The sequence below is a fragment of the Flavobacterium aquidurense genome (genome assembly GCF_002217195.1).
Lineage (GTDB): Bacteria > Bacteroidota > Bacteroidia > Flavobacteriales > Flavobacteriaceae > Flavobacterium > Flavobacterium frigidimaris.
This window is the reverse complement of record NZ_MUGR01000034.1, coordinates 173,014-230,684: the sequence shown is the minus strand read 5'-3', so window position 1 is coordinate 230,684 and position 57,671 is coordinate 173,014. Positions and strand designations below refer to the sequence as shown.

Genomic DNA, 57,671 nt, shown 5'->3' with positions numbered 1-57,671 from the left:
CTGAATAAATTTTGCTGCGCCGCCTTGCCCGGCCAAAACCACATTTCGTGGTGCCCAGGTAAATTTGTAATTCCATAAATTGTTATCACATTCCGGAGCGACTAATCCACCGCAAAAAGATTCAAAAAGCAGCATATTGCCGCCTTTTGCCCTAATTTCATCAATAACTTTCATGGCACTCATATGGTCGATTCCGGGATCAAGACCAATTTCGTTCATGAAGATAAGATTGTTTTTTTTGACTTCTTCATCCAGTCCCTGCATCGCATCACTGATATAAGACGCCGTTACAAGATGTTTTTTGAATTCAAGACAATCTTTGGCAATTTCGATATGCAAATGGGCAGGCAGCATCGAGATCACTATATCAGCTTTTTCGATGGCAGCTTTTCTTTCTTCGGTCTCAAAAATATTCAAAGCAATTGGAGTGGCGTTGGGGTGATTCTGTGTCTTTTTTTCGGCTAATGCCAAAGACAGGTCAGCTACAACAAGATGTAGGTTTTCGTTCTCTGATTTAGATAGTAAATAACGTATCAGGGAAGAGGCAGATCTACCGGCTCCAATAATTAAAATGCTTCTCATATTTTAAATTTATCACACAAATATATTAAATTGTTAAATATATAACAATTTTAATTTTGCAAAAATGGTGTATATTTTATTTTAAAGCCAAAATGTAATGAATTTCTTTTTCCTGAAAAGATTTCTGCAAACAAAAATGCTTTTTAAAATGTATTGAAGTATTTTTGTTACAGAATAAAAAGTATAGAAATTATGAAAAGAAAAATTGTTTTAGCAGCAGCTTTCATGGGAATGGTATCAATCATTTTGGGTGCTTTTGGCGCACATTTACTGAAAAAATATTTAGCTGTAGAAGAGTTGAATACTTTTGAAGTTGGTGTTCGTTACCAAATGTATCATGCTCTGTTTTTACTTTTTCTTTCGACCAGAAAAGATATCGCTGAAAAAACCTTAAAAACAATCTATAATTTGGTTGTGGCAGGTGTACTTCTTTTTAGCGGTTCTATCTATTTATTAGCCACGAAAAGTCTTACGGTTTTCGATTTCAAAATTATCGTATTCGCAACACCTTTAGGAGGTTTTTTATTAATTATTGCCTGGGCGCTATTATTTATTGCGATTTTGAAGAGAAAATCATAAAATCCCGAATAAAAAATTCTATCTGAAAATTAATCTTTAATTTTGTCTCATAAATAACATATAATCTTATTTATGTGAATTTCTCTTGTTTTTTACTTTAATTGGTAAATAATATAACAAATTCATTTTGTGGATTATAGGAAAACAAATTAGGGGTGGTTATTTTTTTATTTTATTGATTTTAAAAACGAAATTTTGCTTTATTGATGTAAATAAAAGTGAAATTTAATTTTTTTTAAAGGATTGAGAATAAATCTGTAATTTTGCTTCTTATTAAATTATCACACACAACTAAAATTTATGGACAGTCACACAGTTTTCACGCAATCGATTTCGCTTAAGGACTTAGGAATTGAAAATGCAAAAGTTCGTTACCAATTATCTGCTGATGAATTGCATGCGATCACTTTGCAATCAGGCCAAGGTGTTGAGAACTCTACAGGCGCATTGGCAATTAATACGGGCGAATTTACAGGGCGTTCTCCTCAGGACCGCTATATTGTAAAAGATAGTATTACCGAAGATCAGGTTTGGTGGGGAAATGTAAATATTCCTTTTGAACCAGCTGCTTTTGAAAAATTATATAATAAGGTAACTCAGTTTTTATCGGACAAAGAAGTTTTTGTTCGTGATTCTTATGTTTGTTCTGATCCTAATTATAGATTAAATGTTCGCGTTGTTACAGAAACAGCCTGGTCGAATTTGTTTTGCTACAATATGTTTTTAAGACCGGAAGATTCAGAGTTAACCAACTTTACACCGGAATGGACGGTAATTTGTGCTCCAAGTTTTATGGCAGATCCTGCCGTAGACGGAACGCGTCAGTCTAATTTTGCTATTTTGGATTTTACTAAAAAAATAGCACTTATTGGCGGAACAGGTTATACAGGTGAAATGAAAAAAGGGATTTTTTCTGCTCTAAATTTCATCTTGCCGGTTTTCAAGAATACTTTACCAATGCACTGTAGTGCGAATGTTGGTGAAGCCGGAGACACGGCCATTTTCTTTGGATTATCAGGAACCGGAAAAACAACTTTATCAGCAGATCCTGCACGTAAATTAATTGGAGACGATGAACACGGATGGACTGCAGAAAACACGGTTTTTAACTTTGAAGGGGGTTGCTATGCAAAAGTGATCAATCTGACTGAAGAAAATGAACCGGACATTTTTAGAGCGATCAAAAAAGGCGCGCTATTAGAAAATGTAGTTTTCAAACCGGGAACAAACGAAGTAGATTATGATGATGTTTCTATCACTCAAAATACTCGTGTAAGTTACCCAATAACACATATCGATAATATTCAGCCGGGTTCTATCGGGCACAATCCAAAAAATATATTTTTCCTGACGGCAGATTCTTTCGGAATTTTGCCTCCAATCTCAAAACTAACTCCAGGTCAGGCGGCTTATCATTTTATCTCAGGATATACAGCAAAAGTTGCAGGAACTGAAGCAGGAGTTACAGAACCGCAACCTAATTTTTCGGCTTGTTTTGGAGCGCCTTTTATGCCATTACATCCAACGCGTTACGCTGAAATGCTAACCAAGAAAATGAAAGATGCAGATGTAAAAGTTTGGTTAATCAATACGGGTTGGACAGGTGGTCCTTACGGAACAGGAAGCCGTATGAAACTAAAATATACCCGCGCCATGATTACTGCTGCATTAAACGGAGAATTGGACAATGTAGAATTTGAAAATCATAAAGTATTTGGAATCGCAAAACCACAATCTTGCCCAAATGTTCCAACTGAAATTCTAAATCCAAGAAATACTTGGGAAGATCCTGAGTTATACGATAAAAAAGCACTTGAATTGGCTCAGAAATTCAAAGCGAATTTCGCCAAATTTGAAGAATTTGCCAATGCTGAAATTTTAGCAGGAGCACCGGTTACAGAATAAGGAAGATTACTAATTCAAACTAAAAAAAGCTGTTCAGTGATGAACAGCTTTTTTGTTTTTCTCACTTTTTGCTTTTCAGAAATTTTATTATTTCGTCTTTCTTTTGATTTTCGTCTATTATCTTTTTTAGTTCCTTTATAATTATAGCTAAAGATGTTTGTATCGTATAACTGACGACTTCTTTATTAACACTTTTTTTACCTGTGAAATGATCAAAATCCTTCTTGAAAAAATCACACACTTTAGCCATAAAAAATATATCTATTTTCTTCGCTCTGCCATTTTCAATTTTAGATAATTCGCTCTGAGTAATACCCAACTGAACCGCTAAATTTTCTTGTGACAAATTTACCTCTTCTCTCAATTTTTTAATTTTAAATCCAATCGACATAATAAAAAAGTTTGATGGTTTTTTTTAGTCAAAAAGGGAATACTGATTATTCTATATTGATATGGAAAGAAATAGCTTATGTAAATATATTCGTAAGATATAAAATTTAGTATTAATATTACAAATTTAAAATTATGAAAAAAGTATTATTTACAGTTTTTGCAATTATCGCTTTTAGTAGTGCGTCATTTGCAAAGAAACAGACTAGAGTTAAAGAGTTGGATAATTCAAAAGTAAAAACTGCTATTGTATTATTATTATTTAGTAGTTGTAATGAGAGACAACAGATAGCCATTGATTTATGTAAAGAAAATGGATGTGGAGATGCAGAAGCATTCTTTTATGGCGCTGGAGAATGGGGCAGATGTATGGGAGGAAATTAATTTAAGAAATAGAATCTCCAAAAGTTTTATCTATCCTTATGATAATTAAATATTCGGATAGATCTCCGAATATAAAAGAGGCTGTCTACATTTTTTAGGCAGCCTCATTAAATACAACTTCTTATGAAAATAAATTTTATTTTTTTATTGATTTTTATTAATGGTTATGGGCAAATACAAAACGGCAAAATAGAATATGGTGTATCTATTGAAATGATAGAGGGGTTTAAAGGTAGTATATTAGAAAGACCATATACAGAATCAATTAATAATGCAAAATATTTAAGCTTCACTTTATTATTTAATAAAGAAAATGCTGTTTTTTCTTGTAATGAAAGCCTGGAGGTTGGAAATCAAGATCTTTTTATGTCTAAAGTATCTGCTGGTTACATGAATGAGGTATATCAATATAAAGATTATTCCCTTTGTGCTATTTTCGGTTTTGGCAATTATGTGCTAAAAACGGATGCTGTTAAAGACTGGACGCTAGAAAACGAGACTAAAGAAATAGAAGGCTTTTTGTGTTATAAAGCGACTTCTACAAAAAAAGTGAACAATAGTAAAGGAAATTTTGTTTTTCCTGTTGTTGCCTGGTATTGCCCCAAGATACCTATTTCTTTTGGTCCTAATGGTTATGGTAATCTGCCAGGGTTAATTTTAGAATTACAAGTACGAAATGTTGTGTATGGAGTTAGAAAAATTGATCTGAATTTATCTAAGCCACCTGTTATAGGAAAGCCAAAAGATTATCCAATAATTAATCAGGAAGAATTTGACCAAAAAGTAATGGCAGCATATAAAAATGAAGATTTTAAAAAAGGTTTCAAAAAACCTGAGGATAAGTTTTAGTCATTCATAATTATAATAATCGAAAGTGGTATTAATGTCAATCTAGAAAGTATAATACAAACGAATGCTTAAAAATGTATTTTTCTTATTGTTTTCAGTATTCGCTATTGGGCAATCACATTATACGCTAACAGGTGTAGTTTTGTCAAATTCCGGCTTTAGTTTAGAATCAGCAAATGTTATTGCGAAGCCTTTACAAGAGAAGGGAAATATAAAATTTGCTATTACAGATAATAAAGGACGTTATCGATTAGAATTGGATAAAGGGATAGATTATGAAATCAACGTTTCTTATATCGGTTTTATTGATGAATTGTTTGAAGTTAAATCTATCAATGGCAATTTATCCCATGACTTTATACTTCAACCAAGCGGGGAAAATTTAAGAGAAATTGTTATAAAACATGAATATAAAGCAATTGAAATTAAACAAGATACATTAACCTTTAATGTAAAAAGTTTTGCAAACGGCAACGAACGCAAAATGAAAGAAATTCTCGAAAAACTTCCCGGAGTCGAAGTTGATAAAAACGGAATTGTAACCGTTCAGGGTAAACAAGTAACTCAAATGCTTGTTGAAGGAAAATCATTTTTTGGTGGAGGTTCTAAGTTGGCTGTTGAAAATATTCCGGCAGACGCAATCGATAAAATTGAAGTTATTGACCATTTTAATGAAGTTGGTTTTATGAAAAAAGTTTCCGATAGTGACCAATTGGCGATGAATGTAAAACTCAAAGAAGATAAAAAGAAATTCATTTTTGGGGATGTTGAGGCAGGACTTGGATTAGGAATTGATAAATCTAATCTGCTTCATGCAGGGTTGTTTTATTATGCCCCTAAATTGAATGTAAGTTTTATTGGCGATATCAATAATATTGGTAAAAGTACTTTTACATATGCAGATTTAAGAAGATTTACTGGTGGGTCAAGCAGTTATTTGTTAAAAAGAAAAACATCTAATAATCTGTACTCGCTTACTGAGGATAATACAGATGTAACAGAAAATAAATCGCAATTTGAAGCTATAAATCTAAGTTATAATTTTTCTCCAAAATTTAGTGTTTCAGGATTTTCAATTTTTTCGAAAATTATAAGTGATGCAAAAAATATTGCTCAAAATGAATATTTGGAAAACGCATCTCAGACTTATGAAAACAAGGTAGAAAACAATCAGAACAATAGTATTTTGAATAGTACTAATTTTAAAATAGACTATACTCCGGACAAGAATCAAAAGATATTTTATAATTTACAATTTCAATCCAGTACAAATGATTTAAAAGGTGTTATAAATTCTTTTACGAACGCAGATTCGAATACGTTTAAAACGATTAATGAAGCTGATGATATTTCGTTTAAGCAATATCTGGAATGGCATAAAAATTACAGTCTGGCACATACAACAACATTTGCTGTAAGTCAGTCTTATAAAAACAATACGTTAGGAAATCAATGGACAACAAATGAGCCTTTCTTAGTTGGTTTTATTCCCCTTCAGGAAGATATTGACTATAAAATAGAGCAGTTAAAAAAGTTAAAGACAAATATTGCTGATGCTGTTTTAAAACATTACTGGATCATTAACAATCGCAATCATTTGTATACCAATCTTGGTAATAATTTTGAACATTCTGATTTTGAAACTGCTGAGGTGCAATTGTTAACTGATAATACAATTAATAATTTTAATACGGCCGGATTTGGCAATAGAACAAAATATCAATTCAATGATCTGTATATCGGGTTAGAGTATAAATTTAAAATAGGGAAATGGACAAATAAAGCAGGACTTTATTATCATTGGTATGTCTTAAAAAGTAATCAAATAGATGGCGATTATGAGTTTTCGAAAAAATTATTTCAACCGCAATGGAACAGTGATTTTGAATTTAATCAATCTGAAAAAATAGGTTTTAATTATAAACTTGAAGCAAATTTTCCTGAGGTAAATCAAATTTCAAATAGATATACGTTACAAAAATATAACCTTGTTTATAAAGGAAATGCAATGTTGCAAAATGGCAGATATCATTCTTTCAATCTGTTTTATACAAAAATGAATATGTATAAAGGTGTGTTTTGGAATGGGTATCTAAATTTCACAAAAAGAACAGAAATAATTAGAAACCAGGTGGAAGTAGAAGGTATCAATCAGTTTAATAGACCTGTCTTAACAAATGATCCGGAAACGAATTTAGTTTTTAATGGTTCTTTTATGAAAAAAATATATCGTTTTGAATTGAAGTTAAATGCTAATTTGAATTGGTTAAATTATTATCAAAAATTAAATAATACCGTTACATTAAACGATAGAAACAATCAGAATCTGGCTTTAACAATAAAAACGAATTATAAAGAATGGCCAAATCTTACTATTGGTTATGAAAAAGGCTTTAGTCATTTTAGCGGATTAACTAAGACAAAATATGAATCAGATGCCATTACTGGTAATTTGGAGTTTACGTTTTTTAAATTTTGGATTTATAAATTAGACTATCAAAACCTTAAAAATATAAATTCAAATAACCAAAGTGATTATTATGAAGTAATGAATACGAGTTTACGTTATCAGAGAAAAAATAACCCTTTTGGATTTGAAGTGATTTGTAATAATGTACTAGATGTTCGAAGAAAGAATAGTTTTAATTTTTCGGACTATATTATTAGTCAGCAATCTACCTATATTTTACCCAGAGTACTGATGTTTTCGATTAGTTATAAATTGTAGAAAAAAAGCTGTTCAGTGATGAACAGCTTTTTTGTTGGTTTCAAGTTTCAAGTTTTAGTTTGAACCTGAAACTTGAAACCTGAAACAAAAAAACTATTTCTTAGCCTCATCGATACGTTTCTGCATCAAATCCCAGGCGTAGTAATGAAACGTCATTCCGTTGCTCATGGCTACAAAAAGACCGTTTTTGAAATCTCCTCCTAAATTAAGGCTGGTCACATCGGCTCCATCGCATTCAATAGTAGATGTTGGAATTTCTGCTAACAAAGGATAATCGTTCGGATTGCTTTTTGCGCCTTCTCTTGGATACACCATAAAAGTATTTGCTTGCTGGTTCGAAACCAAAATATATCCGGTAGAATCGGTTTTTTTGTAAATCGCAATTCCTTCATTGTCGGCTTTAAAACCAGTTTTTCCAAAAAGAGCAATTTCTTTGTTATCGTTTAAAGCAGGATCGGCTTTGTATTTTCTGATTCCAAATTGTTCGTCGCAATACAAAATTGTTCCCAATTCATTATCAACCGCAATCGCTTCGATTTCTTTCTTTCCGCTATAAGCGCCAAATTTGCGAACCACTTTTGCCGTAGCGAATTTTCCTGAACCAGAAAGTTCATATTGCCATAAATAACTTCCTGACGGTCCGGATTTTCTGCCTACAATGGCAAATATTTTACCGTCGCTTTTTCGGGTGTACAAAGCAATTCCCATTGGGTCGCGCAATTCTTCGCCGTCGAAAACAGAGATTCCACCATTATCAATTGCTTTTAAATCCGGTAAACTAAAGACTCTGATTTTGTTTGATTCTCGTTCTGTCGTTACGGCAACATCAACTTTTTTTCCGTCGATTATTAAACCGTAAGCGATATCAACATTGTTCGGACGTTTTAGAACCTCTGATTTTGCAATGATTTTTCCTTTTAAATCAAAAGCATACAAAGCACCGTCAGTGTCTTTATCTGTTCCTACAATAATACTTTTTGTGGCATCAGTTGGATGAATCCAGATCGAAGGATCATCAGTATCGTGAGGTAAAGCTTCGGTAACAACTGTTGGTTTTACTGCATTTGCAGCAACGGGCGCTAATTTATCATCTTTACAAGCGGTAAATAAAGTGCTTAAAAGTAAAAAAGCTAATATGGATTTATTTTTCATTATGGATTTTCATTTTAATACAATTAGACAGAACCGCTAAGTTCTGTCTAATTTAAGAATTTATAAATTGATTGTTACAAGTCAAGTTTCAAACCAAAATTATATCTCGCCTGATAATATTCGGCTTGTTTGGTATGTGCCTCAACTCCTTGATAATAACGTAAAGGCTGATTGGTTAAGTTATTGGCTTCAGCAAAAAGACGAAGTTTTGGTGTAATCTTGTATGAAGCATTTGCATCTACAAAAAATTGTTTGTCGTAGTAACTGTCTTTATACGATTCTGAACCCAATTCATCTAAATAATCTGAAGTAAAGTTGGTAGAAACTCTTGCAGAAAAACGTTTGTTTTCCCAGGACAATGATCCGTTGAACATATGTGGAGTTGTTCCCGGAAGGCTGATGTTATTTCTCTCGTTTCCGTCTTCATCGGCAATTCCTTTTGCTTTAGATTTTGTGTACGTATAGTTTAAATAAATACCAAATCCTTTAAGGAATTTCCCAGGAAGAAAATCTAACTGACGTTGAAACGCGACTTCGAAACCGTAAACATCAACTGTATCTCCGTTTCTTGATTGCAAGAATGACCAGTTTTCTCCTGCCGGAATTGGATTATTTTGATTTGGGAAATCAGCGGCAAATTTTGCAGCATTGTATTGATTGTCGCTATAATTGTAAATGAAATTATCTAATTTTTTGTAGAAAACTCCTCCGGAAATCAAACCAACAGATTTGAAATAATTCTCTGCCATAAAATCATAATTGTATGAATAGGTAGCGTCAAGATCCGGATTTCCGGCTGTAATTTCTTTGTCGGCAGCAATATTGTTTACGTAAGGCGCCAGTGCATAATAGTTGGGTCTTGCTAAAGCTGTCGTAACAGCAGCTCTTAATACTAAGTCTTTTGTAGCATTGTATTGCAAAGAGATGCTTGGCAGCAAATTAGTATAGGAGTTTTTGGTATTGATCTGGCTCTCTAATTCTTCTTCGTCTAAAACGCGGTTTCCGGTATAATCAATATGGGTGTTCTCTACACGGAATCCTAAAACCATAGATAATTTATCATTAAAATCCTGATCCCATCTTACATAAGCGGCATAAATGCTCTCTTTTGCATTATAGTTTACGGCTAAGAATTCTGCAGGATCTGATGATTTTTCGAATAAGGCAGAATTGTTCAAATCAAGACTTCCTAAGAAATTTGCTGAGGCAAAAGCTCCCGGAACATATTTGCTTCCCGGATTAAAATTTGTGCCATCATAATAACTCGTTGAAACCTGCGATAATAAAGCCATGTCATCATTGACTGGTTCGTAGGCATAAAAGTTATTGTTTCTTTCTTTTTCTTTCAATCGAAGTCTAAGTCCTGTTCTCAATCTTCCTTTTTCAGATGGAATAATAGTAAAAGGGAAACGGATGTTGATTTTTGCTCCAAATTCGCTTTCGCTTGTTTCATCTGTATTTTCTGTAACCGTTTGAAATTTGAATTTATCCAAAGATTCTCCGGTTGTCGTAATTAATGGAAATCTGATATCTGATAAATCCTGAGTCATTTCTAAACCTTTTTGACGGTATTCGATATAACGCTCTCCCGGACGGTATTCTCTGGCTTTTGCATAGTTTGCAGACCAGTCTAAATCTAGTTTTGAGTTGATTAAGTGCTCACCGCGAATCGAATAATTCTGAACACGCTGATCTTCTAATCGTCTGTTTTTATCACGATCATTATCAATTCCACCTTTTGTCTGGCGTTTTACACGACCTTCAAAACCTGTAATTTGTTGTCCGTTATAAATAGGTTCGATATCATCATAAGTAGTTCTGAAACGATTTTCCCTGTCATCTCTCCAGTTGTAAATAGCGTTGGCAAAAATGGTATTATTTTCGTCAAATTTGTAGTCTAAAGCTACAGATCCGCTGCGGCGAATACGTTGTACATCATATTTTCTGATTTCTGATGCCTGAAGATATTCATTCCCGAATTCGTCTTTTACCCATTCGTTTTCGATGTTATCAGATCCGTAATTTACATTATTATAAGATCCGCTAACAACGGCGCCTAATTTATTGTCTAAAAAACGATTACCGTAAACTAAACCTGCCGTGTATGTGGCGTGTTCACGAATTGGCATATAACCTCCGGCAAGAGTTGCTGAGATTCTTTCGCCATTTGGAGTCGCTCTTGTTACTAAATTTACAGAACCCCCAATTGCATCCGCATCCATGTCTGAAGTCAGTGTTTTATTTACTTCGATAGTCGAAATCATATCAGACGGAATCAAGTCCATCTGTACATTTCTGTTGTCTCCTTCTGCAGACGGAATTCTGTCACCATTTAAAGTTACCGAGTTCAAAGACGGAGCCAAACCTCTAATGATAATATTACGCGCTTCACCCTGATCGTTCTGCATCGTGATACCCGGAACACGCTTTAAAGCGTCTCCAACATTGGCATCCGGAAAACGCCCCATTTGATCAGAGGAAATGATGTTTCCGATATTTTTACTGTTTTTTTGTTGGTTTAATGCCTTAGCCTGACCTTTTAAGATGTCTCCAACCACTACTTCATTCAATTCGGTTCCTGAAGTTTTAAGAGCAAAATCAATAACGTTATTTTTGCCTTGTTCTACAGTGATTTCCTGAGTTATGGCAGTGTATCCAATATATTTTACTTCTACTTTGTACGTTCCAACATTGATGTTTAATAATTCAAAACGGCCGTTGTAATCTGAAACGGTGTACTTGTTTTCACCAACAATTTGAATCATTGCTCCCGGTAAAGGAAGTTTATCGTCAATGTCCAATACTTTTCCTGAGATTATGGCTTTTTGGGCATAACCTGAAAAGGCTAATAACATAAATGTTATTACTAAATAAAATTTTTTCATTGTGTTTTAGTTTGTTTTGTTGCGAAACTAGAACCTTAATGTTATTAAGACCATTAAAAAAAATTAACATAGTGTTATGATTCCTTTCCAACATTAAAAAAAGATTAATGTTAAAGTAACATTTAAGAAAAAAGGAATTTTTAAGGCTGCAAGTCAAAACAAATCAACTATTTACCTGAGAATTAAATTTTTGGCGCTAAATTTGCCGTATCACACGAGCCCGAAGGGCGAACTGAAGAAGTAATCATCAATCAAAAATCATCAATCATGTTAAAACAATTTTTTATCCTTTGTTCTGGGGCTGATCGGGACTTACTCGAAGGCTGCTCAGAAGGCGAACAAACCAAATATGTTGGTATTGGCGCCACCGTTTTCTTTACTGCTGTTATGGCTTTTCTGGCCAGTGCTTATGCGCTTTTCACTGTTTTTGACTCTATTTATCCGGCTGTAGCTTTTGGGTTTGTCTGGAGTTTGTTAATCTTTAATCTGGACCGGTTTATCGTTTCGACAATTAAAAAAAGAGATCGTTTTTTTGATGAATTTCTACAGGCAACTCCGCGAATTATGTTGGCAGTTATTATTGCCATCGTAATTTCTAAACCTTTAGAAATTAAAATTTTCGAAAAAGAAATCAATACCGTTTTGTTGAAGGAAAAAAACGAAATGGAATTGGCCAATAAAAAACAAGTTGGTAATTATTTTAAATCAGATTTAGATAAAAATAAGGCTGAGATTGCAGCTTTAAAAGCAGATATTCTGAATAAAGAAAAAGAAGTAAATGCTCTTTATGCGACTTATATCACAGAAGCTGAAGGAACAACCGGAACTAAAAAATTGGGTAAAGGTCCTGTTTATAAAGAGAAACGAGAGAAACACGATGCAGCTCTAAAGGAATTTGAAACTTTAAAAACGACTAATGAAGCAAAAATAGCTGCAAAAGAAAAAGCAGGTACGCAGCTTCAGGCAGATTTAGATAAAAAAGTATCGCTGACACAGCCTATCATTGAAGGTTTTGATGGTTTAATGGCGCGTATCAATGCATTGGATAAATTGCCCTGGTTGCCGTCATTCTTTATTATGTTATTGTTTCTGGCAATCGAAACGTCTCCAATTATTGCAAAACTTTTGGCTCCAAAAGGGGAATTCGATTTCAAACAGGAAGAAGCTGAAACGGCTATGAAAGCAACTTTGGCACAAAATAAATACCAACGTGATTTATTAGTCAAAACGAGCGCTGAAATGCATGACAAAGTATACGCTGATATTGCAGAAGATAAAAATCTATACGATTTGCAGCGTAAAAATGCAACGGAGTTATTAGAACTGCAATCGAATAGTTTTGTAGAAAAGCAGAAAGCTACTTTGTAAAATGTAGCTTGTAAAATGTAGCTTGTAAAATGTAAAATGTTCATTCTAAAAACAAGTCATAAAAAAAGTCTTAAGTTCAATTAGAGCCTAAGACTTTTTACATTTTACAAATTACATTTTTACATATAACTCAATATTTCTTTTTTGTAAACATCATATTCACCTTGCATGATTAATCCGTTGTCAAGTAATTTTTTGTAATTCTGCAATTTATCGAAAAGTTCTTCTTTAGATAAGTCACTTAATTTACGATCTCCTGATGCAGGCTGTGTTGGTGGCTGAATAGGCTCGTAAGTTTCTGTATAAGATGGAGTAGCAGCCGGCATGATTTCAGCATAATTTGTTACTTCTTCCGTTTCAACTTCTTCTACTTCCTCTTCAAGGTCATCTTCTTCCTCAACAACTTGTGCTGTTTCTACGATTGGAGTTTCTGCGATTGGAGTTTCGGCAACAATTGGATTTTTTATTAAATCTAATTGTTCTTTAGCGTATGTATAAATTTTTCTGGCCTGAATTTTCGGAATGTAATCAATCGAAATTGATAAATCAGTATTGGTATTAAACGAAAATTCTGAACCTAAAATATTTTCTTTTACAAAAGCACCCGCAACATTATCCCAAGTATAATCAGTAAAATCCATTGAAAGACCTAAATTTTTAGGCTGACAAATAATGATTCGTTTGTTTGTTAATACAATACTATCAGGAAAAACAGTGATTGCCGGTTTTTTTTGAACGGCAATATATCCAATTTCTTCACCTTTCATCAATAAATCATGGAGTTTCGAAGTGATTTTCTCAATCGCTTTTGGATCTTGTTCTTCGTTTAGAAATTTTTTAAATTGTTCTTTCATATTTTTATAAGTTGCTAAGTTACATAGTAACTGAGTTGCTAAGTTTTTTTCTTATGGTGCAAATTTAATGCCTAATTTTCTAATTCAATAATTTCATTCTGAATTTTCTTTGTCAAACTTTTGAAAACCAATTCATACGAGTGGTCGATCAATTCCCTGACAAAAGCGGTTGACAAACTCCCGTTTAAAGCAACCGTATTCCAGTGTACCTTGCTCATATGAAATCCCGGTTTTATCTCGTCATATTCTGCTCGTAATTCCTGAGCACGCTCCGGATCGCACTTTAAATTGACTGAAGGTTCATTCTTTTCCCATTGTGACAAAGAAGATAAAGCAAACATTTTTCCGCCAACTTTAAAAACCAAAGTATTTTCATCAAAAGGAAAATGTTCGCTAACGCCTTTTTTTGAAAGACAATATTCGTAATACGTTTCTAGATTCATATCATTTCTTATTTACCAATTTCACCTAAGTGAGTGTATTTAAAACCCTTTTCATATTTTAATCCGTATCCAAAAATCCGATCCATTGCCGAATGTGCAAATAGAATAATTCCGGCTAATTGAATCGTTTCAATACTTAAATAACATCCTAAAGCATAAACTAAAAGTGCAATTCCTTTATGATGAAATACATTATAAAAAAATGCACCGCTTTTGTTTCCAAAAAGATAACCCAACATAGACAAATCCGGGGCTAAAATTAAAACTAAAAACCACCACCATTCAAAATTTAAACGGTTGAATAAAAAGATTCCGAGGATAAATAAAGCCGCTTCTTCGAGTTTGATTATTGTTTTCATAGTTTTTTTTCCATCATTTTTTCAGGATGTTTCAATTCTGTAAAACCAAATTTACGATATAAAAAGTGTGCATCAGTTGTAGCCAATCTCCAAATTTGAATATTTTTAAGAATAGGCTCGTTCATCATATTTGCAATTAAAAGAGATGAATATCCTTTTCCGCGATGTTCCTCGGTAATAAACACATCCATTACGTAACCAAAAACGACATAGTCGGTAATGACTCTCGCAAAGCCAATTTGTTTGTCGTTGAAGTAAATTCCAAAACAAACCGAAGCATCAATTGTTGTCTGCACTTCTTCGATAGTTCTTCCGGCTGCCCAGTAAATATCTTTTAAAAAGTTTTGTATGAACGGAACGTCAAGTTTGGCTTTATCTGTTGAAACGCTAATCATATTGGTTGGTTTTTTTTGCCACGAATTTCGCGAATTTACACGAATTTCGTCTTTTATTCTGCCACAGATTAAAGGATTAAAAGGATAAAATCTGTGTAAATCTTCTAATCTGTGGCAAAAAAGACACAAGCATAATTCGTCAAATTCTTGGCGGCTATTTTAAATCTTATATAAAATTGGTTTTGACGGACTTGCGTCATTTTCGAACGAAGCAATTTGAAGATTTAGGATGTAATTTCCATCTTCGATTTCGTCTGGAACATAAATCATTTCTGTAATTGTTGCATTTAAACGTGCATCAGCATTTAAGTGTAAAGTATCTTTTACATTCCAAAATGCTTTGTGCGCTAATAATTTTCCTTCGTCATGTTCTTTGTCAACACTTGGCAAGTCAATTAATAAATGCTGAACTTCGCTTTCGCGGATGAAAATCGCTGCTTCTTCAGATAAATAAGGTGGATTTGTATTGGAGTATTTTCGTGACTTTTTATCTTTTTGATTTGGAAGTGTTCTGATCACTAAAGCTTCTGTCTTGCTGAGCGGGGTCGAAGCATTTGTGCCATTGAGCGAACTTGAAATGTGCTCTTTTGTAATCACCAAATCCTCCCCAATTTTTTCAGGCTCGATTGTAATCAGTTTCGCAAAGAAGAAAAACTGTTTCAACGATTGATTGATGCTGTAAAATTCATTCGTAATATGTCCTAAACATTCCGTATGCGTTCCGTGCCCGTGGGGATTAAAGAAAATATTATTGAAATTGGTTGATGATTTTCCTTCAGAAACTTTCCCAATCCAATCTCCAAAAACTACAGGTTCGATAACCGGTTTTTCGATGTACCACGCAATCGGATTTTCGTCTGTATTCGTTAACGGAATTGAGATATCAATGGGTTTTGATAGGTTGATTTCGAACTTGTTGATTTTTGCTATCATAAGTTTTAACCGCAAGGGGCGCAAAGGTTCTACGCAAAGTTCGCAAGGTTTTATAAATTATCTTTTTAAATTAAGAAGCTACAGTTTGTTTACAACCCTGCGCATTCCATTTTTTATTAAAACGACATTAAAATTTATAAGTAAACCTAATTTGCAATTTGTTAATTTTAAATAAGTTAATAGTTGCGCGAAATGGATTTCATTTAAAGCGTCAACCGATTTTATTTCCAAAATTAATTTATTTTCAATTATAATATCTAATCTATAACCAATATCTAATTTTATTTCTTCGTAAATTAAAGGGAGTGGTTTTTGCTTTTCAATTGCTAAACCTGATTTTTTTAATTCATAAAAAAGGCATTCTTCATAAGCACTTTCTAAAAGCCCGGGGCCTAAAGTTTGATGGACTTTTAAGGCGCAATCAAAAACAATTCGTGATAATTCATTTTCTGACATGAGTATTAATTTTAATAATTAAAAACTCAAATGTAGTATTTAAAATTTTACATAAATTTATTCCTACAAAAAAACAAATAGCGTTCTTTGCGTAAACTTTAGCGAACCTTGCGGTTAAGCTCTCATTTCAAATTTAAATAAAATAAATCTGAAGCAATTCCATCCGTTAAAAATTTTCCTTTTGCGGTTGGTTTTAGAATATTGTTTTCTATCGAAAGTAAATCGTCGTTTAAGAATTTCTGACTTTGCTTTTTGAGATAATTCAAATATTCTAAGCCAAATTCAGTTTCAATTCGTTCTAAAGAAACGCCCCAAATAGTTCTTAAACCTGTCATAATATATTCATTGTAACGATCAGAAATGGTCAGGATTTCAGTTTCTATTGGAAGTTCATCGTTCTGAATCGATTTTAAATAAAGAGAATTATTGGCAATATTCCAGCCTCTTTTTTCGCCATCATAGCTATGTGCCGAAGGGCCAATTCCGATATATTTTTTTCCCAGCCAATACGCCGAATTGTTTTTAGAGAAATAACCTTCTTTTCCAAAATTCGATAATTCATAGTGAATAAAACCATTTTTTTGAAGCATTTCCACCAAAATCATAAAGTGATTGGAAGCAACTTCGTCTTGTGGTTCGGCAATTTTTCCGGTATCGATTAGTTTTCTTAAAGCCGTTTTAGGTTCAACAGTCAAAGCATAACTCGAAATATGAGGAATGCCAAATGACAACGCAGTTTCAATATTTTTCTTCCACATTTCATCTGTCAAACCCGGAATTCCGTAAATTAAATCAAGTGAAATATTATCAAAGTATTTTGTTGCTTCTGTCAAACAATTTATAGCTTCCGCCGAATTATGAGCGCGATTCATCATCTTTAAATCTTCTTCATAAAAAGACTGAATCCCAATGCTTAAACGATTAATTGGGCTTTTTGATAATTCGAAAATTCTTTCAGTAGATAAATCATCCGGATTGGCTTCAAGCGTGATTTCAGGGTTTTCAACCACTTTATAATTTTTATAAACTTCAGAAATTAAAAAGTTTATTTCGTCATTTGATAATACCGAAGGAGTTCCACCGCCAAAATAAATAGTTTCTACAATTTCAGTTGAAAACTCATTTTTACGCCTGGCAATTTCTTTGGCTAAAGCCAAAACCATATCGTCTTTCTTTTTCATCGAAGTCGAAAAATGAAAGTCACAATAGTGGCAAGCCTGCTTGCAAAAAGGAATATGAATGTAGATGCCGCTCATTTTATAGTGTTCAGTGTTCAGGTTTTTAGTGTTCAGTTATTAGAAAAGTATTCAGTATTCAGTTTTTTAGTGTTCAGTTTTTGAGTTGTTAAAATATTGAATACTAAAAAACTGAATACTGCTTACTCCTTTTTGACTCCAAATTTTTCAGGATTAAAAAGCATGTAATTAATTAGTTTTCCTATTTCAGTACTTTCGGCTAGAAGTTCTTGATATGAATCATTAGAAATGTATTTACAAACAAAAGCAAATTCTAACCAAACTTGTGTTTCAGAATTTTCTCCATCAGAATCAGTTAACTTGCTATAAAAGTGTTTAGGATAGATTCTTTTTCTGTAAGCTTCAGCAATAGTTACGGGTACACTTCGTGAAGAGCGCCTTATTTGATCCGTTAGTGAATAGATTTCTTCTTTAGGAAATGATTTTGTAATATCAAATATTTTCATTGCTAAGGAAAAAGATTTTTTATAAGCGAATAAATCGTGGAATGTCATTATGTATTATTTTAAAAACTGATCACTTTTTAGATAATCTATAAACTGATCACTAAAAAACTGATTACGGAACACTATTTTCTAACTTTATCTTCGTTTTGTTTTACAAAAGCATCCCAACCGGTATAACTTTTTCCGGCAACGATTTTTCCAGAGTTGAAAAAGTGACAAACTGCAGCCGCCAAACCATCTGTTGAATCCAGGTTTTTAGGTAATTTTTTTAAACCTAAAAGTTGTTGGAGCATTTTGGCAACTTGTTCTTTACTGGCATTTCCGTTTCCGGTAATGGCCATTTTTATTTTTTTAGGTTCGTACTCGGTAATAGGAATATCTCTTGAAAGTCCTGCAGCCATTGCAACACCTTGTGCACGACCTAATTTTAGCATCGATTGTACGTTTTTACCAAAGAAAGGCGCTTCAATCGCAATTTCGTCAGGATGGTGCGTTTCGATTAATTCGATGGTACGCTCAAAAATGATTTTTAGTTTTTGGTAATGATTGTCGTATTTGGAAAGTTGCAATTCGTTCAATTGCAGAAACTCCATTTTTTTATTGATGACTTTTATCAATCCAAAACCCATTATCGTCGTTCCGGGGTCAATACCTAATATGATGCGTTCTTTTGTCATTTTTTATTTTGGTTGCACAAAATTGCACTGAGTTGGCACAGAGATTCACAAAGTTTGTTTTTAATCTCTCTGTGTGACTTTGAGGCCGTTTTGTGAATCTTTGTGAAATAGCTTTTTCGCAATAGTTTCCTTTACTTTGCGGCATGATTTCAATTCCTCACAAAGCTAAGCAATTCCTTGTTCTTCTGGTCAAACTTTTGATTGTAGGTGGCGCATTTTACTTTATTTATAATCAGTTGGCGAACAATGACAAACTCGACTGGCAAAAGTTTATTACGCTGTTTCGTAAAAATCAATCGGTTTTAGGAATTGCATTTATTTTGCTGTTGAGTGTTTTGAATCGTTATTTTGAGATTTTGAAATGGCAGAATCTGGCTAAGATTATCGAGGAGATTTCATTAGGAGAAGCGACAAAACAAGTCTTGGCAGCACTTACAGCAGGAATTTTTACACCAAACGGAGTAGGAGAGTACGCAGGAAAAGCATTGTATTATCCGAAATCTGAAGCCAAAAAAGTCATTTTCCTGAATTTGATTTGCAATGGGATTCAGATGATCTTAACGGTGATTTTTGGAACAATTGGTTTGTTATTTCTTGGATATTGGAAATGGGTTTTAGGAATAATCGCAATATCTTTTTTCTTTATTCTATTTTCTTTGCTCTTTAAAAAAATAAAAATCAAAGGATATTCGATTGAGAAATTAATGCATAAAATCAATGAAATTCCAAAACCAATTCATCGTAAAAATATTTTTTTAGGCGTTTTGCGTTATTTGGTTTTCTCCCATCAATATTACTTTTTGTTTTTGGCTTTTGATGTCGATTTGCCTTATTTTACACTGATTGCTACAATTGCTGTGGTTTACTTTTTAGCTTCGTCATTGCCCACTTTTCAGTTTTTGGATTTTGCGGTAAAAGGAAGTGTTGCCATATATTTCTTCGGAATATTAGGCGTAAACGAATGGATTGTCGTTTTTATAAGTACTCTGATGTGGTTTTTAAATGTCGTTTTACCTGTGCTTATTGGTTCCTATTACGTGCTGAATTTTAAAACCAAAGCTGTGTAGGCAATCGTACTTATTTCTCGTTTTTAGCTTTAAGAATAACGGGCAAAATAAATTGGGTTTTTACAGGAAGTCCGCGTTTTAGTGCCGGATTTATTTTAGGGAAATCGATCAGGCGGGCGTGCAAAATGCTATCGATTTTGATAGTGTCATAAGCAACGGAATCCTTAGGAAATTGTGGCTCGAATTTCATGGTTGAGTTTGGAAAAACGGTCACTTTTACTTCTATCGTGTCAAGTTCAGGATACATGATGGAGAGCGTATCAATGTCTAGTTTTTGCTGAATGAGTTGCGCCATAACCTGGAAAAAACATTGTTGACGTTGTTTTTTATCAGCGATTTTATCGCAATTGGCAACGGATGGATATTCGTCAACTTCTTTCCAGTTGATTGATTTTAATTCTTTTTGAAGTAACTCTTTTTCAGACGGAACCTGCTTCTCAAAATATTGACAAGAATTGAAAGATAGAATAACTAAAAAAAGGAAAAACTGCTTCAAGATTTTGATGTTGAATTGAATGAACTAATTAGGGTATAAAAATACGATTATTTTTTTTGAGAAGCTTTGTATTGCAGATAATCTTCGTAGCTTTCTGAAAGCCATTGTTCTTTGTTCTGCGCCGCAACTTCTTTTTGATCAGGATATAACGATGACAAACGATCTGAGAAAGCCGCAATTTGAACGGTATAATTGTAGAAATCTTTTTTCGTTAAAACAACACTTGGATCATTTTTACGATTAAAGTATTCAAAGAAAAGTGCATCAAAATCTTTCATAGAAAAATTTAAAACTTTTTTCTTATTACTTTTATAAATACTATCCTGAATTAATTGATCTTCGACAGAAAGCTTTTTGTTTTGCGCATATGTAGTAGTATTGATCAAAATAATCAATATGGTAAATAATGCTATTTGCAAAAGTTTACGCATTGGCTTGTTTTAATAAGGATCTTTAGGGACAAAATTACAAAAAAATATATGGATTTACTATTGTTGTTACTCGGTTTTATATGTATGATTGTAGGTGTTTTTGGTAGTTTTCTGCCTGTTCTTCCGGGGTTGTCGAGTTGTTGGGTAGGTTTATTATTGCTGTATATGACAAAGGCGGTCGAAAATAATTATTGGGTTTTAGGTATTACACTTTTGATCACTATCGTTATTACGGTTCTGGATTATGTAATTCCGGCAAAAGGAACCAGGAAATTTGGAGGGAGTTCATACGGAATCTGGGGAACAAATATCGGTCTCATCGTTGGGATTCTTGCCCCGATACCTTTTGGTGTCATTATTGGTCCGTTTGTTGGTGCTTTTGTTGGAGAATTGATTTATGATTCTAAAAATCATCAGCGTGCGCTAAAAGCAGCAACGGGATCATTACTTGGTTTTCTTGCTTCTAGTTTTATCAATTTTATGTTTTGTATTATTTTTCTAGGTATATTTTTGCACACCACATGGGAATATCGAAGATTATTGTTTTAATTATGTAATGCGCATTTAGCTTTTTTCCTATTTTTTTATTTTTTTACAAATTTTTTTTTCACTTTGGTTTGATAACGAAAGGGTTATGTTTATTGGCGAAGGGCGTTTTTTTTGTTAAATAAACGCTTGCTGGGGGATTGACTTTTTAACTTATTTTTTGGAAATGTTAAAATATTTTATATTTTTATCCTGATAAACGATAAAAAGCCTCACTTTATCGGTTATCTTGAATAGATTTAAATAATTTTTTAAACAATTTAAGTATGACCCCAAACCTACAAATTGAACTTAGACGTTTTATTTCTTCTAATGTTGTTTCAAAATTGAACAAGTTTTATTTTGAAAATGATGCACTTTTAATCAAGGGAATTGATGTTTCGATAGGTACAGTTTTAATGGGTTTGTACAATAGGATAGAGGAATCGGGTTTTTGCAAAGAAGTCGTTTCGCAAATACAGGACGATTCAACGTTTTATCAGGAAGTCGATTTTACATCCGGAAGGATTTTATCAGTAGATGATTGTTATCGTATCGAAGGAAACGCTTTACTGAAAGAAATTTTTAGCAATAAAAAAGGAAGGATTTCCGAAATGATCTCTAATGAAGTCGGAATCAAAAGTGAGACAGCAAGAGAGATTCTTAATTTTTCAGCTTTATTAGTTGCTTCTTATCTTAAAAATAATCTTCAATTGTTAGACAGTCTCAAATTACTTCTCGACGATCAAAAAAGAGATATTTTAAATAGTATTCCGCCCGGAATCAAAATTATCCTTGGATTCTCCTGTTACGAATCAGTCGAAGAAAAAAATCAATCCATCGGAAGATCTATTTTTACGCTTTTCGGTCATAACTTTTTTTAACTTCTAAAAAATAAAAAATCCCGTCTTACAAAAGTAAAACAGGATTTATATCTCAAATCAATTTTGAAGTGTTTCTTAAACGTTTTTCAAATTGATAACTTCCTGATCTGTCAAAAAACGCCAGTTACCTCGAGGTAAATTCTTTTTGGTCAAACCAGCAAACGACACACGGTCAATACGTAAAACATCATAATCAAAGTGTTCGAAAATTGCGCGAACCACTTTTACATTGGATGAACGTAATTTAAGGCCTACTTCGCTTTTTGCTTCTTTCTCAATATAACTTACTTCTTCAACAAACACGCGGTGTCCGTCAAGAACTAAACCTTTGCTTATTTTTTCTAAATCCTCAAATTTCAGGTTTTTATCTAAAGAAACCTGATAGATTTTAGATGATTTCTGACTCGGTAAAGTAAATTTACGAATCATATCCGTATCATTAGTAAACAACAACAAACCAGTCGTGTTTTTGTCCATTCTTCCAATCGGAGCAATTTTAGCCGTTGTAGAACCACGAACAAGTTCCAGAACGTTACGGTATTCCTGACCTTCGTCAAGTGCGGTTGTAAAGTTTTTAGGTTTGTTCAATAAGATGTATTCTTTCTTTTCAGGAGTCAAAATAGCACCGTCAAAATTAATAACATCATTCAATTTTACTAAATAACCCATTTCGGTAACCGGTACGCCATTTACTTTAACGTTTCCGGACTGAATGTATATATCAGCATCACGACGCGAACAAACACCAGAATTAGAGATGTATTTGTTCAAACGAATTTCGTCTGCAGCTTTTTGTCTTTTTGGAGCCTGATTCTGTTTTTTTAGTTTTTGTGCCGCTTCTTCTTCCGCAGCCTTAACAGCAGGTTTCACTTTTTTCGGCCCTTGAGCACGCTTTTGCATGGCAGGTTTTGGCTTGTTAGAGTTTGGTCTAGAGCTATTTGATCTAGAACCGCCGCCTTTATTGTTGCCTTCCTTATTGTTCATAAATTCTGTAATTTGTGCAAAGATAGTTTATTCTTGCTAAATAATCATAAGTTCATTGTTCTTAGATTAATAGCTATTGTTTTTTGGAGTTGCAGGAGCGTTTCAATTGGCTTTTTTTAAATACGTTGAGAAGAGGTTGTTTTACAAAGGTTTGCAAAGTTAACACAGAGATTTACAAAAGATTAAAACAAAAAAAATCGAAGACCTGCTTAAACACACGTCATCTGTGAGTCCTTTCTAAATCTTTAGAAGTAAATTTTTTCCGTGCCACAAAATACTCGGATTGATCAGAACAATACAGCAAACACCTGAAACAATCAAAAATTTAAGTACATTATGAAGTAATAAATATTGTTCTTTAGAGTTCGATTTCCATAAATAAAGCAGAAAAAACAATAAAACAGCAAAACAGATATAAAAGTAGATGTCCATATAACCTACGTCATAAATGTTGATTAAGAAATAAACGGGAACCACCGTTAATATCGTTAAAATAGTGATGGTTTGTTTGGAAACCGTTTCGTTATAAATTATCGGAATTGTTCTGTAATTATTTGCTAAATCGCCTTTTAGGTTCTCTAAATCCTTGATCATTTCCCGAATCAGCAATAGTAAAAACAGGAAAACGGCATGTGCTGAAATCACCATAAAATGCCCCATATGATCTTCAATTTCTTCAAATGAAATCTTATTGTAGAAATACAGTAAAATGGCAAAAAATGGTAAAACGGCCAGGAAAGCAGCGGTAAGATTTCCGACAATAGGGTATTTTTTTATTTTGTGTGAATAAAACCAAATCAGGAATATATAGGCCGAAAAGAATAAAAAAGCACGCCAGGAAACAATTAAAGCCATTAAAGCAGCAATGAAATTAAGTGTAAAATAAACTGAAAGTTTCGTTTTTTGACTTACCAGCCTGTCCAGCATTGATTTGTTGGGCCTGTTAATTAAATCCTTCTGACTGTCGTAAAAATTATTGATAATGTATCCTGAGGCAATGGTAATTGCAGAAGCAAAAACGATTAGAAATAAGTTGAAATCAAGTAAAATGTCAAGCGCTCTTTTTTCGGGAGCCAATATAAAAATCGAAGATAGATATTGTGCTAAAACAATAATCGGAATGTTATAGCCCCTCACTACTGAGAACAAACTAACAATTTTCATGACTAAAAGTTTGTGCTGTCTGCTTAACATTTTTTAAAGTTCGTTTGGGATTTTAATTTAAGGGTTTGTTTAAAAACTGAATTGGGCTGCAAATACTAAAGTTTGTCTTTTAATAAGGCAGCAGAACCAAAACCTAATTTTCGAATGCAAGCTAAGGCTTCTTTTTGAGAAATTCCAACTTCTTTGATGTCTTTTTTTTCTACAAAGCAAATTGAGCCGCTCCAGGGATTTGGTGCAGCGGGAACAAACACTGAAAAATTGTTGTCGTTTATTTCTTCTATCAAAAAAGCAAATTGTAATCCTGCATCTGTGGGCACTAAAACACCTTTTAGGTTTTCGTTTGATTCAAAACCCATAATATTTTCGTTTGTTTTTTTTATGAACGAATATCCGGGAATGAAACTCAAAATTCCATTTTCAAGTCTTTGAATCAATCTCTTTGCATAGGTGGTCCTGGCTACTAAGCCTGCACTAATACAAATGATGAATATAATTATGATGGCAATTATTTCCTCAATTGCCAGTCCTAAAATTTTCACTTTCGGGAAATGACTGATAATCGGAAGTGTGATTTTTTGGATGATATGGTATCCTTTTTCAAGAATTACTAACAATAAAACCAAGGGTGCTAAAAACAGAATTCCGCCTAAAAAAGTTGCTTTGATAATCTTTAAAATACTTTTCATATTAAATAACTTTTAGGGTGATGATTTCTAGGAAAGCATATTCAATAGGCTTGGATTTTTAAAGAAGTTTAAATTTAGAATTGGTAAACAACTTCTAATTTGTAATCTTTTAAAGATACTTTAGCACGCTCTAAATCTTCAGTAAAACCAAGAATATAACCACCTCCGCCGGAACCACAAAGTTTTAAATAATAATCATTGGTATCGATTCCGTTTTGCCAGATTCCGTGAAATTGTTCCGGAATCATTGGTTTAAAGTTGTTTAAAACGACTTTTGACAGCTTTTTAGTATTGGTAAACAACGATTTCATGTCGCCATGTAAAAAGTTTTCGACGCAGGCATCAGTATATTTTACGAATTGGTTTTTAAGCATCGTACGGAAACCTTTGTCTTTTAGGTTTTCCATAAAAATGTTTACCATTGGCGCTGTTTCGCCTACGATTCCTGAATCTAATAAAAAGACAGCACCTTTTCCGTCAAAACTTTGAGTAGGAATACCGGTAGCTTCAATATTATCTTTTGAATTAATTAAAATCGGAATGCTTAAATAACTGTTTAAAGGATCTAAACCAGAACTTTTTCCGTGGAAAAAACTCTCCATTTGAGCGAATATATTTTTTAGCTGTAACAGTTTCTCACGGGTTAAATTCTCTAAAACCGTTATTTTGTTTGTAGCATATTTATCGTAAATAGCCGCAACAAGAGCGCCGCTGCTGCCAACTCCGTATCCTTGTGGAATACTTGAGTCAAAATACATTCCGGTTTCGACATCATTTTTTAAAGTTAACAAATCGAAAGTTACCAAATCAGGTTGCTCATTTTGTAAAGCTTCTAAATAGGTAGTGTAACGTTGTAAACTTGCGTTGGATGCGATTGCTTCTGCCGAAGGATCTTCGATTTTCTTCAATGCACCATTGTAAAAATTATAAGGAATAGAAAGCCCTTTAGAGTCGCGGATGATTCCGTATTCTCCAAAGAGTAATATTTTTGAGTAAAATAATGGTCCTTTCATAATTGAAAATGAATAATTAACAATTGATAATTATATGTTTTTAGAAGTTTTTATGATACTCGTTAGTAATCTTAATAACTCAATGATTTTAGGTTTAATATTTTGAAATTCGATATCAGAAAGATATTTTGTTTCATACAGCAAATCTAACCAATATTCTGTTTCGTTTGCTTCTTTTAATGAAATAGATAACTTATGAATAAAATCTGCTTTACTTTGAGCATGTTCAGATTCTCTTACATTTGCTCCGATCGATGTTCCTGAACGCAAAACTTGTCTGGATAAAACAAATTCTTTTTTCTCACTTAGAGCTTTGTAAAGGTTTACAATGTCAATTGCAAAAACAAAGGACTTATCTTTTATAACGTTTTTCTTTTCCATAAAGTTACTAATTATTAATTGACAATTGTTAATTATCAATTAATAAAGCTCCGTCTCCAATTTGGTCGCAAATGTACTGACGATTCTGACAAAATACAACTAATTCGTCCTTAATAAATTGTAATACTTTCCCGCTAACGTTTTCGGGATAAAGGACATGTACATTTGCACCGGCATCAAGCGTAAAACAAACCGGAATCTGGGTTTCATTTCTGAATTTCCAAATCGCATTTATAATCTGTAATGTATTTGGTTTCATTAAAATAAAATACGGCATCGATGTCATCATCATGGCGTGTAAAGTCAAGGCTTCGCTTTCGACTACTTTGATAAATTCATCTAAATTTCCACTTTCAAAAATGGCAATCAATTGATCCAGATTTTCATGTGCCTGTGCAAAACGTCTTTCGGCATAAGGATGATTGTGCATTAAATCATGTCCTACAGTACTCGAAACTTGCTTTTCGCCTTTGTCAACCAATAAAATAGTATCCTGGTAATTCTTGAAATTCTCATGAATGGTATACGGAAATTCAACGCCGTATAAATCTGAACTTCCTTCAATATTCGCCTGATTTCCCCATGCAACAACATTTCCTTTGATGCTTCTGCAAGCACTTCCGGAACCTAAACGAGCTAAAAATGAAGCTTTTTGGTAGAAGTATTCCTCTGTCATTTCAGGATTCAAAGCTTTTTCTAAGCTCATAAAATTCATCGCCAAAGCTGCCATTCCAGATGCCGAAGAAGCTATTCCCGAACTATGAGGGAAAGTATTTTGTGTGTCAATTGTAAAATGATACTCTTTCAAAAAAGGCAAATAGATTTCTATGCGTTCTAAAAATTTCTGAATTTTTGGTTTGAAATCTTCTTTTGGTTTTTCTTCAAAAAGCAAATCAAATGAAAAGTCATCACTTGTCACATTGAGCGAAGTTGAAATACGTTTTTTCTCAAATCCCAATTTAGTAATCGTCTTGCAATTATTAAGCGTAAAACTTACCGATGGATTTGCTGGAATTTGATTCTCTTTTTTACCCCAATATTTTACTAATGCAATATTGCTGGGAGCACTCCATTCAAAATTTCCGTTTTCGATCGTCGAAGTATATTTTTTAGGAATAAAATCAGTTGCTGTAAACATGAATTATAAAATTTTGGCAAAGATAGTTTTTAAATATTTTTACCATATAAGTTATATAAGAAAATGCAAGGAAATCTTAAACTAAAATCAACTTAGATTAGTTCTATGGTTTAAACTTTCTTTTTAACTATTTTTGGATAAAATTTAAATAGAATGAACAAGATCACCAAAATCGTCATAGCGCTCTTTATTTGTTTAATGGTAGGTTATTCTGCAAGTACTGTAACCCGACCAAGCGTTGAAACATGGTATCCCACGATTATAAAACCGGGTTTTAATCCGCCCAACTGGGTTTTTATGCCGGTTTGGTCGATACTTTATATTTTAATGGCAGTTGCAGCGGGCTTGGTTTGGGATAAAATAAAGGAACAAAACGAAGAAGTAAAAAAAGCGTTAGGTTTTTTCTTGATTCAATTGACGTTAAATGCCATCTGGTCGTATATATTCTTTGGGTTAAAAAACCCAATGTTGGCTTTAATCGAGATTGCTCTTTTATGGCTGATGATTTATGAAACGTACTTAAAGTTCCTGAAGATTAATAAAACGGCGGGTTATTTATTAATTCCTTATATGGTTTGGGTTGCCTTTGCAGGGATTCTGAATGCGAGTATCTGGTGGCTGAATAAATAAGATTCAATTTTTAGATTCCGCTTTTACCTTTTTAAACGCTTCATTTTTAGCGTATAAAAAATCCATTGTAGTTAATACATTATTATTTTCAAAAAGGTTTTTAGATCTTGGATCAGCATCGCAGAAATCAAGAAAAAGTTGAACTTCTTCAGGGGGTAATTTCAGGTCCTTTGTAAAAAAAGAGGAAGGGATTGATGCCCCTACAAGTTTTCTGAAAACCGTTTCTGAAGTTTTCTTTTCCAGTTCTTCTTTTTTATTATTTTTAAATAGATTTAAGACTCCTTTTCCCATTCGGCCAAAGTCCATACCATTTGGGATCGTTCCGTCATAAACACCAGTATATTTTTGTAAAGACTGATTGTCTTTTGAGAACTTTGCTGCATCCATATCTTGTTGGGAAATTTTAAAAGGAGTAAGCTTTAAAGAAGTTACGATTACTTCATCTAATTCTTCGGCTTTGATAACCATATTGACAAGAATGTTATTTTTATCAATATTTTCCTGAGTTACTTTTAGTCGGGTAAAAAAATAGTCTTTAGCAAAAAACAACAGACTGTCTTTTGCTTTTACCATAATAGAGAACTCACCGTAATCATTTGTTCTGGTGCTCGTTTTGGCTGTTTTATTAATAACTTCTACTTTTTTAATCAGCCTATTGTTAGAAAGGACTTTTCCGTGAAGTAACTTTTCTGTTTGAGAAAAAGAAAGTTGGTACGTTAAAAAAGAAATTGTGGTAAGCAGTTTTACATTCATGAATGGATTTTAGTTTTTAATTTCTGGATTTAACTTTTTAAACTCTTCATTTTTAGCATATAGAAAATCTATCAATTCCAAATCATTTGATTTTTCTAAAAGTATTTTAGATTTTGGATCGGCATTACAAAAGTTTAAGAAAATTTCTTTTTCTTCGGGGTTTATTTTTAAATTTTTGATAAAAAAATCTGAAGGACAAGAAGCGATGGCAAGTTTCTTAAAATGATCGTCACGTGGCTCAATCTTTTTCTTCGGTTTGTCAAAAATCGGGTAATTAATATTTATAGCATTTTTAATTTTACCATCATAAACAGTAACCTTGGTAGTAACATCGTCAAATTGCTTGCGAATTTTAATTTTATTTATTTCTTCTCTATTATTGGCGATTTTTTTAAGATCAGTTTTATTAAAAACAGATCTGGAAACTACAACATTCTCCAATTCTTCGGCTTTTTGATTCATCTCAATAATGAGATAGCTTTTTTCCAGATCTTTCAAAGTTAGCTTTAATCTTATAAATAAGTAATCGTTTGAAAAAAACAATAAACTGTCCTGCTCTTTTGTTAAAATAGAAAACTCTCCCAATTCATTTGTTCTCGTACTTGTTTTCGCTGTTTTGTTGATAACCTCAACTTTATTAAGCGGATAATTGTTAGAAATTACTTTTCCGTAAAGTAGTTTTTCTGTTTGTGAAATAGAAAGTTGATAGGTAAAAAAAGAAATTGTGGTTAGTAATTTTGCTTTCATCTAATGGTGTTTAGCTGAGCGTAAAATTATTAGAATTGTCTTAATGAAAACTTATCGAATCTGTAAATTCTTGTTAATTCGGGTTTTGTTATTTTGCAGTCGCAGTCTCCGTTTTCAGACTGTGACTGAAAACGGAGACTGGATATTTTTATAAAATTTCAATTAATTCTGAAGCATTGTTGATCACTACTTTTGCACCGCTTGCTATCAACTCGTCTTTTGTTCGATAGCCCCAGGAAACTCCAACAGGAAACATATTGGCATTAATTGCGGTTTGCATATCAATATCAGAATCTCCTATAAAAAGGATTTCTTCCGGTTTAAAATTCCATTTTTTACTGATTTCTAAAGCTTCAAACGGATTCGGTTTTTTAAGTTCTTCAGTACTCAAACCAATTGCAGCGTCAAAATAATCAGGGAATATTTCTGCAGCTATCTTTTTGGTAAGTTCATCTGCTTTGTTGGAGAAAACAGCCAATTTTATGTTTCTCGCAGTTAAATCCTCTAATAATTCAACAATTCCTTCATAAGGTTTTGTCTTCAATGTGCAAACCTCACGATATTCGTTGATCATGCAATCAAAACAGATTTCAATTTGATCGTCTGAATTATTTGTCGCGGGAAGTGCTTTGCTAACCAAATTTCGCAAACCGCTTCCAATAAAGTATTGATAAGTTTCGTAAGTATGAGTGGGATAATTTAGACCTGTAAGCACACTGTTCATGGCATCTGAAATGTCTTCTAATGAGTTTACGAGTGTTCCGTCTAAATCAAAAATAATTCCTTTAAATTTCATTGTATTATATATTGTTTGCTAGAATAAATCCGCTTGTCCAGGCGTTCTGGAAATTGAAACCTCCTGTTATGGCATCGATATTGACAATTTCACCGGCAAAATAAAGGTTTTGATGCAACTTGCTTTCCATGGTTTTAAAATTGATTTCTTTTAAATCGATTCCGCCTGCAGTAACAAATTCTTCTTTGAAAGTGCTTTTTCCGTTGACCTGAAAGGTTGCTTTTGTGAGTTGAGAAGCTAAATTCTGCAATTGAATTTTAGACAAATCGGCCCATTTTGTTTCTGCTTCAATTCCGGATGCTATCACTAAACTTTCCCATAAACGGTTCGGAAAGTCGAAAGGTGATTTTTTTGAAACGGCTTTTTTGGCGTGTTCCTGTTTTAAGTCTTTCAGGATTTTCTCGGCATCTTCGGTATCAACATCATTCAGCCAATTGACATAAATCGTAAACTGATAATTTTTATCGAATAAAGTACGGGCGCCCCAAGCCGAAAGTTTCAAAATAGCAGGGCCGCTCATTCCCCAATGTGTGATCAATAAAGGTCCTGTTGATTCGAGTTTGGTATCTTTTACGTTTACGGTAACCTGTGCCGCAACACCCGGTAATTCTTTTATACGGGAATCTTTGATGTTAAAGGTAAATAGGGAAGGTACAGGGCTCACAATGGCGTGTCCTTGCGTTTGCAGCATTTCCCAAATCTTAGGATTGCTTCCGGTTGCTAAAACCAGTTTTTCCGTGGCATAATTTTCGTCCTGAGTATCAATTTTCCAATGGTTTTCGGCTTTAAAAATTGATTGAACACTTTGCCCGGTTAGTACTTTAATGCCTAATTTTCCGGTTGCTTCTAAGAAACAATCGATTATGGTTTGAGAGGAATTTGAAACGGGAAACATTCTTCCGTCGTCTTCTATTTTAAGTTCTACACCATGTTTTTCGAACCATTCGATAGTATCTCCGGAACAAAATTGATGAAAAGGTCCACGAAGTTCTTTTTCGCCACGCGGATAAAATTTTACTAATTCGTTAGGTTCAAAACAGGCGTGTGTTACGTTGCATCTTCCGCCACCGGAAACACGCACTTTAGAAAGTACTTCTTTTCCTCTTTCTAAAATGGCAATTTTTAGTTTCGGATTTTTCTCTGCAATATTAATCGCTGTAAAAAAACCTGCAGCGCCTCCGCCAACAATGATTATGTCGAAATTTTTGATCATATTTTATTTTTTTGCCACGAATTGCACGAATTGGCACAAATTTTTTATTTGCCACAGATTAAAACGATTTACGCAGATTTTTTGCTCTGAATTCACAAATTTAAAAATAAATTAATTTGTCTAAATTCGTGGCGGAAGAGAAATCCTTTTAATCTGTGAAATCTGTGGCTATTCTTTTAATTATAATCTATCCGGAAAATCACTGATGATTCCGTCTACGTTATAGCTTTTTATTTTTTGAATGTCTTCTTCTTCATCTACTGTCCAGGGTAAAACAAGGAAATTTTTTTCTTGCATTTGTTTTACGTTTTCTGAATTCAATAACTGATAATCGGGATGAATGGCGTGTGCTTTTATTAATTCGGCGAAAGCCAAAGCTTTATCCAGAACTTCTTCTGTTAAAACTCCAATAAGAATATTTGAATTTAGATTTGATGTTTCCTGCAGTAAATTCCAATCAAAACTCGAAACAATGAAATTTTCGTAGTTCCAGTTTTTATTTAAAACATATTCTTCAATTAGGGCAACAACTTTACTTGCAGTTCCTAAACCTTTTAGCTCAATGTTGATCAGGCATTTTTTATCCACTAAATCAAATACTTCTGTTAAAGTTGGTATTTGATATTCCCCATCAATCAAAAATGATTTTAGTTCAGCCAAAGAAAAAGTATTTACAATGCCTTTTCCGTTGGTGGTTCTGTCGATCGTTTCGTCGTGAATGACTATAATATGTCCGTCAGAGCTCAGATGAACATCAAGTTCGATTCCGTCAGCATGTAAGTCTAATGCTTTACGAAAGGATTTTAGCGTATTCTCCGGTTCGTATCCTTTGGCACCGCGATGGGCTATTTTTAGCATGTATTTAGCGTTTAACCGCAAAGGTCGCAAAGTTTTACGCAAAGTGCGCTAAGGATTAGATAAAAAGTTACCCACAGATTTCACAGATTTTAGCAGATCTGATTTTAACTATGATCTGCGTGAATCGGCCTAAATCTTTTTAAAATCTGCGTGAAAAGATTTTCCGACTTCACGTCTCTGTAACGTTAAGCAAGTTCCAATAAAACAAGTCCGAATTCAGAATCGATTATGGCTTTTCCGTCCTGAACTTCTGTTTCTATTCCGGAAAATGCATCTTTTAACTTTGTTCCGTTTTGAAAGATAGAATCAACAGGAAGTTCTTTTAAACCAATTCCCAGATCTAAACCAATTATGACTTCATCAGTATAATTTTGATTTGTATAACTTCTCGAAAAAATATACGGTTTTTCAGAGATCATAACATGTATTCCTGCGCCAACTGCGGGATGATTTCTGCGGAATTGCCCTAGTTTTTGCCAATGCAAAAGTATTCTTTGTGTTTTAGGATTTGATTCGATATCGTCCCAATTCATGAAAGATCGTAAAGTAGCATCGCCTTCTGTGTCTTCGATAACCAGGGAACGGCCGGATTCATCACCATAATAAACCTGAGAGATTCCGGGAGAAAGCAACAATTTGGTTCCGGATTCAAAAGTTCGGTTGCGGTGTGCATCAAAAGGATCGGGATCATCGTGCGATGATACATAATTAAGAACGCTATAACCTTTTAGTTCATTTTGAAGTTTTGTTGAATACTTCGAAAATATAAATTCGTAATCATTTTGAGCATCCAGTTTGAACTCAAAATTGATCATGCAGTTGAAACCATGTTCAAAATAATTCACTTTTCGATCTCCAAAATCATAATTTTGTCCGCTGCTTATTTCATAACCGTAAACTTCGGCAATGGTATAAAAAGGGTTTTGGTCTACTATTTCTGATGGATGATTTTTCTTCCAGGTTTCAAAAGCATATTCACATTCTTTTTTAAAATCGACCCAAACGATTTCTTCCGTATGTTTTACGGTGTCGGCTCTGTAACCATCAATTCCGAATTCTGTGATATAATCCGTCAGCCATTTTATGATGTAATATTTTGGTGTTCGGGGATACTTTGTTCTTTTGAAAAACGTATCTAGCGAAGCGATTTCTTTGTCATAGCGCCCTTCGTTTTTCCATTTTTCGATTAAGAATGAAGGTAATTCAACTTCTTGTGTACTTTCGGTTCTTACATCGGGTAAGTTATCTACCAAAGTACACATTGTTGTATTTTCGAATGATTTATAATCACATACAACTCCGGTTCGTACCCAGTCTTCCGGCCAGATAGGATCTTCGGGAGTTACAGGGCCGGTATGATTGATAACACCGTCAAGCATAATTCTGATGCCTTTTGCGTGTGCTTTTTTGACCAGATTGGCGAGATCTTCTTTTGTCCCAAAATTGGGATCTAATGCTGTCCAGTCTCTGGCCCAATAACCGTGAAATCCATAGCTAAGTCCGGTTCCTTCATCAACGCCGTCGTGAATTTGTTCTACAATAGGCGTGAGCCAGATTACATTTATTCCTAATTGATCAAAATATCCTTCGTCGATTTTCTTTATAACTCCGATTAGATCTCCACCTTCAAAACCTCGCAGTTTTCCCGGAGTTTTGGTTCGGTTGAAATTGACATCGTTAGAAGGATTTCCGTTATAAAAGCGATCGGTAAGTAAAAAGTAAATATTTGCTCCTTCCCAAACGAAAGGTATTTTTGAAGTATTGTCGTTATTCATTGAAACTTATTTTGAGCCAGAACCACTCGTGATTAGTAATCTTAAAGATAAAGAAAGAAAAGCATATAAAAAAAATCCGCCACGAATTCACGAATTATTGTTTTGTGAAATTCGTGAATTCATGGCGGAAAAAAAATAATACCCACAGATTAAAATGATTTTTTAAAATCTGTGTTAATCTTTTAATCTGTGGCTAAAAAAACTTTGCTTGCAATAGCTTATTCCAATTCTAAAACAACAGCGGATTTTGGTTCTAAACTAATTTCAGCAGCTAAATCGAATGTTTTTCCAGTCAAAATATCTTTACCAGATTTAAAGTTTTTGATGTTTTCTTTGAAACGATTTGTTTTGATGGTTTGTGCTGTAGCGTTATTATTGAAAACTACCATTACCGTTTTGGCATCTGTATATCTGAAATAAACATATGTGTTGTTTTCAGGAATATAATGTGTCATTTTTCCGAAATGAACTGCTTCATTCGATTTTCTCCAGTTGAATAATTTTGAGGTAAAGTCAAAGTATTTTGCTTGGTCAGCAGTTCTTCCTGCTGCAGTAAAAGCATTGTTTTTATCGCCAGCCCATCCACCAGGAAAGTCCTGACGAATATCAGCATCACCTTTGCTTTTGTCACCGCCCATTCCAATTTCTGAACCATAATACACTTGTGGGATTCCGCGAACGGTTGCCAGTAAAGTCATGGCCAGTTTGTATTTTTTAAAATCGTATTTAAACTTATCATTCATACGATCGGTATCATGATTTTCGGCAAAAACCAAAAGATTATTGGGGTTTGGATATAAAAAATCCATTGCAAAATTATTGTAGAATTTAATCATTCCGTTATCCCAGGTTGGTTCGTCTTCGCTGAACGCAGAAGTAACCTGACTTTGAAGCGTAAAGTCCATTACACTTGGTAAATTGGAATTGTAATTTTCAATCGCGCCAATTTTACTGTCTTTTTGCCAATAGGCTAAATTTGCCTGATTGTGCATCCAGATTTCCCCCACAATATTAAAGTTCGGGTATTCATTGGTGATCGCTTTTGCCCAATTTGCCATAGCTGTTTGATCAGAATAATTATAAGTATCTACTCTAAAGCCGTCAAGATCGGCATATTCAATCCACCAAATCGCGTTTTGAGTTAAGTATTTTGCAACTAAAGGATTTCTTAGGTTTAAATCCGGCATAGAAGGAACAAACCATCCATCGACACAAACTTCCTGATCTATTTTTGAAGCATGGATGTCGGTAATCACTTCACGACGGTGATGCGTTTGTGTAAAAGTTTCGAATTGATTGAACCAGGTTTTAGTTGGCATATCTTTGATCATCCAATGCGTAATTCCCCAGTGATTGGTCACATAATCCATAACCAGTTTCATGTCTTTTTTATGCATTTCTGCCGCAAGACGCACATAATCTTCATTGGTTCCGTAACGAGGATCTATTTTGTAAACATCAGATTGTCCGTAAGTATGATACGAATGCTGTTTGTCATTGTCTTCTAATAAAGGCGTGTTCCAGATTGTAGTTGCACCTAATGAGGAAATATAATCAAGGTTTTTGATAATTCCTTCTATATCTCCGCCGTGACGACCACTTGGATCCTGACGGTTTCCTTTTTCTGTTAAAGCAGCATTGCTGTCATTTTTAGGATTTCCGTTAGCAAAACGATCCGGCATAATCAAATACATCATATCTGATGCATCGTAACTTTTTCTGTTTGCTGAATTTGCTTTTCTTTCTTTAAGCGAATATTTCTGCGTAAAAGCGACTTTGTTTTTGGTTTTGAAAGAGAAAACCAATTCAGAAGCTTTCAGGTTTTGTGTATCAATAGTAACGAAAAGATAATTTGGATTTTCTGTTTTCTCAACATTTTTAATCACCACATTATTTGAAACCGAAGCTTCATATTGTGCAATGTTTTTTCCGTAGAACATAATCTGTAGTTCCGGATTTTTCATTCCTGCGTACCAAAAAGGCGGTTCTGTTTTCTGGATTTGCGCTTTCGCGGAAGCAGAAAATAAGAGGGCCAACAGAATTATGGTATAGAATGAATGGTTTATCTGAAATGATATTTTAGGTGTATTCATAATTTGTATGGATTAATAAATATAATTTAAAATCGCGAATGAGATTGTTAGAATTGAAAAAAAACAAGCTAATCCAAGAGCAGAATTTCGTAAGATTATAAAGTTCTTTTTATTAAACTTATTAGCTTCATTTAAAACAAAAAGTAATGAAATGATGGTGAATGCCAGACTCATTTTAAAGAATGAATCAATTTCCTCAATAAAACCATATCCGTCTTCTCGAATATGCTTAGGTAAAGTATAATATGCCATTTCTGATAATACAATCAGTACAATTATAAAGGCAATAATTCTTATCGATAAGTATTTAATCATTAGACTTGAATAAGTATTATTAAAGGACATTCGGATAAATTAAAAGCCAGAGTGATAATAGTAGTTATTGCTCTGGCTTTTGAAGTTTTATTTGGTTTCGATAATGCTAATTGCATAACCTCCGCCCGGAGCAGATAACTGCGATAATTTTGATTTGTTTGTTACAGCAATTTTCTTGATGGTATAAGCTTGCGGATTTGTTTTGTAATGCGCATCTTTTGCATCAGCATAAATTGTAGCCGTGTATTTTTTACCTTTTTCAAGGAAACTGAAATCGATGTTTGATGTACGCGGCGTTTCTCCGTTTACGTTTCCAACAAACCAGTTGTTTGTTCCTTTTGCTTTACGTGCAACAGTAACATAATCTCCCGGTTCAGCTTCGATATATTTACTTTCAGACCAGTCTACAGCTACATCTTTAATAAATTGAAATGCATCAGGAAAACGGTTGTAGTTCTCCGGAGTATCTGCTGCCATTTGCAACGGGCTGTACATGGTAACGTATAAAGCCAATTGGTTGGCAATAGTACTGTTTACATGAGATTTGTTATCAGGATTCATTTTGCTGATATCCATTTCGAAGATTCCCGGAGTGTAATCCATTGGTCCTCCAATTAAACGTGTAAATGGTAAAACGGTAACGTGATTTGGTTTAGAACCTCCAAAGGCCTGGTATTCTGTTCCTCTTGCAGATTCGTTTCCAATTAAGTTAGGATATGTTCTCGCAATTCCTGTTGGACGAATTGCTTCGTGAGCATTGACCATAATTTTATAATCAGCCGCTTTTTCGATAGCATATTGATAGTGGTTTACAATCCATTGGTTGTAATGGTTTTCACCGCGAGGCAAAATGTCTCCAACATAACCGCTTTTTACAGCATCGTATCCGTTGTCTTTCATAAATTGATATGCTTTGTCCATGTGACGCTCGTAGTTACGAACAGAACCTGAAGTTTCATGGTGCATCATGATTTTTACACCTTTAGATTTTGCATAGGCATGTAAACCTTTTACATCAAAATCAGGATAAGGTGTTACGAAATCAAAAACGTAATCTTTTGAGTGACCAAACCAGTCTTCCCAACCTTCGTTCCATCCTTCAACTAAAACAGCATCGAAACCATTTGCAGCAGCAAAATCAATGTATTTTTTTACGTTTGCATTATTTGCTCCGTGAGTTCCGTTTGGTTTTGCTTTAGAGAAATCAGAAACACCCAATTGTACGGTTGGGAAATCGTTTGTATAGGACCAAGAGCTTTTTCCTGTAATCATTTCCCACCAGACACCAATATATTTTACCGGTTTAATCCATGAAGTGTCATCGATTTTAGATGGATCGTTTAAGTTATAAGTCATTTTTGAAGCTAAGATTTCTCTCGCGTCATCGCTTACCATAATCGTTCTCCAGGGAGAGTGACTTGGTGCCTGCATGTATCCTTTATCACCTTTTGCGTCCGGAGTTAACCACGATTCGAAAATCATGTTTTTGTCGTCAAGATTCAAATGCATACAAGAATAGTTGATCAAAGCCGCTTCGTGCAGGTTGATGTACAAACCATCATTTGTTTTCAGCATTAAAGCCGTCTGAACTCCAGTTGGTGAAAAGTTTTTTTGCGAAACATTGGCAGTATAAGCTTTTTCAGATAAACCTCTGATTTCAGATAATTTCGATTTTGTATAATCGTATTCCTGAGTATCATAATCTCCCGGGATCCAAAAAGCGGTGTGGTCGCCCGCCATAGCAAATTGAGATCTCTCTTCTTTGATGATGAAATAAGTAAGGTTTTTTTGAGTCGGGAATTCATATCTAAATCCAAGCCCGTCATCGAATAAACGGAAACGAATTACGATTTGTCTGTCAGTTCCTTTTTGATTTAAAGTTACAGCCAATTCATTATAATGATTTCTAATTTTATCTACTTCTCCCCAAACCGGTTTCCAGGTTTCATCAAAAGTGGAAGTTTTAGAATCAACAACTGTAAAATCATTCAATAAAGATTTTTTATCATCTTTAAGTTCAAGACCTAATTTACTGGTTTTGATAACCTCTTTGTTTTTGTATTTCAGATTATAAGTTGGAGTTCCGTCGTTTTGAAGCGAAAATTCCATTACGAACTTGCCTTCGGGTGATTTTAATTGTTGTGCTTCTGCAATTGAGCTGAAAGCAAACAAGATTAAACTTGCGAAAAATAAGTTTTTCATGTTTTTTAGTTTTTAGAGTATTGTAATTTAATTAATTTGTACAAGTTTACCTGCAGTTATAGGATTTCCATTCACTACAATTGTTAAATCCTGATCACCATCTACCGTAAAATTGGTTTCATTGTGATTTACAGAGACTTTCAGAATTTGATTTCTAAAGTTTATTTTAAAGGAATATCCTTTCCATTCTTTTGGAATTTTAGGAGAAAAATGCAATTGATCATTTTTCACTCTCATTCCGCCAAAACCTTCCACGATACTCATCCATGTTCCTGCCATTGAGGTAATGTGACAACCTTCCTCAACTTCTTTGTTGTAATCATCAAGATCCAGACGTGATGTTCTTAAATAAAAAGTATATGCCATATCCATTTTATCTAAATGCGCTGCCTGAATCGAGTGTACACAAGGCGAAAGCGAACTTTCGTGAACTGTAAATGATTCGTAGAATTCGAAATTGCGTTTTAGTTCTTCTTTAGAAAAATGATCTTCGAAGAAATAAAAACACTGTAAAACGTCGGCTTGTTTAATGTATGGCGAACGTAAAACGCGATCCCATGACCATTTCTGGTTGATTGGACGTTGTGATTTGTCTAAATCTTTTACAGGAACTAAATCTTTATCTAAGAAACCATCTTGTTGCAAATAAACGCCTAATTCTTCTGATTTTGGGAAGTACATATTGTCAGCTACTTTTTTCCATGCCTGAATTTCAGCTGCTGCAAGATTTACTTTTTCTATAATTCGCTTGTGATCCGCAGGATATTCTGCAGCTACTTTCCTGATTTGTTCTTCAGTATAATCGATACACCATTTTGCAATATAATTGGTGTAGAAATTATTGTTGATGTTGTTCTCGTATTCGTTTGGACCTGTAACGCCAAGAATCACGTACTGATTTTTAGCTGCAGAGAAAGAAGCTCTTTGATGCCAGAAACGGGCAATACCAATTAAAACTTCTAATCCTTTTTCAGGAATATACGAGTAATCTCCGGTGAAACGATTGTAGTTGAAAATTGCAAAAGCAATCGCACCATTTCTGTGAATTTCCTCGTGCGTGATTTCCCATTCGTTATGGCATTCTTCCCCATTCATGGTTACCATCGGGTACAAAGCTGCTCCATCTTTGAAACCTAAATTGTCTTTGGCATTTTCGATCGCTTTATCCAATTGATTGAAACGGTATGTCAATAAATTACGTGCAACCTGCTGATCTTTGGTTGCCATATAAAACGGAATACAATAAGCTTCAGTATCCCAATAAGTAGATCCGCCGTATTTTTCTCCGGTGAAACCTTTTGGACCAATATTCAAACGAGAATCTTTTCCTAAATAAGTCTGGTTTAACTGAAAGATATTAAAACGGATTCCTTGTTGTGCTTTTACATCACCATCAATGGTAATATCTGACATTTCCCAGATTTTTGCCCAGGCATCAATTTGGTTTTGAAGTAAAGTGTCGTATCCTAAACTGAGGGCAGTTTTAATTACTTTTTCGGCTGCAGCCAAAGTGTTATCGTGGTTCAAAGAAACGGTATAACCTCCAATTTTCTGGATAGATGAGGTTTGTCCTTTTGCAATAATAGTTCCGTAAGTAAACTGAACTTTATCAGCAGTAGAATCGATTGTAGAAGGTGAAATATTTACATTTTCGCCATTTGCCAGAATCGTATTGTGCATAAAAGTCGTAACTTTAAAATGCGTTTTAAATGTCTGCGCGGTTACAAAAGCTTCGTTTGTTCCTTTTTTAACTTCAAGAGGTTCCCAGAATTTTTCTTCCCAGTTGGCATCTTCATTGGTTACGCCAGCATCGATATACGGTTTGTAAACGATTTTTGCATCTTTGTTCAAAGGTGTAATTTCAAATTTGATGATTCCCACTTCATCCAGATCCAAAGAAAGAAAACGACGAATGTTTACGGCAATTTCAGTTCCGTTTTTCATTGTAGCTTCAAAAGAACGATTGTACCATCCTTCTTTCATATTCAATTCTCTGCGGAAGTTTCTGACTTCGCTGCAAGTATTTAAATCAAGATTTTCTTCGTTGATTTCAACGTCAATCCCTATCCAGTTTGGAGCATTTAATACTTTTGCAAAATATTTTGGATAGCCATTTTTCCACCATCCCACTTTGGTTTTATCCGGATAATAAATTCCTGCGATATAACTTCCCTGGAAAGTTTCACCGGAATAGGTTTCTTCAAAATTCGCACGTTGTCCCATAGCCCCGTTTCCGATACTGAAAAGGCTTTCAGACGACTTAACACTGCTGGCATCAAATCCTTCTTCGATGATGGACCAGTTGTCTGGTTTTATATAATCCTGATTCATTTGTTCAAATTAGATAATTGGGCAATTAGATAATGTGTCAATTAGAAAATGTGCCAATTTGATCATTACTTGTCTTTGGCTGCTTCTAATTTTATTCTATTCTTAATTGCTCGTTGTTGTACTATTTTACTTTTTAATTGATGATTTTATTTTTAAAATTGGTTTCTTTACTTAGATAATTCAAGATTGCGTGAATTATCTAATTATTAAATTGACATATTGCCACATTTTTCACTAACCAATTAGTTTCTCGATAAACTGTGAGTCGATTTCTGTAAAATCTTTAAAAATATGATCGGCTTCATGTAAAATTGTTTCCTCTCCAATTCCCACACTTACCATTCCGCCAATGTTTGCTGCCTGGATTCCGGCAACAGAATCTTCGAATACAATGGCATTTTTTGGATCAATATTTAATAATTGCGCCGCTTTCAGGAAAACTTCCGGATCCGGTTTGGCATTGGTAACGTCGTTTCCGTCAACAATAACATCGAAATACGAAATAATTCCTGTTTTCTCAAGGATTGGTCTGGCATTTTTACTCGCAGATCCCAAAGCAATTCCCTGATTTTTTTCTTTTAATAGCTGCAGGGTTTTAAAAACTCCCGGAAGAATCTCACTTTCGTTCATATCAACTAAATAAGATAAGTAATCTTCATTTTTTTGAATGAGCCATTTGTCCTTATCCTCCTGAGAAGCCTGAACATTTCCTAATTCAAGAATGATATCCAGCGAACGAACGCGGCTTACACCTTTTAGTAATTCGTTGTTTTCGTGTGTGAAATTGATATTTAATGATTGGGCGATTTTCTGCCACGCTAAAAAATGATATTTGGCAGTATCAACGATTACGCCATCAAGATCGAATATGAATGCTTTTTTGTTCATTATAAGGGGGATTCTTATTTATGATTTTTGAATAGTGTCGTCTACATCTTTTACTTTGTAGACTAAAAGAGCAGCGATTAAAAAGCTGACTCCGCTTGTAATTAAGGCGTAAATAGCATCGCCATTATAAAGGTATTTTACAATTGGCCCTCCAATAAGAGCGTTTACAATTTGCGGAATCACAACAAAGAAGTTGAAGATCCCCATGTAAACCCCCATTTTTTTAGGAGCAATTGATCCGGCAAGAATGGCATAAGGCATCGCCAGAATACTGGCCCAGGCAACCCCAATTAAAATCATGGGCAATACAACCCAATTTTCATCTGGCATAAAATAAATCGAGATCAACCCGATTCCGCCAATGATTAATGAAACGGCATGAGTTGATTTTCGTCCGATTTTTTTAGCGATGTAAGGCAGAAAAAACAGTGCGATAATAGCAGAAACTAAGTTGTAAACTCCAAACAGAATTCCAACCCAATCTCCGGCATCCTGATATTGCTGGCTTGAAGTATCGCTTAAAGGCAATCCGTAAATGTGATGTGCAATGGCCGGAGTTGTAAAAACCCACATACCAAATAATCCGAACCAGGAGAAAAACTGTACCCAACTTAGCTGACGCATTGTTGTGGGCATTTTTGCAAAGTCTGTAAAAATGTCTGTAAGTTTTGATTTTTCTTCAGTAGGGATATCGACTTCACTTTGAGGATCTTCAAAATTGGACAATTCTTCCGGGGAGTATTCTTTTGTTGTAAAAAGGGTTACCAAAATAGAACCAATTAAAACGGCTGCTCCAATGATAAAAGAAAGTGTCAGATTCAAAGGCACGCTTCCCGGAACAGTACTGTTTGAAACATTAAAATACTTGGTTAAGACATAAGGCAAAGCAGAACCAATTACGGCACCAAAACCAATTAATGAGGTTTGAATACTGAAACCTGCGGTACGCTGATCTGTTCTTAAATTGTCACCAACCAAAGCGCGAAACGGCTCCATGGCAATGTTGAAAGAAGCATCCATGATCATCAGCATTCCGGCTCCAACCCATAAGGCTGGCAATACTGAAATGAAAATATTAGCTTGTGGCATTAAGATTAATCCAACGGAAGCTAAGATTGCACCAACAAGAAAAAACGGTTTTCGTCTGCCAAATCGTCCCCAGGTTTTGTCACTGTAATGACCAATAACGGGTTGGACTATTAATCCCATAAGGGGAGCAATAATCCAGAACCATGAAAGTTCATGAACGTCGGCACCAAAAATTTGAAGAATTCTGCTGGCATTTGCATTCTGAAGTGCAAATCCCATTTGTATTCCCAGGAATCCGAAACTCATGTTCCAAATTTCCCAGAAACTTAATTTACGCTTTTCCATTATCGTAATTAAAAAATTAATTAGACGATAAGCGCTTTGCTTATCAAAACTTACTTATGGTTTCGAAGTAAAAGTAAAAGCTTTGAGCAGGCGTAAAAGTATAAATTATTTTTTTAATTCAAATCATAAAAAAACCATAAATAACATTTATGGTTGTAGAATAGGTTGATTTTAAGAAAATTAGTCAGTAGATTCTCTTTTTATAAGATGTGTTTCGATCACTTCGGTAGTATAATTTTCGTTTTCTTCTTCTTCGTCATCGCGGTGTTCTGCTTCGAGTCTTTCGATCAGCATTTTAGCTGCTTTATTTCCCATTTTTTCACCACTTTGGCTTACGGTTGTAATACTTGGCGTAGAGTATTTAGAGATAATTCCGTCTGTAAAAGCAATTACGGCCAGATCTTCAGGAACTTTAAGTCCCATTTTGTTGGCTGTTTTGATAATGGTTACGGCAAAAAGTTCATTTACAGCAAAAACGGCATCAAAAGCCCTGTCGTGTAAAAGCTGGCTGATGGTTATTTCGCAAGTGTCTACGTCTTCGATTTTAATGATTAAATCTTCATTAAAAGGTAATCCGTTATCGAGAAGGGCTTTTTCGTAACCATCTGTTCTTAGTTTTCCAACACTTACATAATCAACAGTAGTAACAAGAGCAATCTTTTTTCGGCCATTGTCAATCAAACTCTGAACGGCTTCGTAAGCGGCAGCTTTATCATCAATAATTACTTTATCGCATAAAATGTCATTGGTCACGCGGTCGAACATGACAACCGGCATTCCCTGATTGATGACTTCTGTAATGTGGTGAAAATCACCTTTGTATTGTGTTTCTTTAGAAAGCGACATGATAAAACCATCGATGCTTCCGTTGGCCAGCATTTCCATATTTAAGACTTCTTTATCGAATGAATCATCAGATAAACAAATCACAACACTATAGCCATTCTCGTTCGCAACCTGTTCGATTCCGTTGATTACGGTAGAGAAAAAATAATGTACAATTTCCGGAATGATAATCCCAATACTTTTGGTTTTCCGGTTTTTTAGACTAAGAGCAATGTTGTTGGGTTTATAGTTGTAAAACTTTGCGAAAGCCTGCACTTTTAATCGTGTTTCTTCTCCTATTTCTAAACTGTTTCTGAGTGATTTCGAGACAGTTGAAATAGATACATCAAGTTCCTTTGCAATTTGTTTTAGGGTTATTTTGCGTCTCATAGTAATTGTTGAAAAAAATCTAATTATTAATAAAGGTATCTTTTATTTTTTGATTTGATATTTTTTGACTGAAAAGATTACAAAAAATAGAAAGTTTTCAACACTACCACGTTTTCGTAATCCAATATAAATTGTAAGTGGTTGGCCGTGTTAATAAATTTCTAAATTTGAAATTCGAAGTAAAATTAAAAACTTAACTAACAATCACAAACTCAAACTAATTTAAACAAAAAGTATGAAAGCAATTTACAAAAAGTTGTTATTTTTATTCTTACTGTTACCGCTTAGTGTACTCGCTCAAAGTACTGTATCCGGAACAGTTGCCGATCTGGCAACGGGACAACCAATCCCGGGAGTAAATGTAAATGTACAGGGTGCTCCAGGCGGTGCATCAACAGATTTTGACGGTAAATTTCAGTTATCTAATGTAAAAAATGGAGACAAAATTTTGGTTTCATTTATTGGATATAAAACGTCAACGATAGTCTTTAATGGCCAAAAAACTTTAGCTGTTTCTTTAGAGGAAGATACCAATCAGCTTAAAGAAGTTGTGGTACAGGTAGGTTATGGTACTGTTAAGAAAAAGGATGCTACAGGTTCTGTATCCCAAATTTCTGCTAAAGAATTTAACAAAGGAATCAACGTTACTCCGGAAAGTTTAATCAGCGGTCGTATCGCTGGTGTAAATGTTGTTGGAGGAGGTGCTCCGGGAGCAAAAGCGGATATTAGAATTCGTGGCGGATCTTCGTTAACAGCTTCTAATGAACCATTGATTGTATTAGACGGACTTCCGTTAAGTAACGCTGTTCCAAGTGGATCAACTAGTATTTTGTCTACAATTGACCCTAATGATATTGAATCTTTTACCGTTCTTAAAGATGCATCTGCTGCCGCGATCTACGGTTCCAGAGCTGCAAATGGTGTAATTGTAATTACGACTAAAAAAGGAAGTAAAGGCGGCGTAAAAGTTAATTTTAGCTCCCAAATTGGTATTAATACAGTGGCTAATACGGTTGATGTGTTAAGTGCAGATCAATTTCGTAATTTAGTAAATACAAAAGGTACTCCTGCTCAACAGGCATTAATGGGTACTGCAAATACAAACTGGCAGGATGAAATTTTTCATACAGCCTTGACAACGAATAATAATATCTCTGTAAGTGGTTCAGTGTTTAATAAATTACCGGTGCGTTTATCTGTTGGAAATGTTGATAATCCGGGAATTCTAAGAAATACTTCTTTTGAAAGAACTACGACATCGATATCGTTAAATCCGGTTTTATTTGATAATCACCTGAAAATTGATATTAGCGGAAACATATCGTTTAATAAAAACCAATTTCAGGATGAAGCAGCAGTTATTGGTGGTGCTATAGGATTTGATCCTACACAATCTGTTTATCAGTCAGGTTCTCGTTATGGAGGATATTTTGAATGGTTAGAGCCTAACGGAAATTTGCCATTATTGCCTTCAAGAAATCCGGTTGCCAGATTAAATGAGGAAGACAAAAGATCAACTTCTACCAGAAAATGGGGTAATATTAGAGTAGATTATAAACTTCATTTCTTCGAAGATTTAAGAATCATCGCTGAAGCAGGTATTGACAGATTTGATAGTAGCGGATACAACAGACAAAGTACACAAAGTCCTTTAGGATATCAGCCAAATGCTTTTAGTTCTGGGAATTGGGTGAATTTAGGAAACTACAATAGTTACACGAATGATCTTCAAAACAAGAATTTAAATACATATTTCAATTATACGAAAGACTTAGGTAAATTTAAGATTGATGCAACTGCGGGGTATAACTATCAAATGTTTCAAAAACAGAAATATGAATCAGGAGAGACTACGCAGCCAACTCGTAATGAATTAACAACTATTGATCCGGACGTTAATTTACAATCTTTCTTTGGTCGTTTGACATTAAACTATGACAGCCGTTATTTATTGACGTTGAATTATAGAAGAGACGGTACTTCTCGTTTTTCTAAAGAAAACAGATGGGGTAATTTTGGAGGAGCAGCTTTTGCATGGAATATTGCTGAAGAATCTTTCTTAAAAGATAATAATACACTTTCTAGTCTAAAGTTAAGAGTTGGTTATGGTACAACCGGACAACAGGATATTTTAGCTCAATACGATTATTTGAGAAGAGTTACGCTTGGTACGATTAATTCTCAGTATATTTTTGGGAACACGATTTATAAAACGGCAAGACCTGAAGGATATAATGAAAATATCAAGTGGGAAGAATTAGGAGAGATGAACCTTGGGGTTGATTTTGGATTCCTAAATGACAGAATTACTGGTACAGTAAATTATTTTGATAAAAAATCAACTGATTTATTAGCAGATGTTGTGGTTCCGGATGGAGCAAATATTAGAAATACAGGAACCTATAATGTTGGTAGTGTAAGAACTAAAGGTGTTGAGTTTAATATTCAGTCTGATATCATTAAAGGAGATAAATTGAACTGGAATGTTGCTTTTAATGCCACCTATATCGATCGAAAAATTACAGATTTAGGAGTTACGGTTCCAGGTTTTGACGGATACTTGACCGGAGATAATATTGCCGGAGGCGGAGGGAATAAAATTCAGGTAAACTCTGTAGGATACTCACCAGAATCATTTTTAGTATACGAGCAATTATACGATGCTAATAAAAAGCCAATTGCCGGAGCTTATGTAGACAGAAACGGAGATGGTAAAATTGATGATGGAGATCGTTACAGATTTCATAAGCCGGCAGCAGATTATTCATTTGGATTATTCTCTACTTTAAACTACAAAAAGTTTGATTTTACAATGAACTGGAGAGCTAGTTTAGGAAATTATATTTTTGATAACGTGAGTTCTAATCTTGGATATTCAGATGCAGGTTTAAGAAGACAAACAGATTTATCGAATGTGGGTTCAGATTATCTTAATACCGGATTTACCTATGAAGATAATGGTACATCTCGTTACTTATCTGATTATTACATAAAAGATGCTTCTTTTATTAAGTTAGATAACGTTACTCTGGGGTACACTTTTGATAAAACGTTATTAAAATCAGCTAGTTTAAGATTTACTGCTGGTGTTCAAAATGTTTTTGTACTTACAAAATACGGTGGTTTAGATCCTGAAAAATTCAACGGAATCGATAATAATGTTTACCCAAGAGCCAGAACATTCTTGTTTGGGGTAAATGCAAGTTTCTAATCGCGGACTGAAAATAAATTTAAAAAGAAATAAAATGAAAATATCATTTAAACATATATCTTATTTTATCCTATTCATATTAGGGTTCAATATGACGCTTACTTCGTGTACTGGCGACTTAGATGTGACGCCTCGTGATAAAAACGAATTTTTATCTGAGACCTTTTTTGAGGACCCGGCTTCATACAAACAAGTATTGGCAAAATTATACGCAGGTTTATATGTAGGAGGTAATGACGGAGATGGTAAACCGGATATTGCGGGGCTTGGTGGAGACTTTAGTAGTTACTTAAGATTGCTTTTTGTGGTGCAGGAACTGCCTACTGATGAGGCAATTATTGGATGGGCTGATGGTGCTTTGCCTACTTTAAATACACAAAATTGGGCTCCTGCAAATGAATTTTTGGCAGGTGCGTACTCACGAGCATTCTATGAAATTAGTGTTGCGAATGAGTTTTTAAGACAAACTACAGAGGAAAAATTGAATGCAAGAGGAGTTGATGCTAACCTGAAAGCTGAAATTGCAACTTTTAGAGCTGAAGCTCGCTTTTTAAGAGCATTCTCCTACTATAATCTAATGGATTTATTTGGAGGTGTGCCTATTACTACTGAAGCTGACCCGGTTGGGTTATTTTATCCGGTACAAAAAACAAGAGCAGAAGTTTTTGCTTTTGTTGAAGCTGAATTAAAAGACATGGATAAAACTTTAGCCGATTCAAAAACGAATGAATATGGAAGAGTTGATAAAACAGCTGCTAAATTTTTGTTGGCGCAAGTTTATTTAAATGCTAAAGTATACATAGGAGTAGAAAAAAATAATGAAGCAGCAGCATTGTGTAATGAAATCATTACTGCTTCAGGGTATACTTTTGCAAATGTTCCTTACAGATATTTATTCTCTTCAGACAATAATAGAAATGGAGCGCAAAGTGAGTTTATTTTTCCTATCATTAGTGATGGTAATGCTATCAGAGCTGTAGGTGGAGGAATGAGTTTTATCATTCACGCTTCTATTGGTGGTAGTATGGACTCTGCTGATCAGGGTATGGATGGTGGATGGCAGGGAACCAGAGCTCGTAAAGAGTTTGTGGCTCTTTTTCCTGATGCTACTGCAACCGGAGATAAAAGAGGGACATTTTATACAGATGGTCAGTCTTTAGATATTAATAATGTATCAACTTTTACAGATGGTTATGCTGTAACAAAGTTCATCAATGTAAACTCTGACGGATCAAAAGCGCAAAGACCAGATGTTCCGGATACTGATTTTCCAATGTTCAGGTTATCTGATGCTTATTTGATGTATGCTGAAGCTACGGTAAGAGGTGCTAGTACAGGTAATGTAGGTACTGCTGTAGGGTATATTAACCAAATTAGAAACAGAGCCGGTGCAACAAATATTACTGCAGGAGATTTGACTCTTGATTTTCTACTTGCGGAAAGAGGGCGTGAATTGTTTTGGGAATGTCACAGAAGAACAGATTTAATTCGTTTTGGGAAATTTACCGGAGGATCTAAAATCTGGCAATGGAAAGGTGGCGTTATGGCTGGTACATCGACGGAATCATTCAGAGATTTAATGCCTATTCCTGCCAGAACTATTCAGGCAAATCCAACATTGAAGCAAAATCCAGGATACTAACACCTTTATAAAATAGTAAAATGAAAAATATATATAAAATTTTAATCGCATTTATTGGTGTATTGGCGGTTTCATGTAATGCTGATGCTGTAGACAACAGGCCAATTGTTGAGGCTGTAACAGCTCCTGAAATAACTGCACCTGCAACAGGAAAAGAATTTGTTTTAGATGCAGATCATGCAGGAGATGTCGCGGACAAATTCACATGGTCAAAAGCTGTATATTCTGCTACTGTAGTGCTGAAATATAAGTTGTTAATTGATAAAAAAGGCGGTGACTTTACAAAAGCAATAACCCTTGAAACAACGAGCAATATTACTGAAGTTTCAGTATTGGTTAAAGATTTAAATCAGGCAGCAATTGATTTAGGTGGCCCAACAGATGTAGCATCTCAGTTTGACGTAAAAGTTTCTTCGGATATTTCAGGAGGAGTTCCTCAAATATCTAAAGCTGTTACAATCAGTGTAACGCCTTACTCAGGAAGAGTGGCATACAATTTTACAGATTGGTATTTAGTGGGAGCTGCTGTAGATGGTGGTTGGGACAACAATGCTGATACGAAACACCAACCGATGTATAGAGATGGAAAAAATGCAGATCTGTATAAATTTACAGGTTTTTTTAAAGCGGGTAATTTTAAGTTGATTTCTGAAAAAGGAAGTTGGGCTTCTCAATTAGGGAAAGCCGGAAGTGATGCTATTGAAATAAACAGTAACGCAGGTGAATTTACAATTCCGGCGGATGGATATTATACTTTTCAATTTAATACGAAAGTTTTAACGTATACATTAGTGCCTTATAATGATTCTGCTGCAAAAACGAATACAACTGTTGGAATTATCGGAGATAGTACGCCAAAAGACTGGGATGCTTCGACACCTATGGTAAACTCTACTTTCAACAAGCACGCATGGAGCCTTGGAGTAACTGCTTTGAAAGATGGTGGACTTAAGTTTAGAGCAAATGACAGTTGGGATGTTGCCTGGGGTGGAGATACTGCTTTCTCAGGAGGCGGTAATGGTGAAAACATACCTGTAGAAAAATCTAAATATGTTATTTATTTCAATGATTTAGACGGAAGCTACTTAATGATTCCAAATCAGGAGTAGTTTTATTAAAATTATAAAGGACTATCTGTATAGGTAGTCCTTTTTTACTATAACTGGTTTCGGGAAAGAAGCAAAGTCAATCTGTGAAACTCCGGTAATGAATTTTTGATAAAGATGAATTAAAATATACTTACTAAGTAAAAGATTTTGGTTTGGTTAGTAATGCAAAAGGGCTGTTCTACATCATGTAGACAGCCCTTTTCTCATGTGATTTTTTGCTATTTCTTCTTATCATTATATTCCCCAATTACCGCAAAATAACCAAAAGTTCCCAAGCCTAAAACAATTAACGGAGTAAGGATAAAAAGGATAATGATACCAAATACCAAATCGTCCTGCTGGTCAGAAAGAAGTTTAGGTAAGCCAAATTCAAAGACACAAAAATAAGCGGCTGCAGCTGCAAGGATAATCCATAAAACACCTAAAATTTGTTTGATCGTATTCATAGTTATTGTATTAAAGGTGATTCGTTTTGTTTTTATTATCGATATAAATCATTCCAATTACAAAGCAAACAGATGCTATAATAATAGGATACCAGAGTCCGTCAAGATAAAAATCCGGTTTTCCGGCTTGTTTGGCATGTGTAACAAAATAAGTCGAAATAGCAGGCAGTAAACCTCCAAAAATACCATTTCCAACATGATAGGGCAGGGACATTGATGTGTATCTGATTTTTGTTGGAAACATTTCGACTAAAAATGCTGCAATTGGTCCATAGACCATAGTGACAAACAAAACCTGAATAAATACCAGAAAAATTAAAGTCCATTCATCGCTTGAATTGATGTTGACTGAAATATGGGTCTGAGCCTCCTTTTTATCTGCAAAATCTGTTTTCTTTTCGATATACGTAGTTCCGTCAGTATAGGTTTTTGAAACAGAAGTTATTTTGTCATTATTTTTATTTGTCTCAGTATTTTGGATTGTTTTTTCAGTGATTTCAGTTTTGTAGTTCACATCCGTCGTGTTATACATCATTTTATAAATGGGCCTGTAAAACAAAATTGCGAGTAACATGCCGCTCATCATGATGTATTTTCGTCCTACTTTGTCGCTTAACCATCCAAAAAAGATAAAAAACGGAGTTCCCATTAATAAGGCAATCCCCAGTAAGGTATCAACCTGAGACGAATCTACATTCATTACAGTTTTCATGAAACTCATGGCGTAAAACTGTCCGGTATACCAAACAACACCTTGCCCCATTGTTGCACCAAATAATGCCAGTAAAACAAATTTTAGGTTATATCTGTTTCCAAAGCTTTCCTTTAGCGGATTTGTACTTGTGGTACCTTCTTTTTTAGCTTTTGCAAATACAGGAGACTCGTCCATGTTTTTGCGAATAAGGTACGAAACCCCTACCATTACAATAGAAACCCAAAACGGAACGCGCCATCCCCAGGAGTCAAAGTCTGCCGGAGAAAGGGCATTTTTTGTGGCTAAGATTACCATTAAAGAAATAAATAAACCTACCGTTGCCGTGGTCTGAATCCAGGAAGTCCAGTATCCTTTTTGCCCTACAGGAGCATGTTCAGCAACATAAGTGGCCGCGCCTCCGTATTCTCCGCCAAGAGCAAGTCCTTGTAGTAAACGCAAAATTAAAACTAATAAGGGGGCCATAAAGCCAATCGTTTCATAACTTGGAATACAGCCTATTAAAAAAGTAGATCCGCCCATTAATAATAGTGTCGCCATAAAAGTATATTTCCGGCCAATGATATCGCCAAGTCTTCCAAAGAATAATGCGCCAAAAGGCCGAACCACAAATCCTGCTGCAAAAGTGGCTAAAGTCGATAAAAATGCGGCGGTGGGATTGTCACTTGGAAAGAATTTAGTCGAAATTACCACGGCTAAACTCCCAAAAATATAGAAATCATACCATTCAATCATCGTACCCATTGAGGAGGCTGAAATTACTTTCCAAATGCCTTTTGTAGAAGTTTTGCTCATAAACTAAATTTGTATACTTGATAATAAATAAAACTATAAAATATTTTTTAACGAATATAAAAGATATTTTTTTATTTATTTGATACTTTTTTAACAAAAATAATTTAATTGTTGATTAAACATTTATTGGCTGAATCAAAGCTTCATAATTCAAAACAAATTGTAGCTTAACCATATGCTGAAGCCCTTTAAAATAAAGAACTATTGTTTTATTAAGAAAGAAAACGCTAGTTTTGCAGCTCAAATTTTAAAACAGGAAATGGTTGTCATATTGATTCAATATTGACATTAAAAGGGAATTTGGTGTAAATCCAAAACTGTCCCGCAGCTGTAAGCTCATGAACTGAAACCCATTGATATGTCACTTTTCATTAAGAAAGGGAAGGCTTGGGTGTAGGGAGCAAGTCAGAAGACCTGCCATTTTTATAGTAATAAATAGCTTTCGGGGATTGAAGCTTGAGTCAGGAACAATACTTTTCACATTGTGTGATAATGGTATCGTTTTGCTATTCTATTCTCGTAAGCCAAAATAGAGTTTATGAGATTTTTTTTCTACAAATATGATATTGTAAAAGCAATTTCCTTCTGGAAGTTTTTCTTTTCGATGTTTTCTTTTTCTCCACTAAAAAAATCATTAAAACGTATCGTCGTGCATTATGCTGTGCTTTTGCAAAAGTTTGTTTATACAACTTTGGGCAGAGTAGCTTGCATTTCGATTTAAACATTTAAGTAGTATAATTTTAAATATTTAATAATGAAAAATCAATTTTTTTCCAGGCCATTAATTGCAATTGCCTCTTTGATGATGCTTACAGTTTCATGTAATAATGATGATGATTTTACAGCGCCTCCTGTAATAAAAGGTGAACAGCAATTGAAAGATACTTTAACCATTGGAAAAACACTTCAATTAAGCTCAAAATTAGCAGACAGAAAAAATGTTTCCTTTGAATGGACTGTAAATGGAAATGTTGTAGGGTCTGATTCTACTTATATTTTTAAACCAGTAGCCAGAGGTGATTTTAAAATTACAATGACCGCTAAAAATGATGGCGGAAAAGTGTCTCTTGCCTATGATATTCATACTTACGGAGCGTATGAAAATGGTTTCTTTATGATCAATGAAGGCTGGTTTGGTCACGGAACGGGAACAGTAGGGTTTTATAGATATGATACAAAAGCCATAGAAGACAGTGTTTTTGTAAAAGTAAATCCGGATAAGGATTTAAAACCGGCATCGTCTACATTAGAATTCGGGGCCCTGATAAATAAAAAACTATTTTTAGTTTCTAAAGTTGGCGGACCAGTTGTAGTAGCAGATGCTTATTCATTAAAAGAAGAAAAAAGAATTCCGGCTAAAGGTGGAAATGACTGGCGTGCAGTAGTAGGTATTGACGAAAACCACGCCCTGCTGACTGCCGGTAAAGGGATATTTAAACTTGATCTGAATACGATGGAGGTAAATGGGCAAATCGAAGGTATTACAGGTCAGGTAGGCGATATTGTTAAGGCTAACGGTTATATTTTTGCGTTGTCAGCTTTAAAAGGGGTGATTGTTATTAATGCTTCAACATTGGCAGTCGAAAAAACTATTCCGGGTATCGTTTTAGGATTTGCTGTTACCGATGATAAAAAAGTATGGGCAGCAGGAGGTAAAAATCTTATCAGCATAGATTCGAATACGCTTGAAGTAAAAGAAATTGCATTAGGTTTTCAGGCTTACGGAAGCTGGGGAGCATGGCATCCGGGATCTATAGCAGCTGCTAAAAATGATGTTTTTATTGCTAAAAACGGCAGTTTTAGCGGTGGTAAACAAGTGTATAAATACAATGGAACTCCAGAGTCATTGACCACACCTTTTATCACTTTAACTGATTCGAATATCTTATATGGTGCAGGAATTGGTTATGACCGAAAGAAAAATACTTTGGTGGTAAATACGGTAAATGAAGGTTTTGGTGCGAATTTCGCGATCAATAATCTTTATTTGTTCAACGCCAATTCAGGAGCTAAAACAGGATCTGTAAATTTTTCAGGATATTATTTTCCTGCAGTTTCTGTGTTTCATCAATAATTTTTTTTCGAAACCATATTTAATTGAAAAAAAATAACCGCAAAGATTGCAAAGTAAAAACACAAAGTTCGCAAAGCTTTATCATAAAGCTTTGCGAACTTTGTGTTTTCTCAACATAACCTTAGGTAAAAATCTAAGCGAACCTTGCGGTAAAACTTTGGAATTTGCCCAAAAGGCTATAAAACAAAAAACCCGAATATTGCTATTCGGGTTTTAACGGTGGTGCCTCCAGGGATCGAACCAGGGACACATGGATTTTCAGTCCATTGCTCTACCATCTGAGCTAAGGCACCGTGCTGATTGCGGGTGCAAAGATAGAATCATTTTTCATTTATCCAAAACATTTTTTTAAAAAAATCAATTCGTATCTTCGCACTGATAAAAAAGTAAAGATGATTTTAACGGTTGATGTTGGAAATACCCGGATTAAAGCGGCTGTATTTGAGGGAAGTACTGTTCTTGAAAATTTTGTTTTTGAGAAAAATGAGCTTGAAAAAAAAATTGAAAAAATTTTAAAAAAATTTCCAAACTGTTCTGATTTGGTTGTTGCTTCAGTCGGAAACGTCGAAAAGCAATCCTTTTTGGCTTTCGAAAACGAGTTAAACATTCATTTTTTAACCCACGAAGATGTTTATCCTTTTGTAAATAAATATGCGACCCCAAAAACGTTAGGGATCGACAGGATGGTTTTGGCTTCGGGAGCAACCCTGCAGTTTCCTAAGCAAAACAGATTAGTAATTGATGCCGGAACTTGCATTACCTACGATTTCATCGACGAAAATGATAATTATTTGGGCGGAGCCATCTCTCCGGGTCTGCGATTGCGTTACGAAGCATTACATAATTACACGGCTAAACTGCCTTTGCTGGCTTTTGAGGTGCCTGAGTTGTATATAGGAAACTCAACAGCACAAGCCATTCATTCCGGCGTTGTGAATGGGTTCGTCTATGAGATTGACGGTTTTATCGATGAATATCGGGCAAACTTTTCAAATTTTATAATAATTTTAACGGGAGGTGATGCAGTTTTTTTGGCTAAACGATTAAAAAATACCATATTTGCCAATTCAAATTTCCTTTTAGAAAGTTTGAACCAAACATTTCAATATAAAATCGACAATGATTAAAAAAATTATAGTAAGCGCTTGTTTGCTTATCTCGTTCGTTTCATTTGCTCAACAGGGTACTGCTTCTCCTTATTCTTTCTTCGGAATTGGAGATGTCAGATTTAAAGGAACTCTTGAAAATAGGTCTATGGCAGGAGTTTCGGTAGAGCAGGATAGTATCCATTTGAATATTGAAAACCCATCCAGTTACGCTAGTTTAAGACAAACTGTTTTTACTGTTGGAGGAACTTTTGGCTCAAATACTTTAAAAACTACTGATGAATCTGCAAAAGCACAAAGGTCTACTTTCGATTATTTGGCATTGGGAATCCCAATGGGGAAATTTGGTGCAGCGTTTGGTTTAGTGCCTGTAACTTCAGTTGGGTATAAAATTCTAAATGATCAGACAGCTGTAGTAGACGGAACAAGTTCACAGCTTCAGGGAAAAGGCGGAGTCAATAAAGTGTTTGCCGGTTTAGGATATAAAATCACACCGAAGTGGAATATTGGAGCTGATGCACAATATAATTTTGGTAAAATTACAACTACCAGTGTAGAGCTTGCTACAGGAATTCAAAACGGTACTCAGGAAACGAATACTTCTGAATTGTCAGGTGTTAGTTTTAATATTGGTACAATGTATCAAACAAAAATTGATAAAAAACTAAGCTTGTTCACGAGTTTGAGCTATACTTTTGCAAGTACATTAAATTCAAACAGTACAAGAGTTATTGCGGTAGATGGTGATCCGGACCCTTATTTAGGCCCGGCAATTGAAACCAATCTAAAACTGCCAAATAAAATTACATTGGGTGCAGGTATAGGTGAGGCAAGAAAATGGTTAGTAGGTACTACACTTGCTTTTCAGGGTAACGGACAACTTGCCAATTATTACAATGCAGCAGATAATGTGCGTTATGAAAAGTATCAGAAATATGCAATAGGAGGATATTATATCCCTAATTATGCTTCATTTACCAGTCATTTAAGCAGAATTACCTATAGAGCCGGATTAAAATACGAGAAACTGGGCCTTGTTGTCAATAACGAATCAATCAATGATGTTGGAATGAGCTTAGGTGCCGGGATTCCTCTTGGTAACGGATCTTTCTCAAATGTAAACGTTGGTTTAGAGTTTGGTAAAAGAGGAACAACCTCTGCAGATTTAATTCAGGAGAATTATTTCAACTTTAGTTTGAGTTTTTCTTTCAATGACAGATGGTTTGTGAAAAGTAAATTCAACTAAAGATACACTTTTGCGCTTTTTTAAGCTCATACAATTTACTACATTTGGCAAATGAATTTACCAAAGAGATATATTATAGCGGCTGTCACAGTTTTTACTGTGACACTGTTTTTTGGATGCGAAAGTAATTTTAAGGAAGTTCAGAAAATTAACTTCTCAGAGTTTGTTCCCGGAAGTGATGCAGATACTGTTAATATTAGATATACTGATTCCGGACTGATTACAGGAGTTCTTAAAAGTCCAAAAATGTTAGATTATTCTAATTTGGAATTTCCTTTTACGGAATTTCCAAAAGGAATCGATGTTACGTTATATGATAAAAAACAAAAGCGTACTTTTATAGTGTCAAATTATGCAGTCTCATACAAGCCAACCGGCATAATAGATTTGCAGGGAAAAGTGAAGATTACATCAGAAACAGGGCAGATACTTGAAACGGAGCAATTGTATTTTGATCAGAAAAACGAGTGGTTTTATACCGAAAGAAAGTTTAAGCTGACCGATGCAAAAGGGGTTTCTTATGGTCAGGGAATTGATTTTAGTAAAGATTTTAAAGTGATTAATTCGCAACGTGTAAGTGGCGAAATAGAATCAGACGAAAAAATATAATTATGGGTTATTTAAAATATACACAATACGTTTACTTGGCATTTGCAGTTTACTTTATCTATGACGGAGTTACAAAGATAAACGAAGGCAATGATGGTGCCACGCTGAGTTTTATTATTTC

At 34.4% G+C, this 57,671-nt stretch carries 54 protein-coding genes, 1 tRNA gene and 1 riboswitch (2 of these 56 only partly in view); of the genes, 19 read left to right on the top strand and 36 right to left on the bottom strand.

The features are described 5' to 3' along the window. A protein-coding gene (locus tag B0A67_RS17565) for a saccharopine dehydrogenase family protein (RefSeq protein ID WP_072955106.1) crosses the window boundary here: on the bottom strand, positions 1–582 show its beginning. Its footprint begins 783 nt before the window's first position; 582 of the gene's 1,365 nt are visible here — the first part of the coding sequence; its start codon is at positions 580–582; its stop codon lies off the left edge, out of view. A 192-nt stretch (positions 583–774) separates the two neighbouring features. Here B0A67_RS17565 and B0A67_RS17560 point away from each other — a divergent pair, with 192 nt between their 5' ends. Then, positions 775–1,161 carry a DUF423 domain-containing protein gene (locus tag B0A67_RS17560; RefSeq protein ID WP_072955103.1) on the top strand — a complete coding sequence of 129 codons (387 nt, stop codon included), beginning with the start codon at positions 775–777 and terminating at the stop codon, positions 1,159–1,161. Between the two features lie 300 nt (positions 1,162–1,461). After that, positions 1,462–3,066, top strand: coding sequence for a phosphoenolpyruvate carboxykinase (ATP) (gene pckA, locus B0A67_RS17555; protein WP_072955100.1), 1,605 nt, complete (start codon positions 1,462–1,464; stop codon positions 3,064–3,066). A gap of 61 nt (positions 3,067–3,127) precedes the next feature. Here pckA and B0A67_RS17550 read toward each other — a convergent pair whose 3' ends face one another. Next, positions 3,128–3,457 (bottom strand): helix-turn-helix domain-containing protein, encoded by a 330-nt coding sequence (locus B0A67_RS17550; protein WP_072955095.1) that lies wholly within the window; start codon positions 3,455–3,457, stop codon positions 3,128–3,130. Between the two features lie 134 nt (positions 3,458–3,591). Between B0A67_RS17550 and B0A67_RS17545 the strand changes: the two genes are divergently transcribed. The 3 genes from B0A67_RS17545 to B0A67_RS17535 all read left to right on the top strand — a co-directional run bounded on the left by B0A67_RS17545 (position 3,592) and on the right by B0A67_RS17535 (position 7,417). Then, positions 3,592–3,840 (top strand): hypothetical protein, encoded by a 249-nt coding sequence (locus tag B0A67_RS17545; RefSeq protein WP_072955092.1) that lies wholly within the window; start codon positions 3,592–3,594, stop codon positions 3,838–3,840. 123 nt (positions 3,841–3,963) lie between these two features. Beyond that, entirely contained in the window at positions 3,964–4,689 is a 726-nt protein-coding gene (locus B0A67_RS17540; RefSeq protein WP_072955089.1) for a GLPGLI family protein, read from the top strand. Between the two features lie 88 nt (positions 4,690–4,777). Then, entirely contained in the window at positions 4,778–7,417 is a 2,640-nt protein-coding gene (locus B0A67_RS17535; protein WP_207557355.1) for a peptidase associated domain and porin domain-containing protein, read from the top strand. A gap of 93 nt (positions 7,418–7,510) precedes the next feature. Here the strand turns inward: B0A67_RS17535 and B0A67_RS17530 are convergent, their stop codons facing one another. Together B0A67_RS17530 and B0A67_RS17525 are read right to left on the bottom strand one after the other, a co-directional pair. Then, positions 7,511–8,569 (bottom strand): phytase, encoded by a 1,059-nt coding sequence (locus tag B0A67_RS17530; protein ID WP_072955083.1) that lies wholly within the window; start codon positions 8,567–8,569, stop codon positions 7,511–7,513. A 74-nt stretch (positions 8,570–8,643) separates the two neighbouring features. After that, positions 8,644–11,454 (bottom strand): TonB-dependent receptor, encoded by a 2,811-nt coding sequence (locus tag B0A67_RS17525; protein ID WP_072955080.1) that lies wholly within the window; start codon positions 11,452–11,454, stop codon positions 8,644–8,646. Positions 11,455–11,721: 267 nt separating this feature from the next. Here B0A67_RS17525 and B0A67_RS17520 point away from each other — a divergent pair, with 267 nt between their 5' ends. Next, positions 11,722–12,822 carry a DUF4407 domain-containing protein gene (locus B0A67_RS17520; protein ID WP_072955078.1) on the top strand — a complete coding sequence of 367 codons (1,101 nt, stop codon included), beginning with the start codon at positions 11,722–11,724 and terminating at the stop codon, positions 12,820–12,822. Positions 12,823–12,941: 119 nt separating this feature from the next. Here B0A67_RS17520 and B0A67_RS17515 read toward each other — a convergent pair whose 3' ends face one another. The 9 genes from B0A67_RS17515 to ruvC all read right to left on the bottom strand — a co-directional run bounded on the left by B0A67_RS17515 (position 12,942) and on the right by ruvC (position 18,641). Continuing rightward, on the bottom strand, positions 12,942–13,676 hold the full coding sequence (locus B0A67_RS17515; protein ID WP_072955076.1) for a PH domain-containing protein: 735 nt from the start codon (positions 13,674–13,676) through the stop codon (positions 12,942–12,944). A 71-nt stretch (positions 13,677–13,747) separates the two neighbouring features. Then, positions 13,748–14,119, bottom strand: a complete 372-nt coding sequence (locus tag B0A67_RS17510; protein WP_072955073.1) for an MmcQ/YjbR family DNA-binding protein — start codon at positions 14,117–14,119, stop codon at positions 13,748–13,750. Positions 14,120–14,127: 8 nt separating this feature from the next. Next, positions 14,128–14,478: a DUF4260 domain-containing protein gene (locus B0A67_RS17505; protein ID WP_072955070.1), complete on the bottom strand. Its 351-nt coding sequence runs from the start codon at positions 14,476–14,478 to the stop codon at positions 14,128–14,130. After that, positions 14,475–14,873, bottom strand: a complete 399-nt coding sequence (locus B0A67_RS17500; protein WP_072955578.1) for a GNAT family N-acetyltransferase — start codon at positions 14,871–14,873, stop codon at positions 14,475–14,477. Before B0A67_RS17500 ends, B0A67_RS17505 begins: the two co-directional genes overlap by 4 nt. A gap of 159 nt (positions 14,874–15,032) precedes the next feature. Next, on the bottom strand, positions 15,033–15,806 hold the full coding sequence (locus tag B0A67_RS17495; protein ID WP_072955066.1) for a cyclase family protein: 774 nt from the start codon (positions 15,804–15,806) through the stop codon (positions 15,033–15,035). Between the two features lie 78 nt (positions 15,807–15,884). Further along, positions 15,885–16,262, bottom strand: coding sequence for a GxxExxY protein (locus B0A67_RS17490; RefSeq protein ID WP_072955063.1), 378 nt, complete (start codon positions 16,260–16,262; stop codon positions 15,885–15,887). Positions 16,263–16,384: 122 nt separating this feature from the next. Then, positions 16,385–17,518 carry a radical SAM family heme chaperone HemW gene (gene hemW, locus B0A67_RS17485; protein ID WP_072955060.1) on the bottom strand — a complete coding sequence of 378 codons (1,134 nt, stop codon included), beginning with the start codon at positions 17,516–17,518 and terminating at the stop codon, positions 16,385–16,387. Positions 17,519–17,640: 122 nt separating this feature from the next. Further along, complete coding sequence (locus B0A67_RS17480; RefSeq protein ID WP_072955058.1) at positions 17,641–18,012, bottom strand: four helix bundle protein; 372 nt, start codon at positions 18,010–18,012, stop codon at positions 17,641–17,643. Between the two features lie 74 nt (positions 18,013–18,086). After that, positions 18,087–18,641, bottom strand: a complete 555-nt coding sequence (gene ruvC / locus B0A67_RS17475; protein WP_072955055.1) for a crossover junction endodeoxyribonuclease RuvC — start codon at positions 18,639–18,641, stop codon at positions 18,087–18,089. Positions 18,642–18,784: 143 nt separating this feature from the next. Here ruvC and B0A67_RS17470 point away from each other — a divergent pair, with 143 nt between their 5' ends. Next, positions 18,785–19,708, top strand: a complete 924-nt coding sequence (locus B0A67_RS17470; protein WP_072955052.1) for a lysylphosphatidylglycerol synthase domain-containing protein — start codon at positions 18,785–18,787, stop codon at positions 19,706–19,708. Positions 19,709–19,718: 10 nt separating this feature from the next. Here the strand turns inward: B0A67_RS17470 and B0A67_RS17465 are convergent, their stop codons facing one another. Both B0A67_RS17465 and B0A67_RS17460 read right to left on the bottom strand, forming a co-directional pair. Next, on the bottom strand, positions 19,719–20,204 hold the full coding sequence (locus B0A67_RS17465) for a hypothetical protein (RefSeq protein ID WP_072955048.1): 486 nt from the start codon (positions 20,202–20,204) through the stop codon (positions 19,719–19,721). Between the two features lie 47 nt (positions 20,205–20,251). Continuing rightward, positions 20,252–20,635 (bottom strand): hypothetical protein, encoded by a 384-nt coding sequence (locus tag B0A67_RS17460; protein WP_072955046.1) that lies wholly within the window; start codon positions 20,633–20,635, stop codon positions 20,252–20,254. 48 nt (positions 20,636–20,683) lie between these two features. Here B0A67_RS17460 and B0A67_RS17455 point away from each other — a divergent pair, with 48 nt between their 5' ends. Both B0A67_RS17455 and B0A67_RS17450 read left to right on the top strand, forming a co-directional pair. Beyond that, positions 20,684–21,184, top strand: a complete 501-nt coding sequence (locus tag B0A67_RS17455; RefSeq protein ID WP_072955043.1) for a DUF456 domain-containing protein — start codon at positions 20,684–20,686, stop codon at positions 21,182–21,184. 263 nt (positions 21,185–21,447) lie between these two features. Beyond that, positions 21,448–22,044 carry a DUF937 domain-containing protein gene (locus tag B0A67_RS17450; RefSeq protein WP_072955040.1) on the top strand — a complete coding sequence of 199 codons (597 nt, stop codon included), beginning with the start codon at positions 21,448–21,450 and terminating at the stop codon, positions 22,042–22,044. A 75-nt stretch (positions 22,045–22,119) separates the two neighbouring features. Here B0A67_RS17450 and B0A67_RS17445 read toward each other — a convergent pair whose 3' ends face one another. The 6 genes from B0A67_RS17445 to B0A67_RS17420 all read right to left on the bottom strand — a co-directional run bounded on the left by B0A67_RS17445 (position 22,120) and on the right by B0A67_RS17420 (position 27,410). Then, positions 22,120–23,028: a pseudouridine synthase gene (locus tag B0A67_RS17445; RefSeq protein ID WP_072955037.1), complete on the bottom strand. Its 909-nt coding sequence runs from the start codon at positions 23,026–23,028 to the stop codon at positions 22,120–22,122. 237 nt (positions 23,029–23,265) lie between these two features. Continuing rightward, the gene (locus tag B0A67_RS17440; protein WP_072955033.1) at positions 23,266–24,222 is read right to left on the bottom strand and encodes a geranylgeranylglycerol-phosphate geranylgeranyltransferase; all 957 of its coding nucleotides are present in this window, start codon (positions 24,220–24,222) and stop codon (positions 23,266–23,268) included. A 65-nt stretch (positions 24,223–24,287) separates the two neighbouring features. Next, positions 24,288–24,878, bottom strand: coding sequence for a DUF502 domain-containing protein (locus tag B0A67_RS17435; protein WP_072955029.1), 591 nt, complete (start codon positions 24,876–24,878; stop codon positions 24,288–24,290). 74 nt (positions 24,879–24,952) lie between these two features. Then, the gene (locus tag B0A67_RS17430) at positions 24,953–25,891 is read right to left on the bottom strand and encodes a mevalonate kinase family protein (protein ID WP_072955026.1); all 939 of its coding nucleotides are present in this window, start codon (positions 25,889–25,891) and stop codon (positions 24,953–24,955) included. Between the two features lie 30 nt (positions 25,892–25,921). After that, complete coding sequence (locus B0A67_RS17425; RefSeq protein WP_072955023.1) at positions 25,922–26,272, bottom strand: four helix bundle protein; 351 nt, start codon at positions 26,270–26,272, stop codon at positions 25,922–25,924. A gap of 28 nt (positions 26,273–26,300) precedes the next feature. Then, positions 26,301–27,410 (bottom strand): diphosphomevalonate/mevalonate 3,5-bisphosphate decarboxylase family protein, encoded by a 1,110-nt coding sequence (locus B0A67_RS17420; RefSeq protein WP_072955020.1) that lies wholly within the window; start codon positions 27,408–27,410, stop codon positions 26,301–26,303. 153 nt (positions 27,411–27,563) lie between these two features. On the opposite strand from B0A67_RS17420, the gene B0A67_RS17415 reads away from it, so the two are divergent. Then, entirely contained in the window at positions 27,564–28,040 is a 477-nt protein-coding gene (locus B0A67_RS17415) for a TspO/MBR family protein (protein ID WP_072955017.1), read from the top strand. A gap of 3 nt (positions 28,041–28,043) precedes the next feature. Here the strand turns inward: B0A67_RS17415 and B0A67_RS17410 are convergent, their stop codons facing one another. From B0A67_RS17410 to B0A67_RS17350, 12 genes are all read right to left on the bottom strand, one after another. Beyond that, positions 28,044–28,793 carry a hypothetical protein gene (locus tag B0A67_RS17410; protein ID WP_072955015.1) on the bottom strand — a complete coding sequence of 250 codons (750 nt, stop codon included), beginning with the start codon at positions 28,791–28,793 and terminating at the stop codon, positions 28,044–28,046. Between the two features lie 9 nt (positions 28,794–28,802). Next, positions 28,803–29,540 carry a hypothetical protein gene (locus tag B0A67_RS17405; protein WP_072955012.1) on the bottom strand — a complete coding sequence of 246 codons (738 nt, stop codon included), beginning with the start codon at positions 29,538–29,540 and terminating at the stop codon, positions 28,803–28,805. A 148-nt stretch (positions 29,541–29,688) separates the two neighbouring features. Beyond that, positions 29,689–30,336 (bottom strand): HAD family hydrolase, encoded by a 648-nt coding sequence (locus B0A67_RS17400; protein ID WP_072955008.1) that lies wholly within the window; start codon positions 30,334–30,336, stop codon positions 29,689–29,691. Between the two features lie 4 nt (positions 30,337–30,340). Continuing rightward, positions 30,341–31,549, bottom strand: coding sequence for a BaiN/RdsA family NAD(P)/FAD-dependent oxidoreductase (locus B0A67_RS17395; RefSeq protein ID WP_072955004.1), 1,209 nt, complete (start codon positions 31,547–31,549; stop codon positions 30,341–30,343). A 180-nt stretch (positions 31,550–31,729) separates the two neighbouring features. Continuing rightward, positions 31,730–32,407: a glycerophosphodiester phosphodiesterase gene (locus tag B0A67_RS17390; protein WP_072955001.1), complete on the bottom strand. Its 678-nt coding sequence runs from the start codon at positions 32,405–32,407 to the stop codon at positions 31,730–31,732. Between the two features lie 185 nt (positions 32,408–32,592). Continuing rightward, the gene (locus B0A67_RS17385; RefSeq protein WP_084074456.1) at positions 32,593–34,182 is read right to left on the bottom strand and encodes an alpha-amylase family glycosyl hydrolase; all 1,590 of its coding nucleotides are present in this window, start codon (positions 34,180–34,182) and stop codon (positions 32,593–32,595) included. Between the two features lie 218 nt (positions 34,183–34,400). After that, positions 34,401–36,275 carry a glycoside hydrolase family 13 protein gene (locus B0A67_RS17380; protein WP_072954998.1) on the bottom strand — a complete coding sequence of 625 codons (1,875 nt, stop codon included), beginning with the start codon at positions 36,273–36,275 and terminating at the stop codon, positions 34,401–34,403. Positions 36,276–36,677: 402 nt separating this feature from the next. Further along, positions 36,678–38,792 (bottom strand): glycoside hydrolase family 97 protein, encoded by a 2,115-nt coding sequence (locus B0A67_RS17370; protein WP_072954992.1) that lies wholly within the window; start codon positions 38,790–38,792, stop codon positions 36,678–36,680. Positions 38,793–38,819: 27 nt separating this feature from the next. Further along, entirely contained in the window at positions 38,820–41,123 is a 2,304-nt protein-coding gene (locus B0A67_RS17365; RefSeq protein ID WP_072954989.1) for a glycoside hydrolase family 65 protein, read from the bottom strand. A gap of 234 nt (positions 41,124–41,357) precedes the next feature. Beyond that, complete coding sequence (pgmB, locus tag B0A67_RS17360) at positions 41,358–42,011, bottom strand: beta-phosphoglucomutase (protein ID WP_072954986.1); 654 nt, start codon at positions 42,009–42,011, stop codon at positions 41,358–41,360. 18 nt (positions 42,012–42,029) lie between these two features. Beyond that, positions 42,030–43,385, bottom strand: coding sequence for an MFS transporter (locus B0A67_RS17355; protein ID WP_072954982.1), 1,356 nt, complete (start codon positions 43,383–43,385; stop codon positions 42,030–42,032). A 180-nt stretch (positions 43,386–43,565) separates the two neighbouring features. Beyond that, positions 43,566–44,600, bottom strand: a complete 1,035-nt coding sequence (locus tag B0A67_RS17350; protein WP_072954979.1) for a LacI family DNA-binding transcriptional regulator — start codon at positions 44,598–44,600, stop codon at positions 43,566–43,568. Between the two features lie 235 nt (positions 44,601–44,835). On the opposite strand from B0A67_RS17350, the gene B0A67_RS17345 reads away from it, so the two are divergent. The 3 genes from B0A67_RS17345 to B0A67_RS17335 are packed head-to-tail and all read left to right on the top strand — an operon-like array spanning position 44,836 to position 50,562. Further along, the gene (locus tag B0A67_RS17345) at positions 44,836–47,811 is read left to right on the top strand and encodes a SusC/RagA family TonB-linked outer membrane protein (RefSeq protein WP_072954976.1); all 2,976 of its coding nucleotides are present in this window, start codon (positions 44,836–44,838) and stop codon (positions 47,809–47,811) included. Positions 47,812–47,845: 34 nt separating this feature from the next. Next, positions 47,846–49,453 (top strand): RagB/SusD family nutrient uptake outer membrane protein, encoded by a 1,608-nt coding sequence (locus B0A67_RS17340; protein WP_072955575.1) that lies wholly within the window; start codon positions 47,846–47,848, stop codon positions 49,451–49,453. A 20-nt stretch (positions 49,454–49,473) separates the two neighbouring features. After that, positions 49,474–50,562, top strand: a complete 1,089-nt coding sequence (locus B0A67_RS17335) for a SusE domain-containing protein (RefSeq protein ID WP_072954973.1) — start codon at positions 49,474–49,476, stop codon at positions 50,560–50,562. A 218-nt stretch (positions 50,563–50,780) separates the two neighbouring features. Here the strand turns inward: B0A67_RS17335 and B0A67_RS17330 are convergent, their stop codons facing one another. After that, positions 50,781–51,008, bottom strand: coding sequence for a DUF6814 family protein (locus B0A67_RS17330; protein ID WP_072954970.1), 228 nt, complete (start codon positions 51,006–51,008; stop codon positions 50,781–50,783). Positions 51,009–51,018: 10 nt separating this feature from the next. Further along, positions 51,019–52,515, bottom strand: coding sequence for an MFS transporter (locus B0A67_RS17325; RefSeq protein WP_072954967.1), 1,497 nt, complete (start codon positions 52,513–52,515; stop codon positions 51,019–51,021). Between the two features lie 243 nt (positions 52,516–52,758). Beyond that, positions 52,759–52,951: riboswitch (cobalamin riboswitch) on the top strand. A gap of 102 nt (positions 52,952–53,053) precedes the next feature. Between B0A67_RS17325 and B0A67_RS17320 the strand changes: the two genes are divergently transcribed. Continuing rightward, a complete protein-coding gene (locus B0A67_RS17320; protein WP_072954963.1) occupies positions 53,054–53,236 on the top strand; it encodes a hypothetical protein in 183 nt (60 codons plus the stop codon). A 33-nt stretch (positions 53,237–53,269) separates the two neighbouring features. Next, a complete protein-coding gene (locus B0A67_RS17315) occupies positions 53,270–54,589 on the top strand; it encodes a DUF5074 domain-containing protein (RefSeq protein WP_072954960.1) in 1,320 nt (439 codons plus the stop codon). Positions 54,590–54,809: 220 nt separating this feature from the next. Here the strand turns inward: B0A67_RS17315 and B0A67_RS17310 are convergent. Further along, a tRNA-Phe gene (locus tag B0A67_RS17310) sits at positions 54,810–54,882 on the bottom strand. A 99-nt stretch (positions 54,883–54,981) separates the two neighbouring features. Between B0A67_RS17310 and B0A67_RS17305 the strand changes: the two genes are divergently transcribed. The 4 genes in view from B0A67_RS17305 to B0A67_RS17290 are tightly spaced (at most 51 nt apart) and all read left to right on the top strand, a layout consistent with a single transcriptional unit that may run on beyond the window. Beyond that, positions 54,982–55,716, top strand: coding sequence for a type III pantothenate kinase (locus tag B0A67_RS17305; protein WP_072955571.1), 735 nt, complete (start codon positions 54,982–54,984; stop codon positions 55,714–55,716). Next, positions 55,709–56,941 (top strand): hypothetical protein, encoded by a 1,233-nt coding sequence (locus tag B0A67_RS17300; RefSeq protein WP_072954956.1) that lies wholly within the window; start codon positions 55,709–55,711, stop codon positions 56,939–56,941. Before B0A67_RS17305 ends, B0A67_RS17300 begins: the two co-directional genes overlap by 8 nt. A 51-nt stretch (positions 56,942–56,992) precedes the next feature. Next, positions 56,993–57,550 (top strand): LPS export ABC transporter periplasmic protein LptC, encoded by a 558-nt coding sequence (gene lptC, locus B0A67_RS17295; RefSeq protein WP_072954953.1) that lies wholly within the window; start codon positions 56,993–56,995, stop codon positions 57,548–57,550. A 2-nt stretch (positions 57,551–57,552) separates the two neighbouring features. Continuing rightward, positions 57,553–57,671, top strand: partial view of a hypothetical protein gene (locus B0A67_RS17290; RefSeq protein WP_072954950.1) — the 5' portion only. It continues 76 nt past the right edge of the window; 119 of the gene's 195 nt are visible here — the first part of the coding sequence; the start codon lies at positions 57,553–57,555; the stop codon falls past the right edge of the window.

Bases quoted from the DNA above. Each gene is read 5' to 3' on its own strand.
- B0A67_RS17560 (WP_072955103.1), top strand. From the start codon at position 775: ATGAAAAGAAAAATTGTTTTAGCAGCAGCTTTCATGGGAATGGTATCA.
- pckA (WP_072955100.1), top strand. From the start codon at position 1,462: ATGGACAGTCACACAGTTTTCACGCAATCGATTTCGCTTAAGGACTTA.
- B0A67_RS17550 (WP_072955095.1), bottom strand. From the start codon at position 3,457: ATGTCGATTGGATTTAAAATTAAAAAATTGAGAGAAGAGGTAAATTTG.
- B0A67_RS17545 (WP_072955092.1), top strand. From the start codon at position 3,592: ATGAAAAAAGTATTATTTACAGTTTTTGCAATTATCGCTTTTAGTAGT.
- B0A67_RS17540 (WP_072955089.1), top strand. From the start codon at position 3,964: ATGAAAATAAATTTTATTTTTTTATTGATTTTTATTAATGGTTATGGG.
- B0A67_RS17530 (WP_072955083.1), bottom strand. From the start codon at position 8,569: ATGAAAAATAAATCCATATTAGCTTTTTTACTTTTAAGCACTTTATTT.
- B0A67_RS17525 (WP_072955080.1), bottom strand. From the start codon at position 11,454: ATGAAAAAATTTTATTTAGTAATAACATTTATGTTATTAGCCTTTTCA.
- B0A67_RS17520 (WP_072955078.1), top strand. From the start codon at position 11,722: ATGTTAAAACAATTTTTTATCCTTTGTTCTGGGGCTGATCGGGACTTA.
- B0A67_RS17515 (WP_072955076.1), bottom strand. From the start codon at position 13,676: ATGAAAGAACAATTTAAAAAATTTCTAAACGAAGAACAAGATCCAAAA.
- B0A67_RS17510 (WP_072955073.1), bottom strand. From the start codon at position 14,119: ATGAATCTAGAAACGTATTACGAATATTGTCTTTCAAAAAAAGGCGTT.
- B0A67_RS17505 (WP_072955070.1), bottom strand. From the start codon at position 14,478: ATGAAAACAATAATCAAACTCGAAGAAGCGGCTTTATTTATCCTCGGA.
- B0A67_RS17500 (WP_072955578.1), bottom strand. From the start codon at position 14,873: ATGATTAGCGTTTCAACAGATAAAGCCAAACTTGACGTTCCGTTCATA.
- B0A67_RS17495 (WP_072955066.1), bottom strand. From the start codon at position 15,806: ATGATAGCAAAAATCAACAAGTTCGAAATCAACCTATCAAAACCCATT.
- B0A67_RS17490 (WP_072955063.1), bottom strand. From the start codon at position 16,262: ATGTCAGAAAATGAATTATCACGAATTGTTTTTGATTGCGCCTTAAAA.
- hemW (WP_072955060.1), bottom strand. From the start codon at position 17,518: ATGAGCGGCATCTACATTCATATTCCTTTTTGCAAGCAGGCTTGCCAC.
- B0A67_RS17480 (WP_072955058.1), bottom strand. From the start codon at position 18,012: ATGACATTCCACGATTTATTCGCTTATAAAAAATCTTTTTCCTTAGCA.
- ruvC (WP_072955055.1), bottom strand. From the start codon at position 18,641: ATGACAAAAGAACGCATCATATTAGGTATTGACCCCGGAACGACGATA.
- B0A67_RS17470 (WP_072955052.1), top strand. From the start codon at position 18,785: ATGATTTCAATTCCTCACAAAGCTAAGCAATTCCTTGTTCTTCTGGTC.
- B0A67_RS17460 (WP_072955046.1), bottom strand. From the start codon at position 20,635: ATGCGTAAACTTTTGCAAATAGCATTATTTACCATATTGATTATTTTG.
- B0A67_RS17455 (WP_072955043.1), top strand. From the start codon at position 20,684: ATGGATTTACTATTGTTGTTACTCGGTTTTATATGTATGATTGTAGGT.
- B0A67_RS17450 (WP_072955040.1), top strand. From the start codon at position 21,448: ATGACCCCAAACCTACAAATTGAACTTAGACGTTTTATTTCTTCTAAT.
- B0A67_RS17445 (WP_072955037.1), bottom strand. From the start codon at position 23,028: ATGAACAATAAGGAAGGCAACAATAAAGGCGGCGGTTCTAGATCAAAT.
- B0A67_RS17440 (WP_072955033.1), bottom strand. From the start codon at position 24,222: ATGTTAAGCAGACAGCACAAACTTTTAGTCATGAAAATTGTTAGTTTG.
- B0A67_RS17435 (WP_072955029.1), bottom strand. From the start codon at position 24,878: ATGAAAAGTATTTTAAAGATTATCAAAGCAACTTTTTTAGGCGGAATT.
- B0A67_RS17430 (WP_072955026.1), bottom strand. From the start codon at position 25,891: ATGAAAGGACCATTATTTTACTCAAAAATATTACTCTTTGGAGAATAC.
- B0A67_RS17425 (WP_072955023.1), bottom strand. From the start codon at position 26,272: ATGGAAAAGAAAAACGTTATAAAAGATAAGTCCTTTGTTTTTGCAATT.
- B0A67_RS17420 (WP_072955020.1), bottom strand. From the start codon at position 27,410: ATGTTTACAGCAACTGATTTTATTCCTAAAAAATATACTTCGACGATC.
- B0A67_RS17415 (WP_072955017.1), top strand. From the start codon at position 27,564: ATGAACAAGATCACCAAAATCGTCATAGCGCTCTTTATTTGTTTAATG.
- B0A67_RS17410 (WP_072955015.1), bottom strand. From the start codon at position 28,793: ATGAATGTAAAACTGCTTACCACAATTTCTTTTTTAACGTACCAACTT.
- B0A67_RS17405 (WP_072955012.1), bottom strand. From the start codon at position 29,540: ATGAAAGCAAAATTACTAACCACAATTTCTTTTTTTACCTATCAACTT.
- B0A67_RS17400 (WP_072955008.1), bottom strand. From the start codon at position 30,336: ATGAAATTTAAAGGAATTATTTTTGATTTAGACGGAACACTCGTAAAC.
- B0A67_RS17395 (WP_072955004.1), bottom strand. From the start codon at position 31,549: ATGATCAAAAATTTCGACATAATCATTGTTGGCGGAGGCGCTGCAGGT.
- B0A67_RS17390 (WP_072955001.1), bottom strand. From the start codon at position 32,407: ATGCTAAAAATAGCCCATCGCGGTGCCAAAGGATACGAACCGGAGAAT.
- B0A67_RS17385 (WP_084074456.1), bottom strand. From the start codon at position 34,182: ATGAATAACGACAATACTTCAAAAATACCTTTCGTTTGGGAAGGAGCA.
- B0A67_RS17380 (WP_072954998.1), bottom strand. From the start codon at position 36,275: ATGAATACACCTAAAATATCATTTCAGATAAACCATTCATTCTATACC.
- B0A67_RS17370 (WP_072954992.1), bottom strand. From the start codon at position 38,792: ATGAAAAACTTATTTTTCGCAAGTTTAATCTTGTTTGCTTTCAGCTCA.
- B0A67_RS17365 (WP_072954989.1), bottom strand. From the start codon at position 41,123: ATGAATCAGGATTATATAAAACCAGACAACTGGTCCATCATCGAAGAA.
- pgmB (WP_072954986.1), bottom strand. From the start codon at position 42,011: ATGAACAAAAAAGCATTCATATTCGATCTTGATGGCGTAATCGTTGAT.
- B0A67_RS17355 (WP_072954982.1), bottom strand. From the start codon at position 43,385: ATGGAAAAGCGTAAATTAAGTTTCTGGGAAATTTGGAACATGAGTTTC.
- B0A67_RS17350 (WP_072954979.1), bottom strand. From the start codon at position 44,600: ATGAGACGCAAAATAACCCTAAAACAAATTGCAAAGGAACTTGATGTA.
- B0A67_RS17345 (WP_072954976.1), top strand. From the start codon at position 44,836: ATGAAAGCAATTTACAAAAAGTTGTTATTTTTATTCTTACTGTTACCG.
- B0A67_RS17340 (WP_072955575.1), top strand. From the start codon at position 47,846: ATGAAAATATCATTTAAACATATATCTTATTTTATCCTATTCATATTA.
- B0A67_RS17335 (WP_072954973.1), top strand. From the start codon at position 49,474: ATGAAAAATATATATAAAATTTTAATCGCATTTATTGGTGTATTGGCG.
- B0A67_RS17330 (WP_072954970.1), bottom strand. From the start codon at position 51,008: ATGAATACGATCAAACAAATTTTAGGTGTTTTATGGATTATCCTTGCA.
- B0A67_RS17325 (WP_072954967.1), bottom strand. From the start codon at position 52,515: ATGAGCAAAACTTCTACAAAAGGCATTTGGAAAGTAATTTCAGCCTCC.
- B0A67_RS17320 (WP_072954963.1), top strand. From the start codon at position 53,054: ATGAGATTTTTTTTCTACAAATATGATATTGTAAAAGCAATTTCCTTC.
- B0A67_RS17315 (WP_072954960.1), top strand. From the start codon at position 53,270: ATGAAAAATCAATTTTTTTCCAGGCCATTAATTGCAATTGCCTCTTTG.
- B0A67_RS17305 (WP_072955571.1), top strand. From the start codon at position 54,982: ATGATTTTAACGGTTGATGTTGGAAATACCCGGATTAAAGCGGCTGTA.
- B0A67_RS17300 (WP_072954956.1), top strand. From the start codon at position 55,709: ATGATTAAAAAAATTATAGTAAGCGCTTGTTTGCTTATCTCGTTCGTT.
- lptC (WP_072954953.1), top strand. From the start codon at position 56,993: ATGAATTTACCAAAGAGATATATTATAGCGGCTGTCACAGTTTTTACT.